Origin of the sequence: Actinobacillus succinogenes 130Z, from assembly GCF_000017245.1 — a bacterium.
GTDB classification, from domain to species: Bacteria; Pseudomonadota; Gammaproteobacteria; order Enterobacterales; family Pasteurellaceae; genus Exercitatus; species Exercitatus succinogenes.
This window is the reverse complement of sequence record NC_009655.1, coordinates 1958577-2016247: the sequence shown is the minus strand read 5'-3', so window position 1 is coordinate 2016247 and position 57671 is coordinate 1958577. Positions and strand designations below refer to the sequence as shown.

Annotated in this window: 58 protein-coding genes, 3 tRNA genes and 1 pseudogene (2 of these 62 cut by a window edge); 37 read left to right on the top strand and 25 right to left on the bottom strand. The window is 44.3% G+C overall.

Features of this window, described 5'->3' with window-relative positions:
- Positions 1-739, top strand: partial view of a ribonuclease E gene (rne, locus tag ASUC_RS09515; protein ID WP_012073566.1) — the final stretch only. 2150 nt of this gene lie to the left of the window's left edge; only the last 739 of its 2889 coding nucleotides appear in the window; its start codon lies beyond the left edge, outside the window; its stop codon occupies positions 737-739.
- A 74-nt stretch (positions 740-813) separates the two neighbouring features.
- Here rne and ASUC_RS09510 read toward each other — a convergent pair whose 3' ends face one another.
- The 3 genes from ASUC_RS09510 to ASUC_RS09500 are packed head-to-tail and all read right to left on the bottom strand — an operon-like array spanning position 814 to position 2611.
- Positions 814-1392 carry a protein-methionine-sulfoxide reductase heme-binding subunit MsrQ gene (locus ASUC_RS09510; RefSeq protein WP_012073565.1) on the bottom strand — a complete coding sequence of 193 codons (579 nt, stop codon included), beginning with the start codon at positions 1390-1392 and terminating at the stop codon, positions 814-816.
- Positions 1392-2345, bottom strand: coding sequence for a protein-methionine-sulfoxide reductase catalytic subunit MsrP (gene msrP, locus ASUC_RS09505; protein ID WP_012073564.1), 954 nt, complete (start codon positions 2343-2345; stop codon positions 1392-1394). Before msrP ends, ASUC_RS09510 begins: the two co-directional genes overlap by 1 nt.
- 23 nt (positions 2346-2368) lie before the next feature.
- Positions 2369-2611, bottom strand: a complete 243-nt coding sequence (locus tag ASUC_RS09500; protein ID WP_012073563.1) for a hypothetical protein — start codon at positions 2609-2611, stop codon at positions 2369-2371.
- Between the two features lie 173 nt (positions 2612-2784).
- Here ASUC_RS09500 and ASUC_RS09495 point away from each other — a divergent pair, with 173 nt between their 5' ends.
- Both ASUC_RS09495 and ASUC_RS09490 read left to right on the top strand, forming a co-directional pair.
- Positions 2785-3372, top strand: coding sequence for a sigma-70 family RNA polymerase sigma factor (locus ASUC_RS09495; RefSeq protein WP_012073562.1), 588 nt, complete (start codon positions 2785-2787; stop codon positions 3370-3372).
- A 12-nt stretch (positions 3373-3384) separates the two neighbouring features.
- Positions 3385-3582 (top strand): anti-sigma factor family protein, encoded by a 198-nt coding sequence (locus tag ASUC_RS09490; RefSeq protein WP_012073561.1) that lies wholly within the window; start codon positions 3385-3387, stop codon positions 3580-3582.
- A gap of 70 nt (positions 3583-3652) precedes the next feature.
- Here the strand turns inward: ASUC_RS09490 and apbC are convergent, their stop codons facing one another.
- Positions 3653-4765, bottom strand: coding sequence for an iron-sulfur cluster carrier protein ApbC (gene apbC, locus ASUC_RS09485; protein WP_012073560.1), 1113 nt, complete (start codon positions 4763-4765; stop codon positions 3653-3655).
- 150 nt (positions 4766-4915) lie between these two features.
- Between apbC and metG the strand changes: the two genes are divergently transcribed.
- Positions 4916-6973 (top strand): methionine--tRNA ligase, encoded by a 2058-nt coding sequence (gene metG / locus ASUC_RS09480; RefSeq protein ID WP_012073559.1) that lies wholly within the window; start codon positions 4916-4918, stop codon positions 6971-6973.
- Positions 6974-7113: 140 nt separating this feature from the next.
- Here the strand turns inward: metG and ASUC_RS09475 are convergent, their stop codons facing one another.
- From ASUC_RS09475 to znuC, 6 genes are all read right to left on the bottom strand, one after another.
- Positions 7114-8412 carry an adenylosuccinate synthase gene (locus tag ASUC_RS09475; RefSeq protein WP_012073558.1) on the bottom strand — a complete coding sequence of 433 codons (1299 nt, stop codon included), beginning with the start codon at positions 8410-8412 and terminating at the stop codon, positions 7114-7116.
- An 80-nt stretch (positions 8413-8492) separates the two neighbouring features.
- Positions 8493-9941 carry a glycoside hydrolase family 32 protein gene (locus tag ASUC_RS09470; RefSeq protein WP_012073557.1) on the bottom strand — a complete coding sequence of 483 codons (1449 nt, stop codon included), beginning with the start codon at positions 9939-9941 and terminating at the stop codon, positions 8493-8495.
- A 73-nt stretch (positions 9942-10014) separates the two neighbouring features.
- Positions 10015-10944, bottom strand: coding sequence for an aminoimidazole riboside kinase (locus ASUC_RS09465; RefSeq protein WP_012073556.1), 930 nt, complete (start codon positions 10942-10944; stop codon positions 10015-10017).
- Positions 10945-11021: 77 nt separating this feature from the next.
- Positions 11022-12209: a tyrosine--tRNA ligase gene (gene tyrS, locus ASUC_RS09460; protein ID WP_012073555.1), complete on the bottom strand. Its 1188-nt coding sequence runs from the start codon at positions 12207-12209 to the stop codon at positions 11022-11024.
- A gap of 484 nt (positions 12210-12693) precedes the next feature.
- Positions 12694-13479, bottom strand: a complete 786-nt coding sequence (gene znuB / locus ASUC_RS09455; RefSeq protein ID WP_012073554.1) for a zinc ABC transporter permease subunit ZnuB — start codon at positions 13477-13479, stop codon at positions 12694-12696.
- A gap of 12 nt (positions 13480-13491) precedes the next feature.
- Positions 13492-14286 carry a zinc ABC transporter ATP-binding protein ZnuC gene (gene znuC, locus ASUC_RS09450; protein ID WP_012073553.1) on the bottom strand — a complete coding sequence of 265 codons (795 nt, stop codon included), beginning with the start codon at positions 14284-14286 and terminating at the stop codon, positions 13492-13494.
- Positions 14287-14478: 192 nt separating this feature from the next.
- On the opposite strand from znuC, the gene mepM reads away from it, so the two are divergent.
- From mepM to ASUC_RS09425, 5 genes are all read left to right on the top strand, one after another.
- The gene (gene mepM, locus ASUC_RS09445) at positions 14479-15918 is read left to right on the top strand and encodes a murein DD-endopeptidase MepM (protein WP_012073552.1); all 1440 of its coding nucleotides are present in this window, start codon (positions 14479-14481) and stop codon (positions 15916-15918) included.
- 127 nt (positions 15919-16045) lie between these two features.
- Entirely contained in the window at positions 16046-16999 is a 954-nt protein-coding gene (locus tag ASUC_RS09440; RefSeq protein ID WP_041834817.1) for an ABC transporter permease, read from the top strand.
- Between the two features lie 4 nt (positions 17000-17003).
- Positions 17004-17957 carry an iron chelate uptake ABC transporter family permease subunit gene (locus tag ASUC_RS09435; protein ID WP_143228900.1) on the top strand — a complete coding sequence of 318 codons (954 nt, stop codon included), beginning with the start codon at positions 17004-17006 and terminating at the stop codon, positions 17955-17957.
- On the top strand, positions 17954-18724 hold the full coding sequence (locus ASUC_RS09430) for an iron ABC transporter ATP-binding protein (protein WP_012073549.1): 771 nt from the start codon (positions 17954-17956) through the stop codon (positions 18722-18724). The genes ASUC_RS09435 and ASUC_RS09430 overlap by 4 nt, the downstream gene beginning before the upstream one ends.
- A gap of 12 nt (positions 18725-18736) precedes the next feature.
- Positions 18737-19642: a siderophore ABC transporter substrate-binding protein gene (locus tag ASUC_RS09425; protein ID WP_012073548.1), complete on the top strand. Its 906-nt coding sequence runs from the start codon at positions 18737-18739 to the stop codon at positions 19640-19642.
- Positions 19643-19702: 60 nt separating this feature from the next.
- Here ASUC_RS09425 and adk read toward each other — a convergent pair whose 3' ends face one another.
- The 14 genes from adk to cmoA all read right to left on the bottom strand — a co-directional run bounded on the left by adk (position 19703) and on the right by cmoA (position 31914).
- Positions 19703-20347, bottom strand: coding sequence for an adenylate kinase (gene adk / locus ASUC_RS09420; RefSeq protein WP_012073547.1), 645 nt, complete (start codon positions 20345-20347; stop codon positions 19703-19705).
- A gap of 135 nt (positions 20348-20482) precedes the next feature.
- Positions 20483-21769, bottom strand: a complete 1287-nt coding sequence (locus tag ASUC_RS09415; protein WP_012073546.1) for an AmpG family muropeptide MFS transporter — start codon at positions 21767-21769, stop codon at positions 20483-20485.
- Between the two features lie 169 nt (positions 21770-21938).
- A complete protein-coding gene (gene galE, locus ASUC_RS09410; protein WP_012073545.1) occupies positions 21939-22955 on the bottom strand; it encodes a UDP-glucose 4-epimerase GalE in 1017 nt (338 codons plus the stop codon).
- A gap of 224 nt (positions 22956-23179) precedes the next feature.
- Entirely contained in the window at positions 23180-23524 is a 345-nt protein-coding gene (gene frdD, locus ASUC_RS09405) for a fumarate reductase subunit FrdD (protein WP_012073544.1), read from the bottom strand.
- Positions 23525-23543: 19 nt separating this feature from the next.
- The gene (gene frdC / locus ASUC_RS09400) at positions 23544-23933 is read right to left on the bottom strand and encodes a fumarate reductase subunit FrdC (RefSeq protein ID WP_012073543.1); all 390 of its coding nucleotides are present in this window, start codon (positions 23931-23933) and stop codon (positions 23544-23546) included.
- Positions 23934-23943: 10 nt separating this feature from the next.
- Entirely contained in the window at positions 23944-24711 is a 768-nt protein-coding gene (locus ASUC_RS09395) for a succinate dehydrogenase/fumarate reductase iron-sulfur subunit (RefSeq protein WP_012073542.1), read from the bottom strand.
- A gap of 12 nt (positions 24712-24723) precedes the next feature.
- Entirely contained in the window at positions 24724-26514 is a 1791-nt protein-coding gene (gene frdA, locus ASUC_RS09390; RefSeq protein ID WP_012073541.1) for a fumarate reductase (quinol) flavoprotein subunit, read from the bottom strand.
- A 294-nt stretch (positions 26515-26808) separates the two neighbouring features.
- Positions 26809-27078: a 30S ribosomal protein S15 gene (gene rpsO, locus ASUC_RS09385; protein ID WP_012073540.1), complete on the bottom strand. Its 270-nt coding sequence runs from the start codon at positions 27076-27078 to the stop codon at positions 26809-26811.
- Positions 27079-27182: 104 nt separating this feature from the next.
- Positions 27183-27764, bottom strand: coding sequence for a primosomal replication protein (locus tag ASUC_RS09380; RefSeq protein ID WP_012073539.1), 582 nt, complete (start codon positions 27762-27764; stop codon positions 27183-27185).
- Between the two features lie 49 nt (positions 27765-27813).
- Positions 27814-29169 carry a Na+/H+ antiporter family protein gene (locus ASUC_RS09375; protein ID WP_012073538.1) on the bottom strand — a complete coding sequence of 452 codons (1356 nt, stop codon included), beginning with the start codon at positions 29167-29169 and terminating at the stop codon, positions 27814-27816.
- 36 nt (positions 29170-29205) lie between these two features.
- Entirely contained in the window at positions 29206-29886 is a 681-nt protein-coding gene (gene rnt / locus ASUC_RS09370) for a ribonuclease T (protein WP_012073537.1), read from the bottom strand.
- A gap of 2 nt (positions 29887-29888) precedes the next feature.
- Complete coding sequence (gloA, locus tag ASUC_RS09365; RefSeq protein WP_012073536.1) at positions 29889-30296, bottom strand: lactoylglutathione lyase; 408 nt, start codon at positions 30294-30296, stop codon at positions 29889-29891.
- Positions 30297-30414: 118 nt separating this feature from the next.
- Positions 30415-31134 (bottom strand): arginine ABC transporter substrate-binding protein, encoded by a 720-nt coding sequence (locus ASUC_RS09360; RefSeq protein WP_012073535.1) that lies wholly within the window; start codon positions 31132-31134, stop codon positions 30415-30417.
- Between the two features lie 54 nt (positions 31135-31188).
- Positions 31189-31914, bottom strand: a complete 726-nt coding sequence (gene cmoA, locus ASUC_RS09355) for a carboxy-S-adenosyl-L-methionine synthase CmoA (RefSeq protein ID WP_012073534.1) — start codon at positions 31912-31914, stop codon at positions 31189-31191.
- Between the two features lie 110 nt (positions 31915-32024).
- On the opposite strand from cmoA, the gene aspS reads away from it, so the two are divergent.
- The 7 genes from aspS to ruvB all read left to right on the top strand — a co-directional run bounded on the left by aspS (position 32025) and on the right by ruvB (position 38322).
- Positions 32025-33794, top strand: coding sequence for an aspartate--tRNA ligase (gene aspS, locus ASUC_RS09350; RefSeq protein ID WP_012073533.1), 1770 nt, complete (start codon positions 32025-32027; stop codon positions 33792-33794).
- A 60-nt stretch (positions 33795-33854) separates the two neighbouring features.
- Complete coding sequence (gene nudB, locus ASUC_RS09345) at positions 33855-34301, top strand: dihydroneopterin triphosphate diphosphatase (RefSeq protein ID WP_012073532.1); 447 nt, start codon at positions 33855-33857, stop codon at positions 34299-34301.
- Between the two features lie 326 nt (positions 34302-34627).
- Complete coding sequence (locus ASUC_RS09340; RefSeq protein ID WP_012073531.1) at positions 34628-35371, top strand: YebC/PmpR family DNA-binding transcriptional regulator; 744 nt, start codon at positions 34628-34630, stop codon at positions 35369-35371.
- 96 nt (positions 35372-35467) lie between these two features.
- Positions 35468-35998, top strand: coding sequence for a hypothetical protein (locus ASUC_RS09335; RefSeq protein WP_012073530.1), 531 nt, complete (start codon positions 35468-35470; stop codon positions 35996-35998).
- Between the two features lie 59 nt (positions 35999-36057).
- Positions 36058-36630: a crossover junction endodeoxyribonuclease RuvC gene (gene ruvC, locus ASUC_RS09330; protein ID WP_041834815.1), complete on the top strand. Its 573-nt coding sequence runs from the start codon at positions 36058-36060 to the stop codon at positions 36628-36630.
- Between the two features lie 58 nt (positions 36631-36688).
- A complete protein-coding gene (gene ruvA / locus ASUC_RS09325) occupies positions 36689-37303 on the top strand; it encodes a Holliday junction branch migration protein RuvA (RefSeq protein ID WP_012073528.1) in 615 nt (204 codons plus the stop codon).
- A gap of 8 nt (positions 37304-37311) precedes the next feature.
- Positions 37312-38322: a Holliday junction branch migration DNA helicase RuvB gene (ruvB, locus tag ASUC_RS09320; protein WP_012073527.1), complete on the top strand. Its 1011-nt coding sequence runs from the start codon at positions 37312-37314 to the stop codon at positions 38320-38322.
- 57 nt (positions 38323-38379) lie between these two features.
- Here the strand turns inward: ruvB and ASUC_RS09315 are convergent, their stop codons facing one another.
- A complete protein-coding gene (locus tag ASUC_RS09315; RefSeq protein ID WP_012073526.1) occupies positions 38380-38697 on the bottom strand; it encodes a DUF5339 domain-containing protein in 318 nt (105 codons plus the stop codon).
- 423 nt (positions 38698-39120) lie between these two features.
- Here ASUC_RS09315 and ASUC_RS09310 point away from each other — a divergent pair, with 423 nt between their 5' ends.
- The 21 genes and pseudogenes from ASUC_RS09310 to ASUC_RS09210 form a co-directional block, all read left to right on the top strand.
- Positions 39121-40683, top strand: a complete 1563-nt coding sequence (locus ASUC_RS09310) for a cytochrome ubiquinol oxidase subunit I (RefSeq protein WP_012073525.1) — start codon at positions 39121-39123, stop codon at positions 40681-40683.
- Positions 40684-40696: 13 nt separating this feature from the next.
- Positions 40697-41833, top strand: coding sequence for a cytochrome d ubiquinol oxidase subunit II (cydB, locus tag ASUC_RS09305; RefSeq protein WP_012073524.1), 1137 nt, complete (start codon positions 40697-40699; stop codon positions 41831-41833).
- A gap of 14 nt (positions 41834-41847) precedes the next feature.
- Complete coding sequence (locus ASUC_RS11405; RefSeq protein ID WP_404799655.1) at positions 41848-41943, top strand: cytochrome bd oxidase small subunit, CydX/CbdX family; 96 nt, start codon at positions 41848-41850, stop codon at positions 41941-41943.
- Between the two features lie 200 nt (positions 41944-42143).
- A complete protein-coding gene (gene ybgC, locus ASUC_RS09300; RefSeq protein ID WP_012073523.1) occupies positions 42144-42569 on the top strand; it encodes a tol-pal system-associated acyl-CoA thioesterase in 426 nt (141 codons plus the stop codon).
- A 22-nt stretch (positions 42570-42591) separates the two neighbouring features.
- Positions 42592-43278 (top strand): protein TolQ, encoded by a 687-nt coding sequence (gene tolQ, locus ASUC_RS09295; protein ID WP_012073522.1) that lies wholly within the window; start codon positions 42592-42594, stop codon positions 43276-43278.
- 68 nt (positions 43279-43346) lie between these two features.
- Entirely contained in the window at positions 43347-43772 is a 426-nt protein-coding gene (gene tolR, locus ASUC_RS09290) for a colicin uptake protein TolR (RefSeq protein ID WP_012073521.1), read from the top strand.
- A gap of 15 nt (positions 43773-43787) precedes the next feature.
- Positions 43788-44922 (top strand): annotated as a pseudogene (tolA, locus tag ASUC_RS09285) (cell envelope integrity protein TolA).
- 33 nt (positions 44923-44955) lie between these two features.
- Positions 44956-46239, top strand: coding sequence for a Tol-Pal system beta propeller repeat protein TolB (gene tolB / locus ASUC_RS09280; protein ID WP_012073520.1), 1284 nt, complete (start codon positions 44956-44958; stop codon positions 46237-46239).
- Between the two features lie 18 nt (positions 46240-46257).
- The gene (pal, locus tag ASUC_RS09275; protein ID WP_012073519.1) at positions 46258-46716 is read left to right on the top strand and encodes a peptidoglycan-associated lipoprotein Pal; all 459 of its coding nucleotides are present in this window, start codon (positions 46258-46260) and stop codon (positions 46714-46716) included.
- Between the two features lie 254 nt (positions 46717-46970).
- Positions 46971-47046 (top strand) — tRNA-Lys (locus tag ASUC_RS09270).
- Between the two features lie 29 nt (positions 47047-47075).
- Positions 47076-47151: transfer RNA gene (locus ASUC_RS09265), tRNA-Lys, on the top strand.
- A gap of 28 nt (positions 47152-47179) precedes the next feature.
- Positions 47180-47255 (top strand) — tRNA-Lys (locus ASUC_RS09260).
- 480 nt (positions 47256-47735) lie between these two features.
- Positions 47736-48269 carry a type II secretion system protein gene (locus ASUC_RS09250; protein WP_012073518.1) on the top strand — a complete coding sequence of 178 codons (534 nt, stop codon included), beginning with the start codon at positions 47736-47738 and terminating at the stop codon, positions 48267-48269.
- Entirely contained in the window at positions 48269-48994 is a 726-nt protein-coding gene (locus ASUC_RS09245) for a type II secretion system protein J (protein WP_012073517.1), read from the top strand. Before ASUC_RS09250 ends, ASUC_RS09245 begins: the two co-directional genes overlap by 1 nt.
- Positions 48985-49671 carry a DUF2572 family protein gene (locus tag ASUC_RS09240; RefSeq protein ID WP_083757695.1) on the top strand — a complete coding sequence of 229 codons (687 nt, stop codon included), beginning with the start codon at positions 48985-48987 and terminating at the stop codon, positions 49669-49671. Before ASUC_RS09245 ends, ASUC_RS09240 begins: the two co-directional genes overlap by 10 nt.
- Positions 49655-49951, top strand: a complete 297-nt coding sequence (locus ASUC_RS09235) for a DUF5374 domain-containing protein (protein ID WP_012073515.1) — start codon at positions 49655-49657, stop codon at positions 49949-49951. Before ASUC_RS09240 ends, ASUC_RS09235 begins: the two co-directional genes overlap by 17 nt.
- Before the next feature lie 69 nt (positions 49952-50020).
- Positions 50021-53362, top strand: a complete 3342-nt coding sequence (recC, locus tag ASUC_RS09230) for an exodeoxyribonuclease V subunit gamma (protein WP_012073514.1) — start codon at positions 50021-50023, stop codon at positions 53360-53362.
- Positions 53363-53434: 72 nt separating this feature from the next.
- The gene (mltA, locus tag ASUC_RS09225) at positions 53435-54553 is read left to right on the top strand and encodes a murein transglycosylase A (protein ID WP_012073513.1); all 1119 of its coding nucleotides are present in this window, start codon (positions 53435-53437) and stop codon (positions 54551-54553) included.
- 8 nt (positions 54554-54561) lie between these two features.
- Positions 54562-55335 (top strand): tRNA cyclic N6-threonylcarbamoyladenosine(37) synthase TcdA, encoded by a 774-nt coding sequence (gene tcdA / locus ASUC_RS09220; RefSeq protein WP_012073512.1) that lies wholly within the window; start codon positions 54562-54564, stop codon positions 55333-55335.
- Between the two features lie 79 nt (positions 55336-55414).
- Positions 55415-56398 carry a zinc ABC transporter substrate-binding protein ZnuA gene (gene znuA, locus ASUC_RS09215; protein ID WP_012073511.1) on the top strand — a complete coding sequence of 328 codons (984 nt, stop codon included), beginning with the start codon at positions 55415-55417 and terminating at the stop codon, positions 56396-56398.
- A 112-nt stretch (positions 56399-56510) separates the two neighbouring features.
- Positions 56511-57671, top strand: partial view of a YdbH family protein gene (locus ASUC_RS09210; protein WP_012073510.1) — the start only. 1545 nt of this gene lie beyond the right edge of the window; 1161 of the gene's 2706 nt are visible here — the first part of the coding sequence; it begins with the start codon at positions 56511-56513; its stop codon lies off the right edge, out of view.

The following is a 57671-nucleotide window of genomic DNA, read 5'->3' as shown; positions in this document are numbered from 1 at the left end:
GCCGTCTTCAGAATCGCCGCGTCGTGAACGCAGCGAACGTAATTCCCGTCGAATGCCGCGCCATTTACGTACCAATAATTCACGTCGTCGCCGTAACGAGGTCTCATCCATGCCGTTGTTCGCCGCCGTGGCTTCGCCGGAATTGGCAAGCGGTAAAGTCTGGATTGATTCGAATACGACATCGCAAAAAACGAAAGAATCGAATTTCCTATCGGTAGATGAATTGTTGGAACAACAAACGCAAAATGATGAAGTAGAAGTCAGTACGCCGGCTTCCTCTATCGTAGAAAAAGCGGAAAATAATGCGCAGCCTTTAGGCTTGGTCAGCCAACCTGCAAATGAAGCGGTGGAGAAAAAAGTACAGGAATCTCTTGAGCGTTTGAATGAGGAACAGCGTGTTCTCGAACAGCAAGCGAAAGCTTCCTCCGTTGCTGAAGCGGCGGTAGAGAAAGAAAACGTTATTCCCGAGAAAAAGGTGAATGAACCGGAAATCTCCGTGAAAAACGGACAGAAATTTGACCGCACTTACCGTTTTAACGGTCGGTTAGGTACGATTTCCGCCGTACGGCACACCAAAGCGGATATGACTTTGGCGAAGGCCGATAATGAAGTGAATGTTCCGTTTGACATTGTGGAATGGAAAGACAGCCGTTACTATTTCCACGGTAAAGGCTCGGCGGGTCATCACAGTGCCATCAGCCATGTGTTCAGCGAACCCACGAAGGCTGAGGCTAAGTAGGGTTTCACTAATGTAATAATAAAAAGATCTGACTTTCGGGTTAGATCTTTTTTATTGAATTTTTAAATGTCGGCTTAGCGGCGAAATTTCTGATAAAGAATGGTGATAAGCAGTACCGCTGTCAATATCGAATAAACAACCGGCATTAATTCAATACTTTTGGTCGCGAGAAAATAATGAATAACGGCAAAAATTAATGAAAAATAGACCAGTTTATGCATTGTCAGCCAGTTTTTTCCCAAGATGCGGTGGATGAAGGGAATAAGACTAATCGGTACGATACACAAAATCAGCAAACTGAGCAGCCCTAAAATCAAATAAGTCCGTCGGCTGATTTCGTGAAAGAAAAGCGGTAGGTCGCCTCCCAGTTCAAGCAGCAAATAAGATAACAGATGTAACAGCGCATAAAATATCGCCCATGATCCCAAAGGGCGGTGCAGTATAGCTAATGAAGGTTGTTGCCACAATATAATCAGGCTACGTAACAAAAAAACGGCAAGTAAAATACTGATTGCCGTAAATCCCAAGAAGTGTTGAATTTCTTTTATAGGATCGGCGCCCAAACTTGCGTCGTCTCGGTATAGCACAAAACTTAGCCATAAGGCGGGCGATAAACAAAGCAGATGAATAAGCGGTCGTAGAAAAAATAGCATTAAAAATTCACCTTTAAATCCAATCCCTTATATAAATGAGCCACTTCCTTTTCGTAACCGTTAAAAGGTAATGTCGGCTGACGCTTAACGGTAAATAAACCGCCGGAACCGATAATCCGCTCACTTGCTTGCGACCAACGAGGATGATCTACTTCAGGGTTAACATTGGCATAGAATCCGTATTCGTGCGGGGTAAGCTGATTCCACGTGGTAACCGGTTGTCGTTCGGTTAAGCGGATTTTGACAATGGATTTGATACTTTTAAAGCCATATTTCCACGGTACGACAAGACGAATCGGAGCGCCGTTTTGCGGTGTTAAGGTTTTACCGTATAAACCTACCGATAAAATGGTTAACGGATTCATTGCTTCGGCAAGGGTCAACCCTTCTTTATAAGGGTAATCCAAACCGCCGCCGAATAGCGTGTTTTTTTGTCCGGGCATATTGGCAGGATCGTACAGGGTTTCGAACGCCACATATTTGGCTTTGCCCGTCGGTTTGGCTTTTTCCAATAATCGGCTTAATTCAAAGCCAATCCACGGCACAATCATCGACCAGGCTTCCACGCAGCGCAAACGGTAGATACGTTCTTCTAAAGGAAATGCGAGTAATTGCGCGAGCGTAAATATCATGGGATTTTCCACTTCACCGCTGACTTCGATCGTCCAAGGTTCCGTTTTCAGCGTTGAAGCGAATTTTGCCGGCGATGCTTTATCCACTCCGAATTCATAATAGTTATTATAGCCGATAACTTTGTTTTCCGGTGTCAGAATTAAATCCGGTTTGTTATCCGCTTTAAAGGAAAGTGCGGTGCGTTTTTCTTCCGTTTTTTTCGCTGCCGCCAAATTCGGAAAAGCAGCAGCGGCACTTAGAACGCTCATACCCTGAATAATTTTCCGTCTTTGTATAAACAGTTTTTCCGGAGTGACATCCGTTTTGGTAAATTTGTTCATGTAGTACCTCTGCCGCTTTTAGTTTATTTCATGTTTTCTGATTTCATATCGGATTTCATATCAGACTTCATATCGGCTTTCATATCAGACTTCATATCAGACTTCATATCGGCTTTCATATCGGATTTCATCATTTTATCCTGTTGCATACAGTTCGCATCCGTTTTATCCTTACAGTCGGAAGCCATATTGTCTGCCTGAACCTGAAATGCACACAGCGCCAATGTGGATAATGTTAAGGTTTTTAATACGGTAAGTTTAACCATTTTTCTTCTCCTTTGAAGTTTTTGCTGGAATAACCGGAACAGTTGTTCATATGTATGTCAGTCTGTTTATGAATAAACCGTTCCGTTTGAATATGAAAATAAGCTATTTTCATGTCTATTAGTCGGATGACAAGTCCGTTTATTACAAAAAATTTTGCTTCAGGGAAAATAAAATGAGCAAAAACATGAAAAATCAGCGTATTTATAGCGAACAGATTGAAGAAATCCGCCGGCAAATGATGAAATTCGCTCGGTTACAGCTGCAAAATTCGGCGGTAGCGGAAGATTTAGTACAGGAAGCCTTTACCGACGCATTAAAAAATATCGATAGTTTTCAACGAAAGTCGGCGTTAAAAACCTGGATTTTTGCGATCTTAAAAAACAAAATTCTGGATTATTTTCGTTATAAGGAAAGATTTGTTTTAGCCGGTGATCTTGCATTTGATGATGATAATTCGCCGAATACTTTTTTTGACGAAAAAGGGCATTGGAAGGCGGAATATTATCCGAATATACCCGAAGTATTGGAGGAAACGGAAAATGCCGTATATTCCGAGGAATTTTGGCTGATTTTGGAAGTTTGTTTGGTTCATTTACCGGCAAAACAGGCGAGGGTGTTTATGATGCGGGAATTTCTCGAACTCAGTACGCAGGAAATTTGTAATAAAGTACGGATTACGGCGGAACATTTCCATGTATTGATGTATCGGGCACGTTTGCAGTTGCAGCGTTGCCTATCGGTAAAACTGCATGATGACTGAAAGGATGACAGAATGATGAAGTTAAATTGTTTATCCACCACTAAAGCCATTTCCGATGCCAGAGAGCGTAAACTGAGCTTGCCGGAAAGGGCGGGAATGCTTGCGCATTTGCTTTATTGTCCGTATTGTCGGACATTTAAAATGCAATGTGAAAATATGAGCCGTTTGATGCGGACATTTAAGACAATGGAAAAAACGAGTGAAAAATAGACCGCACTTTTGCGGGAATCGATGCGAAAAGCCCGTGATTTGCCACGGGCTTTAATGTTTTTAAGCGAAATTATTTCACTTCTTTAAACATAATTTCATCCGGAATGACAGAACCCTGCCAGTAAAGCTCGCTTGCCACTTTTTGTGCTAACTGCAAATAAGCCTGACGGATTTCTTCATTGGAACCGGAAACTACGGTTGGGACGCCTTTGTCCAAATCTTCACGCAGACAAATATGCAACGGTAATTGTCCCAATACTTTCGAACCGTATTTTTGTGCAATTTTTTCTGCGCCGCCGGTTCCGAAAATCGGTTCATGATGTCCGCAGTTAGAACAAATGTGTATCGACATGTTTTCCACAATACCTAAAACCGGCACGGATACTTTTTGGAACATAGCGATGCCTTTTACCGCATCCAGCAAGGCGATGTCCTGCGGCGTAGTGACTACCACGGCGCCGGTCACCGGAATTTGTTGGGAAAGCGTTAACTGAATATCGCCCGTGCCCGGCGGCATATCGATAACCAAATAATCCAGTTCGCTCCATAAGGTTTCGTTTAATAACTGGCTGAGTGCACTGCTTGCCATCGGTCCGCGCCAAATGGTCGCGTTATCCGCTTCCATTAAATAGCCGATAGAATTGGTTTGTAATCCCTGTACGACGATTGGATTGATATGCTGATTATCCGGTGAAGTCGGACGTTGATCCGTCGCACCCAGCATGTGCGGAATAGAAGGTCCGTAAATATCCGCATCTAAAATGCCTACTTTTGCACCTTGCGCCTGTAAAGCCAATGCCAGATTTACTGTGGTAGTGGATTTCCCTACGCCGCCTTTGCCGGAGGTGACGGCAATAATATTTTTAACGCCTTTCACCGCAGGGTGATTATTGGCACGTTTCAGGGTCGCGATTTGATAAGTTAGCAGCCATTTGATTTCTTTTGCGCCAGCGACGGCGAGTAACGCGTCCGATAATTCGGTTTTACATTGTTCGAAAGCGGAATTCCAGGCGAAAGGCATCTGTAATTCGATACGCAGCGTATCGCCGCCTTTTTCGATTTTTTTGACCGCACTTAGTACGATTAAATCCTGCTGTAAACTGGGATGTTTGAAATTTTTAATGATCTCGACAAGTTTTGTTTGTTGTTCAGCCGAAAAAGTCGGCGAAAATTGAATGGTCATAATATTTCCTAAAAGTCAGAGTAGATTTCCCGACTATTTAACCACGACAGGCCGATTCTGTTAAGTGAAAATACGGTTCAAGTAGAAAAAATACCGTGCTTAAGGTAAAATCACCACAATTTTCACAGCAGATTTAAGGTGATAAAAAGAATGTCAAAAGCAAACCGTCAAATTCTTGTTACGTGTGCGTTGCCGTATGCAAACGGTCCGATTCATTTAGGTCATATGCTTGAACATATTCAGGCGGATATTTGGGTACGCTTTCAACGTATGCGCGGTCATGAAATCTATTTTGTGTGTGCCGATGATGCACACGGCACGCCGATTATGCTGAAAGCCGATCAAATGGGCATTGCGCCGGAACAATTGATTGCCGACGTCCAAAAAAGCCATTATGCGGATTTTTGCGGCTTTAACATCAGTTTCGATAACTACCATTCCACGCACAGCGAAGAAAACCGTGAATTTTCCGAAATGATTTATAATCGATTGAAAGAAAACGGTTTTATTAAAACCCGTGCCATCTCCCAGCTGTTTGACCCGGAAAAATCCATGTTTCTGCCTGATCGTTTCGTGAAAGGTACTTGTCCGAAATGTAAAGCGGAAGATCAGTACGGCGATAATTGCGAAGTCTGTTCCGCAACATACAGCCCGACGGAATTGATTGCCCCTCGTTCCGTGGTATCCGGGGCGACGCCGATTATCAAAGAAAGCGAACATTTTTTCTTTGATTTACCGAGTTTTGAGGCGATGCTAAAACAATGGAATCGTTCCGGCGCATTGCAATCGGAAGTGGCGAACAAAATGCAAGAGTGGTTTGATGCCGGCTTGCAACAATGGGATATTTCCCGCGACGCACCGTATTTCGGTTTTAAAATTCCGGGTACGGAAAACAAATATTTCTACGTCTGGTTGGACGCGCCGATCGGTTATATGGCGTCCTTCAAAAACTTATGTAACCGCCAAAATATCGACTTTGATCGATTCTGGAACAAAGACAGTCAGGCGGAACTTTATCACTTCATCGGCAAAGATATCATGTATTTCCACAGTCTGTTTTGGCCGGCAATGTTGGAAGGGGCGGATTTACGCAAGCCGAGCAATATTTTCGTACACGGTTATGTGACGGTAAACGGTGAAAAAATGTCCAAATCCCGCGGTACCTTTATTCAGGCGGCAACCTATCTGAAACATTTGGATCCGGAGTGCCTGCGTTACTATTATGCGGCAAAACTCAGCAACCGTATTGATGATTTGGATTTGAATCTGGAAGATTTCGTACAACGGGTTAATACCGATTTAGTCAATAAACTGGTGAATTTAGCGTCGCGTAACGCCGGGTTTATTCAAAAGCGCTTTGCCGGTAAATTAGCGGATAAATTGGATGATGAAGCCTTATTCAACGAATTTATCGCACAATCGGCACAAATCGCCGCATATTATGAAAATCGAGAGTTCGGCAAAGCTGTGCGGGAAATTATGGCATTAACCGATAAAGCCAACAAATATGTAGACGAAAAAGCACCTTGGGTGATAGCCAAAGAACAAGGTCGCGAGACCGAATTGCAGCGGGTTTGTTCCATGGGCATTCAACTGTTCCGCGTATTAATGGGCTATTTGAAACCGGTCTTGCCTAAATTGGCGGAACGTTCGGAAGCCTTCTTACAGGCGGAATTAACTTGGGATAATTTAACGCAACCGTTATTAGATCACGAAATTGCGCCGTTTAAAGCATTGTTCAGCCGGGTCGATAGTAAACAAATCGAAGCGATGATTGAAGCGTCTAAAGCGGAAAACGCAGCGGTGAATTCATCTCCGAAGGCTGAAAAAACAGCGAAAAAAACGACCGCACTTGAAAGTGAATTCGAACCGCTGGAAGCGGAAATCAGCATTGACGATTTTGCCAAAATGGATTTACGGGTGGCAAAAGTGATCAGTTGCGAAGCGGTGCCGGAAAGTAAAAAATTGCTGAAATTCCAGTTGGATCTCGGTTTTGAAACCCGCCAGGTTTTATCAGGCATTAAAGCCGCTTACGGAAACCCTGAAGAGTTGATGGGACGTTTTGTAATCATGGTGGCAAATCTTGCACCCCGTAAAATGAAATTCGGTATGTCGGAAGGCATGATTTTGTCTGCCGGCAGCGGCGGCGAGGATTTATTCCTGTTGGATGTAGACGCTGGCGTCAAAGCGGGCAGCCGGGTAAAATAAGCTAAAACGTTGAAATTTATAACCGCACTTAAGTTTTATAACAAAAGTGCGGTTATTTTTTTGTTTGTTTTTAAGGAAGGTTCCGATAATCAGAATAATAAAAAGCCCATCGGTTGATGAGCTTCAGAAAAATTATCGGATTATTGTTTAAACGGATCTTGCAGAATCATGGTTTCCACCCGGTCCGGACCGGTGGAAAGAATCGCTACCGGCACACCGGTGACTTGTTCGATACGTTTCACATAATTGTGAACCGCCGCCGGCAATTTATTGTAATCGGTGACGCCAAAAGTGTTTTCTTTCCAGCCCGGCATGCTTTCATACACGGGTTCTACGCCTTCCCAGTCTTTAGCGGAAAGCGGAGCGTAATCCACCACTTCGCCGCTCGGTAATTTATAGCCGACACAGATTTTCACTTCGTCAAAGCCGTCCAATACGTCTAATTTGGTCATGCAGAAACCGGAAATCGAATTGACTTGGATTGCACGACGGATGGCGACCGCGTCAAACCAACCGCAACGACGGGGACGACCTGTTACCGCACCGAATTCATTACCTTTACGGGCGATTTCAGCCCCTGTTTCATCAAATAATTCCGTTGTGAACGGACCTCCGCCCACACGGGTACAGTAAGCTTTAATAATACCCAGCACATAATCGATATTGCGCGGACCGAATCCCGCCCCGGTCGCCACACCGCCGGCGGTGGTGTTGGAACTGGTGACGAACGGATAGGTTCCGTGGTCGATATCCAGCATGGCACCTTGTGCACCTTCGAATAGGATGTTGTCGCCGTTTTTACGGGCGGTATCTAAAATCGTGCTGATATCGGCGACCATACCTAAAATAATATCGGCGATCGCCATCACATCATCTAAGGTTTTTTGATAGTCCACAGGTTCGGCTTTGTAGTACTGAACTAATTGAAAATTGTAATAATCCAGTACGTTTTTTAATTTCGCCGCAAATTTTTCTTTGTTGAATAAATCGCTGACGCGCAAACCGCGGCGGGCGACTTTATCTTCGTAAGCCGGACCGATACCGCGACCGGTGGTACCGATTTTGTTGTTACCCAGCGCGGCTTCACGAGCGTGATCCATGGCAACGTGATAAGGCATAATTAGCGGGCAGGCTTCGGAGATCAGCAGACGTTCGCGTACGTTAATACCACGGCTTTCCAATTCACCCATTTCCTGCATTAAAGCGGACGGGGATAGCACCACGCCGTTACCGATCAAACAAGTGACGTTGTTGTGCAGAATACCGCTCGGAATCAAACGTAATACGGTTTTTTCACCGTTAATAATTAAGGTGTGCCCCGCATTGTGACCCCCTTGGTAACGCACGACATATTTGACCCGATCGGTTAATAAATCAACGATTTTTCCTTTGCCTTCGTCGCCCCATTGAGCGCCGAGGACTACCACACTTTTACCCATAATTTTGTCCTGTTGTGTTTGAAAAATAACGCAGGTTACTTTACCTTTTTTTGCTTGAAATCTCAACGTTAAAGCCGGAATTATTTCACGTCAATTATGCGTGGGTAACCGATTGCGATGTGCAAAGTGCGGTCGATTTCGACGACGTTTTGCCGATTTTCCATAAAGAAGCGCGAAGTCATCGTCTTTTCGCCCCGATTCAGAAATATTTCGCATACGGAACGGTCGAAAAAAATCTCGACTTGCTGAAGATTTTCGATTTCGCAATAACGTTGTGCGCCGAATTTTTTCATTTCATCCGTCTGCTCCGTTTGCGAACGGTCAAGACAAAGCAGGTTGCCGTCGTAAGACAGAGTGAGGTTTTGCTGTTTAGCGTTAGTGAAGAAATTCAGACGAAACGGCTGATTTTCCGCATTAAATTTCAGATATGCGCGATCCAGATTGTGAATTTCCGCTTTGCCCGTCAGGCTGACAGATTCAAGTGCGGTCAGATTTTGATAAATTTCCCGTACCGGTTGTTGATATAAGCGGTTATTTTCTACCCGAAGTTCCCGCGGCAAAGTAATCATGGAATGCCATTTGTATTTATCCGTCGGATAAGTTAAATCCGGCAAGCCGATCCACGCCAGTAAGATTGTACGAGCCGCCGTATTGGCAAAGGTTTGCGGCGCATAAAAGTCAAAACCTTGATCCAATTCCGCAATCCGTTCGGCTTGGAAAGTTAAACCGTCCAGTCGCCCCAAAGCATAGGCAGCATGGTAATTATTCTGAAACCGATAGGATTCGCGGATTTTGCCTTGCGGCGACCAAATAAACAGATCGCGATTGTCGATTTTCAATAAATCGGGACATTCCCACATAAATACATTTTGATTATTGAAGGCGGGCAGTTGCAGTTCACCCAATAATTGCGGCTTGTCCTCAAGATTCTCCATTTCAAACAGCAGGGCGGTGCCGCTCATATTTTCCCGTTGTGCGCCGCAAATAAAGCGAATTTTTCCATCAGATGCAAAAAACGGTTTCGGATCGCGAAAATGTTCGGTGTAACCTGCGGGCGAATTTTTCAGTAAAGGACGTTTCCCGAGTAAATTTCCCGCTTTGTCGAAAAGGGCTAAATTCTGAAACGGCACACGTTGATTATCGCTTGGGCGACGCGTGTTGCCGGTATAAAAACAGGCGATTTTATCACCGGCCAACAGTGCGCCGCCGGAATAACAACCGTGGCTTTCGAACAATTCGTCGGGAATAAGATCCTGTGCTTGGCGGTAATGAATAAAATCCGTCGTGGTGTAATGCTTCCAATGCTTCATGCCGTGTAAGGCACCGAAAGGAAACCATTGGTAAAATACATGATATTTTTCGCCGTCCCAGATTAAACCGTTGGGATCGTTTAATAAGCCGGTCGGGGCGGCAAGGTGATAAACAGGGCGAAAATTCCGGTCGTTTTCCACCGTATTTTTTATGCTTTCCAGTTCACCGGCTTGCGCCGCATGTAAGGATTTGTATTTGCCGTTATTGAAAATTATCATAAATAACCCTTCGGGCTGTCGGCCCGCTAAATATCGCACGTAAAAAGACAGGCTCGACAAGCCCGTCCGGGAATTAATCCGTCAAAAATTCGGCCAGTTGCCGCTGATTCGGCAAGGCGGACATGGCGCCTTTCGCCGTACAGGCTAATGCGCCGCAGGCGTTGGCCTGGCGGATGATGGTTTTAAGTTTTTCCGTATTTGTTTGCCAGTCCGGACGTAATGCCAGTCCTGCCAGCAGGCCGCCCACAAAGGCGTCGCCGGCACCGGTGGTATCCATCGGTTTTAGGGCTTTTCCGCTCACAATTTCACGCTGACCGTTTAAATGGAACAAGGCACCGTCTTTACCCATTGTCACGATGATCAGTTTTTCCGGATAAAGTGCGGTCAGTTTTTCGAAAGATTTTTCAAGGCTGTCGGTGCGGGTGAGCAGCGTTAATTCTTCTTCGGAGAATTTCAGCACATCGGCGAGCGCGACGGCTTGCATGACCACATCGATCATTTCCGCCTGCGATTGCCACAAGCTTTCGCGCAGATTCGGATCGAAGGAAACTTTTCCGCCCGCCGCTTTGATATTTTTCATCGCGGCAAAAGTTGCCGTGCGGGTCGGTTCGTTAATCAACGCGATAGAACAGCAATGCAGCCATTCACCGGCTTGAAACGGCGGCAAATCGGAATCCGTTAAAAACTGATCCGCACTCGGATTCACCATAAAGGTAAAACTGCGTTCGCCGTTATCCAAGCCGACCACGACCGTTGAGGTGCGATGGTCGGGATCGAGGTACATAAAATCCGTATTTACGTTTTCTGCCTTCAGCGTTTGTTGCATGAATTCACCAAGGGGATCTTTCCCCACTCGGCCGATAAATGCACTCGGCACGCCTAAGCGAGCCACACCTACGGCGACATTGGCGGGCGCACCGCCCGCGCATTTTAAATAATGTCGCTCACCGTCAGGGATTAAATCCACCACCGCGTCGCCAAGAACCCAGATTTTGTTAGCCATAAATATTCCCCTAAAAACAGATAAAAAAATGACCGCACTTTTCATATTTTAGGGAGAAAGTGCGGTCGAATTTTGTTTTATTTTACAGTAATGCGGGCAAATTTTCGTTTACCGACCTGATAAACGAAGGTGCCTTGCTGTGCATTCTGACGAACGTCTTCCACTTTTTCACCGTCGATTTTCACGCCGCCTTGTTGCGCGGAACGAATGGCTTCGGAGGTGGAGGTGACAAGACCGGCTTCTTTTAATAGGGTGGCTAAACCGATTTCGCCTTCAAAGGTGAATTCCGGCATTTCGTCCGGCATTGCGCCTTTTTGGAAACGGTTGATAAATTCCTGTTCCGCCGCCTCTGCCGCCGCTTGATCATGGAATCGGGCGATTAATTCTTTCGCCAGTAAGATTTTTACATCGCGCGGATTTTTGCCGGCTTGTACATCCGCTTTTAACTGGTTGATTTCACTTAACGGGCGGAAGGACAGCAGATTATACCAATCCCACATTAAATCGTCGGAAATAGACATGACTTTACCGAACATCTCGTTTGGCGCGTCTGTGACACCGATGTAGTTGCCTAAGGATTTAGACATTTTTTTCTCGCCGTCTAAGCCGACCAGCAACGGTAATGTGATGGCGACCTGCGGTTTTTTACCGGCGGATTTTTGCAGTTCGCGTCCGACAAGTAAGTTAAATTTTTGGTCGGTACCGCCCAGTTCGACGTCCGCCTCCAAAGCTACGGAATCGTAACCTTGCAGTAACGGATAAATAAATTCGTGGATAGCGATAGGTTGCTGATTAGTAAAGCGTTTTTTGAAATCGTCACGTTCCAGCATACGGGCAACGGTATAGTTGGATGTCAAGCGAATCATCCCTTCCGTGCCTAATTGACCCAACCATTCGGAGTTGAAGACAATTCGGGTTTTTTGCGGGTCTAAGATTTTGAAAATCTGTTGTTTATAGGTTTCGGCATTGCGCAATACGTCTTCGCGACTGAGCGGCGGGCGGGTGGTGTTTTTACCGGACGGGTCGCCTACCATACCGGTGAAGTCGCCGATAAGGAAAATCACTTCGTGACCGAAGTTCTGGAACTGACGTAATTTGTTTAATACGACGGTGTGACCAAGATGAATATCCGGTGCGGTAGGGTCGGCCCCGAGTTTCACTTTTAACGGACGGTTTTCTTTTAATTTTTCAATTAAATCCGCTTCGGACAAAATCTCATCAACGCCGCGCTTTAGTTCCGCGAGAACGGTATTCAAATCGGTCATGTGTTTTCCTAATGAAGTTAAAAATAATTAGGAGGTTATTATAGTGAATATTGAGGAAATGAAAAGACTTAAAGCGGATCCGTTAAATTTTAAATAAGAAAAAGGCGTTTCCTTGTGGGGAGAGAAACGCCGAAAGTTGGAGTGATTATCTATTATTGTTTGAATGGAGTGCATGATAATCGTTCTCAAATAGAATGTCAATACTAAATGCAAATAATTCTCAATTATTTTATCAAGGGCGTCTTAAATGGCATTGAATGTAAAAGAATATAGATGGATATCTTAATTGACAGGATAAAAGTGCGGTCGGATTTTGTCGGGTTTGTTAGGAATGACGCGCTTAAGCGTAACCTCAAAGCGCGCGATTTACAGCGGAATGCGGTATGGAAATACCGGTTATTTTTTGTTTTGTGTAAGGACGGGTAAACTTTGTTCGGCCAAATATCGCCGTTTTTTGACCGCACTTTTGTCGCCGTCAGGCGATTTAAAAGGATTCTTTTTTGATTAGCGATAATAAGAACAGCGCGGCTGAACAAATGACCACCGACGGACCGGCGGCAGTGTTGTAAAAAGCGGACAAAATTAAGCCCATGGAAACCGTCAGCATACTGATGATGACGGCGAACCCCGCCATCATTTCCGGTGTGCGGGCAAAGCGTCTGGCGGTCGCGGCGGGAATGATTAACAGTGAAGTAATAATTAATGCGCCGACGAATTTCATGCTGAGAGCGATGGTTAAGGCGGTGAGAATCATTAAAATAAAGCGCATACGGCGGATATTAATGCCTTCGACTTGCGCCAGTTCCGGACTTACCGTGGTGGAAATTAACGGTTTCCACAAATAAATCAGCACGCTGAGTACTGTTATGACACCGACGGATATAAACCCTAGATCTTCAAAAGTCACGGCAAGCAAATCACCGAATAAATATCCCATTAAGTCTACGCGTACGTTTTGCAACAATCCGACGGTGACGACACCGAGCGACAGGCAGCTGTGGGCAATAATGCCGAGAATAGTATCGACGGAATATTGGGTGTTGCTTTCCAGCCATACCATGACGACGGCGAGCATGACGGTCAGTATTAAAATAGCGAGATAAGGATTGATGTCCAGAAAAATACCTAACGCTACGCCAAGCAGGGCGGAGTGGGCGAGAGTATCGCCGAAATATGCCATTTTTCGCCATACGACGAAGGCTCCGAGCGGTGCCGTAATGAAAGAGAGTAAAATCCCGGTTAACCAAGCGGGAAGTAGAATTTCTAACATGCTGATTCTCGATTATTTTTTCACTGTCATATGCTGCGAACAGGATTGATTTCCCAAACAACAGACATCACCGTGCATATTATGACGGTGATTATGATGGTGGGTGTAAAATGCTACGTTTTTGGAATATTGATCGCCGAAATGCTGGATAAATGTCGGATCATTCGATACGGTTTCGGGCGTTCCCGCACAGCAAATATGCCGGTTGATACAAACAACTTCGTTAGTGTCCGCCATTACGATATGCAGATCGTGAGAGACCATTAATATGGCGCAATTTAAGTTTTCTCTGGCTTGATGGATAAGTTGATAGAGTTCCGCTTGTCCGTTAATATCCACGCCTTGGGTGGGTTCGTCCAATACCAGTAAATTCGGCTTATTTAACATGGCGCGAGCCAGTAGTACCCGTTGCATTTCGCCGCCCGAAAGTTTCTGCATGGCGCTTTGCGCCAAATGCGATATGGACAAATGCTCCAGTGCATTTTTAATGTCTGCAGGGCGGACGTCTTTTTTTAGGGATAAAAATTTTTGCACGGTGAGCGGCAGGCTGTGATTAAGATGAATTTTTTGCGGTACGTAACCGATACGCAGATTTTTATTGTATTTGACCGAGCCGGTTGTAGGCGGCTGCAGTTTAAGCAGAACCTTCAGTAGGGTAGATTTTCCTGCTCCGTTAGGACCGACAATGGTAATTACCGTATTGGGGAAAATCTGTAAGTTGATGTTCTGTAAGGCGATCTTTTGTCCAAAAATAACACTGATATTATCCAGTTCAACCAAAGGAACACGAATAGCGCTGATTTTCATAATACGACCCAATTACAAACAAGAAACGTGTAAGAATAACTCATTTATTGACAGATGAAAAGTTTTGTTGTCCTATAACGAACGCTGATTATTTGTTCATTTAAATAACGGGGGATTCATGTATAATGAATCTTTCCGTTTTTCCAGTGTCTCAAGACGCACAAATTCAGTTAGTTTTTTTAGGATCACCCCGTGACTCAGCATGTCAAATTAGCCCGAGATAGACGCAGAAGAAAATCGCGTATTAAAGCGTTGATTTTCTTCTGCGCCGTCGTGTGTATTGTTGCGGGCGGGATTTTGAGCCTGAAAGATACGGTGGAACATAAATCGGAACAAACGGCGGAAGAAATAGCCTATCACACCTTACAAAATGAAACGGCGGATAAAGAAAGCCGTGCAATGCCGAATAAAGAAGAGAGCGAAGCTACATCTTACGATGACGAATTGTCCGATAAAGATGATGAAGTGGATGAAATTAAAATTAATCCCAATGATTTTGATTTAAGCGAACCTTTACCGGAAGAGGCTCAAAATGTCGTGGATAATTTATTGGATGCGATTGATCAGGCAAAACGGATTACCGATCAATTTAATCACAGTGTGGCGCGCGGCGACACGTTAAAAGACGTATTGGAATTATCCGGTCTGGAAGACGACACCAGTAAAAAATTAATTGCCAGTTATCCCGAATTAAAACATTTGAAGGCGGGACAACAGGTCTATTGGATCCTGGATAACAATAATGATTTGGAATATTTAAACTGGTTGGTTTCCGAAAAAGAAGAACGTGTATATGAACGTCGAGACGACGGAAAATTTGCTCGTCAGATTATTGAGAAAAAAAGCGTTTGGAAGAAAGAGGTGTTACGGGGACATATATCTACTTCTTTCCGTGCCGGTTTGAGAAGTCTGGGATTGGACGGACGCCAAATAAACCAGTTAACCACGGCGCTTCAATGGCAATTTAGTATGAAAAAGCTGCAAAAAGGCGATAATTTTGCCATCTTGATTTCGCGCGAATATTTAGGAGACAAACTGACCGGGCAAGGTAATGTAGAAGCTATTCATATTAAGAGTCAGAATAGGAGCTATTATGCCATTCAGGCGGAAAACGGGCGTTATTATAATCGTCAGGGGGAAACGCTGGGTAAAGGTTTTTCCCGTTATCCGCTTCAACGTCAAGCGCGGGTTTCTTCACCGTTTAATCCGCAACGACGTCACCCGGTGACAAAGCGTATTCGTCCGCATAAAGGTGTGGATTTCGCTTTACCGGTGGGAACGCCGGTGATTGCGCCTGCCGACGCTATTGTGGAAAAAGTGGCTTATCAAGCGGGTGGTGCCGGTCGTTATATCGTATTGCGCCACGGACGTGAATATCAAACCGTTTACATGCACTTGAGTAAACCGCTTGTGCGGGCGGGGCAGTCCGTAAAACGAGGTGAACGTATTGCGTTGTCCGGTAACACCGGAATTTCGACCGGCGCTCATTTGCATTATGAATTCCATATTAACGGCCGTCCGGTGAATCCGCTGACGGTGAAACTACCGGGAATCAATAACGCTATGCGGGATTCGGAACGTAAGGTTTTCCTGGCGCGAGCCAAATCGGTGGAACGCCAGCTTAAATTCTGAGTTTTCGCATGACGGACTAAAAAAGTGCGGTGAAAAATCACGAAGATTTCCACCGCACTTTTCATACTTCACATCATAATCTCAACGTGCTAACATGAATATAGGAATTATTCGTATTTTTAAATTCATGTTGAAGCGTCGTTATCTTTTTTGCCTCCTCATTTTACTTTCTCTGATATCTTTATTTATTGGCGTAAGCACGGTAAATATTGAAGGATTATTACATTTTGACGCTGATCAATGGTCAATTTTTCTGGTCAGTCGCTTACCGCGCTTAGTCAGTATTTTAATTGCCGGTTCGGCATTAAGTATCTGCGGGCTCGTTATGCAGCAGCTGAGTCGCAACCGGTTTGTTTCGCCTACCACAGCAGGCACGATGGATTCGGCTCGTTTGGGCATTCTGATTGCGATATTGCTGTTTCCTTCGGCCTCAATGTTACTGAAAACGGCGATCGCCGTAGCGGTATCTTTTTCAGGCACATTGCTGTTTATGACGATTCTGTCTCATTTGAAATTTAAAGATGCTATTTTTGTACCTTTGGTAGGAATTATGTTTGGGAATATTATCAGCTCGATTGCGGCATTTATCGCCTATAAAGAGGATTTGCTGCAAAATTTATCGGGGTGGTTGCAGGGCGATTTTTCATTGGTAATGGCGGGGCGTTATGAACTGTTGTATTTCAGTATTCCCGCTTTGCTGGTGGCGTATTTATTTGCCAATCGGTTTTCTATTGTGGGAATGGGGCAGGATTTTGCTACCAATCTGGGGTTGAATTACAAGCAGGTGATGTATTTAGGCTTGGCGATCGTAGCGACGGTATCGTCGGTTATTATTATTTCGGTGGGCGTGATTCCGTTTCTGGGGTTGATTATTCCCAATATGGTAACGCTTTATCTGGGAGACAACCTGAAGAAAATTCTTTCTCATACCGCTTTGCTCGGAGCGGTATTCGTTCTGATATGCGATATTTTCGGACGTCTGATTATTTATCCTTATGAAATCGCCATAAATACTGTAGTAGGCGTGTTGGGCAGCGGCATTTTTTTGGTTCTTTTATTCAAGCGGTACCAGCATGGTTAATATGATGAAATCGAAGTGCGGTCAAAAATTAATGATTTTAGGCGTATTAACGCTGATTACCGTCGCCCTGTATTTATTTTACCGTTTACCGAACCGTTGGGAATACGCGTTGTATCACCGCAGTTTGAGCTTAGTGGCGATAGTTATTACCGGGAGTGCTATTGCATTGGCAACCATGATTTTTCAGACTATTGTGAATAATCGGATTCTGACACCGAGTATTTTGGGGTTGGACAGTCTGTTTTTATTGATTCAGACCTTAATTATCTTTTTATTCGGTTCTGCCACGTTAATGTCCGTGAATCCGACGGTGTTGTTTTTAGTATCTACCGGCAGTATGGTGCTGTTTGCCGTGATGCTATATCACTTCCTGTTTAGCAAAGAACGGCAAAATATTTTCTTTCTGTTATTGGTGGGTATTGTTTTCGGTACGCTGTTTCAAAGTCTGACTACCTTTATGGAAGTGTTGATTGATCCGAACGAATTCTTAATTGCCCAGGATATCGGTTTTGCCAGTTTTAATCGTATTAATACGGCTATTTTATGGCTGGCGGCAGCGGTATTGCTGGCGGGAATTCTGATTACGCTACGGTATTTATGTTATCTCGATGTGTTGTCTTTAGGACGGGATGTTGCTATTAATCTCGGTGTGCCTTATCAACGTTTAACCAAGCAATTGCTGGTTTTAGTTGCCGTATTGGTGTCGGTTTCCACCGCATTAGTAGGTCCGTTAACGTTTTTAGGGCTATTAGTCATGAACGTTACCTTTGAATTTATGCCGACGCATAAACACAAAATACTGATTCCTGCGGCGATGCTGATTTCCATTATTACGCTGCTTACGGGGCAAGTACTGGTCTCGCAGGTATTCACCTTTAATACGACATTGAGCATTATTATTAATTTCGTCGGTGGCGTATATTTTATTTATTTACTGTTGAGAACGAGCAAAAAATGACAATAGAAATTCGAGATATTTGCAAGCAGTACGGTGATAGAACTGTGGTGGATAATGTGTCCGTCAGCATTCCGCAGGGCAAAATTACCTCGTTTATCGGCCCGAACGGAGCGGGGAAAAGTACCATACTGTCTATTATGAGTCGCTTGATTTCTCCTGAATCCGGCGAAGTGTTATTGAACGGCGAATCCTTAATGTCGCAAAAGAGCAGTGATATTGCCAAGCGGTTATCGATTTTAAAGCAATCGAACCACTTTAGTTTGCGCTTAACGGTGGAAGATTTGGTGGCGTTCGGGCGATTCCCCTATTCCAAAGGAAATCTTACCAAAACCGACCGCACTTTTATTGATAATGCTATCGGTTATATGAATTTAGAGGCGTTTCGCGGTCAGTATATTGATAAGTTAAGCGGCGGACAGCGTCAGCGCGCTTATATCGCCATGACATTGGCACAGGATACGGATTATATCCTGTTGGACGAGCCCTTGAATAATCTGGATATGAAACATTCCGTGCAGATTATGCAGGTACTCCGCAAACTGGTGTCCGAGTTAGGTAAAACCGTGGTGATTGTGATTCATGACATCAATTTTGCTTCCTGCTATTCGGATTTCATTATCGCCATGAAAAACGGAAAGTTGGTCGAACAGGGCGCGGTAGACGAAATTATGCGAAGCAGCGTATTACAGAAAATTTATGATATGTTCATTCCTATTCAGGAAATCGATGGACATAAAATCGCCACCTATTTTAGACATGCCAATTAAAAGGAGAGAAAAATGAAAAAAACATTGTCAGTTTTGGCCGCCGGTTTGGTCGCACTTTGGTCGGTAAACGTTCAGGCAGGCAATATCACGGTAGAAAATTACGCCGGTAAACAAATCGTGCCGGAAAATCCCCGGAGAGTGGTGGTGCTGGATTTGGGAGCGTTGGATACGTTACGCGAATTGGATGTGAAAGATCGGGTTGTGGGGGTGTCGCAAGGCAATATGCCGGGCTATCTGAGTGAATTCTCTGATGATAAATATGCCAATATGGGATCCTTGGTTGAACCTGCTTTTGAAAATATTAATGAAGCGGAGCCGGATTTAATTATCGCCTCGCCTCGCCAACGTAAAGTGATCGATCGATTGAAAGAAATCGCACCGGTATTTTATATGGATAATAATTACAGCGATTATTACCCGTCTTTTCAACAAAATATTCTGGCGTTAGGCAAAATTTTCGATCGGGAAGCAGCGGCGAAAGAAAAATTAGCATTGTTGGATAAGCGTTTTACGGCATTGGAGAGTTTGACTAAAAATAAAACGGCATTAGTGGCGATGGTTAACGAAAGCAGAATCAGTGCATTCGGTGATAAATCCCGTTATGCTTTGGTGTATCAGAAATTCGGTTTTACACCGATTGACACCAATTTAAGCGGTTCGACGCATGGAAACAGTGTGGGATTTGAATATGTGGCGGAGAAAAATCCCGATTATCTGTTAGTCGTGGATCGCACGGCGGCGATTACGGATAAAGCCAATAACGCGCAAACGGTGTTAAATAATGAGATTATTAACAAAACTAAAGCGGCAAAAAATCACCATATTGTATATTTAAACGCCGCTAATTGGTACCTTGCCTTCGGCGGTCTGCAATCTATGAATACTATGATCGATGAAATCACCGATTCGGTTAAGTAATCGGCATAAAAAGAAAAGTGCGGTCAAAATTGACCGCACTTTTGCTATTTATATTTTAAATTATGCTAAAATTTTATCGAGTTCCCGGCTCACAGCTTCAACCGGTTGAGTGCCGTCTAAGCGGAAATATCGGGTGTTGCCTGCTTTGGCTTCGGCTTGATAATAGTCCACTAACGGTCGGGTGGTAGTGTGGTAGACTTTTAAACGATCCAATACGGTTTCCGGTTTGTCGTCCGCCCGGATAATCAGATCCTCACCGGTTACATCGTCTTTACCTTCCACTTTTGGCGGATTGTAAACCACATGGTATGAACGACCGGATGCCGGATGTACGCGGCGACCGCTCATACGTTCGACGATTACCTCATCCGCCACATCAAATTCCAAAACGTAGTCAATGCCGATTCCGGCGGCTTTTAAGGCGTCAGCCTGCGGAATTGTACGAGGAAAACCATCTAATAAGAAACCTTTTTCACAGTCCGGCTGTGCGACGCGGTCCTGCACCAGTGCAATGATTAAATCATCAGGTACTAATTGTCCCGCATCCATCAGGGTTTTCGCCTGTTTGCCTAATTCCGTACCGGCTTTGATTGCCGCACGCAACATATCGCCCGTTGAAATTTGCGGAATACCGAATTTATTCATGATGAATTGCGCTTGCGTACCTTTACCTGCGCCCGGCGCGCCTAAAAGAATGATTTTCATATTAACCTCATTGTCTTAATTAACCTGTTTACCTTACCTTTGTTACGACCTAAACTCAAGGGCTGCTGGGAAATATTTGAATTTAATCGACGGTTTTTTATATGAAATTTAAAAAAACGTGCGTATTGTTTACTGTCAGGCACTGTTTTTTCCGTTCCATGGCGCTACCCAGTAAAGACAGATCATGCCCGGAATAGCCAGCAAGAAACAAAGCCAGAAGTAATCGTAATATCCCAGTGCATTGATCCATGCGCCAGCTTGTGTGTTTAAGGTGGCGCGGGGCAGTGCGGACAAACTGGTGAATAATGCCAGCTGGGTGGCCGTATAAAGAGGATTGGTTTCCCGTGCCATAAACGCTACAAAGGCAGAAGTGCCTAATCCGACGCCGATATATTCTGCAGCAATGACTAAACTTAGCGCAAAAATCTGGTAGGTACCGATTTGTTCGAAGGGGCCTTGCTTCGCCAGCCAGGCAAAACCTAAAATCGTGATAATCTGTATCGCACCGAACACCCACAGTGCGCGGTTTATACCGATTTTCAGCATAATAATGCCGCCTGCGATACTGGCGACTACCATCGGCCATAAGGAAGCATTTTTCGCCACCAGTCCGATTTGGGTTTTGCTATAGCCCATGTCTAGATAAAAAGGGGAAATCAGTGCGGTTGCCATGCCGTCACCTAATTTGTACAGAAAAATAAAGGCTAGAACGGCAAGTGCCGAACAGATTCCTTTGCGTCCAAAGAATTCTTTGAAAGGTTCGACCACATTGTCTTTTAAAGTGCGGTGACAACCGAGCGGGATTTTAGGTTCTTTACTCAGAAATAACGTCATAAAAATACCCGGCAACATAAACAGTGCCGTAATAACAAACACGGTTTGCCATGGTAAATGATCGGATAAAATCAGCGATAAAGAAGCCGGTACCAAACCTGATATGCGATAGGCGTTTACATGGATGGAGTTGCCTAAGCCGAGTTCGTTATCCGACAGAATTTCCCGCCGATAAGCGTCAAGTACCACATCCTGGTTGGCTGAAAAGAACGAACACAGCGTCGCTAACGCAGCAATTAGCATTAACCCCTGATTATCATGGGGAGAGATAAAACCGAAAAGCGCTAAGGATGTAATCAGTAAAAGCTGAGAAATCAGTATCCAGCCGCGGCGGCGTCCCAGAAAAGGCGGAATGTAGCGATCCAGTAGCGGTGACCACAGAAATTTCCAGCTGAAAGGCAGCGTGACGGCGGTAAAATAACCGAGCATTTCCAAGTCTACTTGTTCGGAACGCAGCCAGACGGGTAACAGCGAGCTAATGATATAAAAGGGTAAACCCGAACTAAATCCCGTAAAAATACAGATGAGCATATTACGGCTGAAAATTTGCGAAGCTAAAGACGGCTTCGGTAACGCTTGTTGTGACATGTTAATGATTTATGATGAATAACGTCGATATGCGAAAGCATAACAAATAATGAACGAGAAGTCTTTAAGGGAAAAGTGCGGTCAGTTTTTCAAAAGTTTTTTGAAACATTAAATACAGGGCGTTAATCATACGCCCTGTGATATTTTTGCATACACAATGCGGAGGGGATTAGCCTTCGTAACCTTGCGGATTATTTTTTTGCCAATTCCATGTGTCGCGCATCATGTCTTCCAGGCTGTGTGTGGCAGTCCAGCCTAAAATTTCAGCCGCTTTTTTCGGACTGGAGTAATAGGAATCAATGTCCCCCGCCCGGCGGGCAACCACTTTATAAGGCACTTTGATATCATTCACTTTCTCAAAGGCTTTCACCATATCCAGTACGGAATAACCTACACCGGTTCCTAAATTATAGGTATGTAAACCCGGTTGTCCCAGATGTTGGTCAAGTGCTTTCAAGTGACCGACGGCTAAATCCACAACATGGATATAATCGCGCACCCCCGTACCGTCCGGTGTATCGTAATCATCACCAAATACGGAGAGTTCCGGTAATTTACCGATGGCTACTTGGCTGATAAACGGCATTAAATTGTTCGGAATTCCATTCGGATCTTCGCCGATTAAGCCGCTTGCATGAGCGCCGACCGGATTAAAGTAACGTAATACTATAGCACTGAATTGCGGGTTGACTTTAACCGCGTCCGCAAGAATGCGCTCCACCATGTACTTAGATGTGGCATACGGGCTGGTAGTCGCGCCGACGGTACTTTCTTCCGTGACGGGCACCGTTTCGGGTACGCCGTAAACCGTTGCGGTGGAGCTGAATACGATGGTATTTACGCCGGCTTTTAACATTTCATCGGTCAAAATGATAGAGCCGCCCACATTATTTTCATAATAATAAAGCGGTTTTTGTACGCTTTCGCCGACGGCTTTTAAACCGGCAAAGTGAATCACCGATTCGATTTCGTTTTCGGCGAAGATTTTTTGCAGCATAGCGCGATCTAGCACGTCTCCTTCATAAAATTTTACCTGTTTACCCGTAATCTGCGTCACACGATCCAGAGATTTAGGCGAAGAATTACAAAGGTTGTCTAATACGACGACTTTTTTATCCGCATTAAGCAGCTCGACTACGGTATGTGAGCCGATATAACCTGCACCGCCTGTCACTAAAATTGCCATATATTTTTCCTTTTCTATCCAGTAAAACCGGTAATAAGTATAAAACTTTTGAGTTTGGGGGAAAAGTATTATCCGAAAGCGTAGTCAAAAAATATAGAATTTTTGACCGCACTTTAGCGAAGTTTAGTACATCGTCAACTTGTATCCGAAGTTTGATTGTATTTCGGAATCATAATAAAAAGAACCTCATACTAATAAGTATGAGGTTCCGGATATATTTACAATTAGATTGACGCAACGCCCCAAATTGCAACGACAGTATAAAGTACCGCTAATCCGTAGAAGATTAAACCGCCGGACGGCACGTGTACTTTAATATCGTGCATACCGTGGTGGATGCGGTGTAAACCCGCCCAGGCCGGAAAAATAGTTAGCACTAAAATCACTAATTTACCAAACCAGTGATGGGCGAAAGCAATAATGCCATCCGGTGAAATAATACCTAAAGGCAGTAAAATCCCTAAGATTAGGATTAATACCGGAAAAGCCAGTGCGCTGATCATGCCGCCTGCACTGAACAATAACCATACAGGTGGCTCGTTAGAACGTTTCGGATTTGTATTGATCATTCTTTTGCTCCTTATATGGTTAAATGAAGGCAAGAATTAAGCCGATGACGGAAACAACGGCGAAAGCAATTTGCAATGCCTTTTTGATAACTTCCGCTTTTAAACCGGTGCTGTTGGACATTACTTCACCAGTCATGGTAAACAGCGTAAAAGCATGTAATAACATTGCTGCCAATGAGATGATATTTAATATCATCACAATCGGATTCTGCATAAAACCGACAAAGTCAGTAGCAAAGGTATTATCGGCGAGTGAGAATACGCCGTAAAGCAATACTAAACAGAACCAAACAGTCGGAACGGCTGTCGCTTCACGTACCATGTAGAAACGATAGAAATCCCAGCTTTTCCACCAAGTCGGGGTGATTTCACGGACGTATTTATTACGTTTTGTGGTTAATTCGCTCATTGCTTTCCCCCTATGCTTTTGGTTTTAACATTGAGATTAAAAAGTCTTTCGCACTTTCCAGCTTGCCTTGGTTAATTGCTGCAGCCGGGTTTACATGTTTCGGACAGACTTCAGAACATGCACCTACGAAAGTACAGGTCCATACACCATTGTCACCGTTGATAATCGGCATACGTTCGGCTTTGCCGTTATCGCGGTTATCCAAGTTATAGCGGTGAGCCATAGTTAACGCGGCAGGTCCGACGAATTCAGGGTTTAAACCGAATTGCGGACAGGCCGCATAACACAAACCGCAGTTGATACACATTGAGAATTGACGGTATTTTTCCAACTGTTTCGGTGTTTGTTTTGTTCGGCTTTTTTGTAATTCCGCCGATTCGTGCGGTTGACCGTCCAGTTCAGGCATTTTATTACCGATGATGTACGGTTTAATTGCTTCCAAACTTTCGATGAAATGGCTTAAATCTACCACTAAATCGCGTTCGATAGGGAAATTCGCCAATGCTTCGATACGCATATGACCGCTGTAATCGCGCAAGAAAGTTTTACATGCCAATTTAGGAATGTTATTTACCATCATACCGCAAGAACCGCAGATTGCCATGCGGCAAGACCAACGGTAGGAAAGCTCCGGTTCCAAACGGTCTTTGATATAACCTAATGCATCCAACAGAGAAGTCTGGTTGTCATAAGGGACTTGATAAGTTTTTAAATACGGTTCTTTGTCTGTTTCAGGGTTGTAACGCAAGATTTCTACGTTCATTACTTGATTCGTCATGTTGCGTTCTCCTTATGCGTTAGGGGCTTTAGCCGCTTTCTCTTGAGCTTCGGCTTCCGCACCGTATACGCGTTTAGCTGGTTGGAATGTGGTAATTTTCACATCGCTGTAATCGATACGAGGTGCATCGTTGCCGTTGTAGAAAGCAAGCGTATGTTTTAAATAATTCACATCATCACGTTCTGTGTAATCTAAACGTTGGTGCGCACCACGGGATTCTTTACGTTGTAATGCGGAATTAGCGATAGATTGAGCAACATCTAAGATGTAACCTAATTCCACAGTGTAAAGGACATTGGTGTTGAACACGCTTGAACGGTCTTGAATGCGGATGCGTTTATAACGTTCTTTTAATTCGGCAATTTTATTGACTGCAGTTTGCATACTGGCTTCGTCACGATAAATACCGCAACCTTCTTCCATCGCGGTACCCATTTCTTCGCGGATATCCGCCCAGTTTTCAGTACCTTCCTGATTGTAAAGATCTTCCAGACGTTTCACTACGTCACGTGCTTGAGCGTCCACCGCCGCTTGGTTAACGGATTGAGCTTCCGTTGCACGTTGTGCGGCATGTTCGCCGGCAACGCGGCCTAATACCACTAATTCCGCTAAAGAGTTGGAACCTAAACGGTTTGCGCCGTGTAAACCCGAAGACGCACATTCGCCTACTGCAAATAAACCTTTGATGCGGGTTTCGCTATTGAAGTCGATTTCAATACCGCCCATGGTATAGTGCACCACAGGGCGAACCGGAATAGGTTCTTTAACCGGATCCACACCTTCATAAGCGTTAGCTAATTCACAAATGAACGGAAGACGTTCGTGTAAGTAATCGGCACCCAAGTGACGTAAATCTAGATGCACCACATCCACGCCTTTTGCGGTTTTCAGTGTATTGCCTTTTTTCCATTCCTGCCAGAATGCTTGGGAAACTTTATCGCGAGGCCCCAATTCCATGTATTTGTTTTGCGGTTTGCCGATTGGCGTTTCAGGTCCTAAACCGTAATCCTGTAAATAACGATAACCGTCTTTATTGACTAAGATACCGCCTTCACCACGACAACCTTCGGTCATTAAGATACCGGTATTCGGCAAGCCGGTCGGGTGGTATTGAACGAATTCCATGTCGCGAAGCGGTACGCCGTGACGATACGCCATAGATAAACCGTCACCGGTTACGATACCGCCGTTGGTGTTGAATTTAAATGAACGACAACCGCCGCCGGTTGCGATAACAACGGCGTTAGCGTTAATTTGCACCAATGTGCCTTCCATCATATTCATGGCAACCATCCCGCGGGCATGGCCGTCGTCCACTAAAATATCTAACACAAAGTGTTCGTCGAAACGTTGAATTTGCGGATATTGAATAGAGGTTTGGAATAACGTATGAAGCATATGGAAGCCGGTTTTATCGGCAGCGAACCAAGTACGTTCGATTTTCATTCCGCCGAAACGGCGTACGTTTACATCACCGTCTGCTTTACGCGACCAAGGACAACCCCAGCGTTCGAGTTGCGTCATTTCCACCGGTGAATGTTTAACGAAATATTCTACAACGTCTTGTTCGCACAACCAGTCACCGCCCGCAACGGTGTCTTGGAAGTGTTTGTCATAACTATCTTCTTCTTTGATAACCGCCGCTGCACCGCCTTCGGCCGCCACGGTATGGCTACGCATCGGATAAACTTTTGAAACTAATGCAATTTTTAGGTTAGGGTTCGCTTCTGCTGCTGCAATCGCCGCACGTAAACCGCCGCCGCCGGCACCCACAATCGCAATATCGACATTGACTGTTTGCACGATATTTTTCTCCAATAAAAAGTAAGTAAAACTCAAATTTCAATTGTGTTAATGATAATCTCATCGTTCACTATTGAGCATTTTGCCATGATTTCATTCAAATTCTACCTCTTTTTAACTATTTCGAAAATTAATCCGATATTTTGTGATCTACCTCAAAAAATAAAAATCTTGAGATGAGAAGTGTTTTTATTTGGTCGATTTGGAATTAAGTAAACGATTGCGTAATATTCGGCGATTAGGTATAAAAAAGCACCCGTATCGGGTGCTTTAACATTGCGCTTAATTCGAAAATTAGCGACGTAAACCTAAACGCGCAATAATTTCAGAATATTTTGCCAGATCGGTACGTTTTAAGTAATCTAATAATTTACGACGACGGGAAACCATACGTAATAAGCCGCGACGACCGTGGTGATCTTTTTTGTGCTCGGCAAAGTGACTTTGAAGATGGTTGATTTGAGCGGTTAATAATGCGATTTGAACTTCTGATGAACCAGTGTCTTTTGCATCACGACCGAATTCTGCAACGATTGCAGCTTTTTGTTCTACGCTTAGAGACATTTTTTACTCCTAGAAAAGCAAGTTAACGATACATCGTTCGCCGATCTCTAATTCAGCGACGATAAGAAAGTGTGTATTGTAGCGGGTTAGCGGAATTTTGCAACTTATTCTTTTTCCTGATTTTCCTTAAACGCCAGATATTCCTCTAGTACTTCAATGGCGTCCAGACAACGTTGGCGACGTTGACGGGTTATGTCGATTTGTTGCTGAATCCGCATTTTTTCTTTTTCTGACAGGCATTGCTTTTGTAAGTCCTTCTGCCCGTTCAGTTTTTCGTTCAGTGCCTGCAAGGCTTCGTAATATTTGATTAATCGTGCGCGCGGTGGTAACTGTTCTAACTGCTGACGGCGTTTTTCCCGCAGGCTTAAAACCGGTTTAAAATTGACCGCACTTTTTGCCTTAGGTTTTTCTATAAACTGTAGCGCGTCCGTCAACGCAGTATATTGCGCCGATAATTTTTCGCTGAAAAATGCTGTTTGCGCCACTTCTTCGGGGGATAATTGCGATATTTGCTCGATACAATGGCGGATTTCATTCAAATAAAATTCCAACGGTTGAAAATTTTCGGAAAATATCGCGGGGTCAAATTTTGTATGTAAAATTTGACGTTTCACGGGTTCGTATTGCTTCTGTAGCTGTGTAATCAGCCGTTGCAAACGGTTTAAAAGTGCGGTCTGATTTTGCATCGTTTTTCTGTTTTATATACATAAATCCCCCGACGGACGGGGGATGGCGTTATAAGGTCATGGCAGCGATCCAGCCAAATATAATTAACGGAATATTGTAGTGCAGGAAGGTGGGCACTACGCTGTCCCATATGTGATCGTGTTTGCCGTCAATATTCAAACCGGAGGTCGGACCCAATGTGGAATCCGAAGCCGGTGAACCCGCATCACCCAAAGCAGCCGACACACCGACGATAGAAACCGTAGCAAGCGGTGAAAAGCCGAGAGCAAGGCATAAGGGTACGTAAATGGAAGTGATAATCGGCACGGTAGAGAAAGAGGAACCGATACCCATGGTAATAAATAAACCTACCAATAACATCAGGAATGCGGCAACGCCTTTGTTGCCGGTACCTAAGCCTTGGCTAAAGGTATTGACTAATTGCGTGACGCCGCCGGTTTCGTTAATTACATTGGCGAAACCGGAAGCGGCGATCATCACGAAGCCGATCATCGCCATTAAGCGTAATCCCTGTTGGAAGATATCGTTACTTTCTTTCAAACGGAAAACACCGCATACGCCGAAAATCACCAAACCCGCCAACCCGCCGATAATGGTCGAACTGGTGAATAACTGCAAACTGAAGGTGACGAAGATTGCCGTTAAACTCACTCCCACATGGAAAGGTTTGATTTTTGCGATATGTTGTTCGATTTCCGCCGTAGTCGGTTCTTCGATATGTACTTGGTATGTGCGCGGTTTTCGGTAAGTAATAAAAATTGCCGTTAATAAACCTAAAAACATACCGATCACAGGAATGGACATTGCCATGGACACTTCACTCACGTTAGTGTGCAGACCTAATGTGGCGCCGGCTTCATTGATGTTTTTTACCAGGATGCTTTCAATAAAAATTTTACCGAAACCCACCGGCAAATACATATAAGTGGCGGTTAATCCGAACGTCAGCACACAGGCGACGGCTCGGCGGTCGATTTTTAACCGATTGAAAATACTTAATAACGGCGGTACAACGATAGGGATAAAGGCGATGTGCACCGGTAACAGGTTTTGCGAGGAAATGGCGAACGCCAGCAATACCGCTAAAGTGAAATATTTAAAACCGGCGACAGAATTCCCGGTAGGTGTTTTACCTAAGCGTTTAATTACTTTGAACGCCAGTAAATCCGTAATACCGGATCTGGAAATTGCGATAGCAAACGCACCGAGGATCGCATAGTTCATAGCTACTTCGGCACCGCCGCCCAATCCGCCGGTGAAGGTTTCAATGGTTTTGGTTATGCCTAAGCCGCCGGTTAATCCTGCGGTTAACGCCGAGATAATAAGTGCGATAACGACATTGATTCGCATCAAGCTTAATATAAGCAGTACGATAATTGAGATAACAACAGCATTGGTTAACATTGTGTATCCTTAGGTTGAAAAAGTGCGGTCAATATTTCAAACATTTTGCACAAGATGGGGAAAACCGCCTAATGCTTTTAAATGATTGACCATATAACAAAATAATTCTGCCGTGCGTTCGGTATCATACAATGCCGAATGCGCTTGGTTGCTATCAAAAGGAATGCTGGCCGACTGACAGGCTTTTATCAGTACCGTCTGTCCGAACATTAATCCGCTCAGCGTAGCGGTATCGAAACTACCGAATGGGTGGAACGGATTACGTTTGATTTTAGTCCGTTCCGCCGCAGCCATTACAAAACCGTGATCAAACGCGGCGTTATGCGCCACAATAATGGAACGTTGGCATCCGGCGTTTTTTTGCCCGCGGCGAACCATTTGAAATAAACCGGTAATGGCCTCCGATTCCGATACGGCAATGGCATTGCGAATCGGACTTTCTAAATCGATACCGTTAATTTTCATGGATTCCGGATTAATACCCGCACCTTCAAAGGGACGAATATGGCAGTGGTAGGTTTGATCGGGCAGCAAATCACCTCTGTCATTCATTTTCAGCGTGACGGCGGCAAGTTCGAGCAAACCGTCGGTTTGGCAGTTTAAACCGGCGGTTTCCACATCGATCACAACAGGATAATAACCGCGAAAGCGATTTTTCAGCAAATGGTAATCGGACGGGGTTTCCGTTTGCGATTCCGTCAAAAGTTGTTGTGTCAAAATTAGTTTCCTAATGCCGATTTAGCGTCTTTATTTTCGATAAATTCGATTTTGTAGCCGTCCGGATCTTCCACAAACGCAATCACTGTGGTGCCGCCTTTCACCGGACCGGGTTCGCGGGTAACTTTGCCGCCGTGCGCTTTTACCGCTTCACACGTAGCATAAATATCGTCTACACCGATGGCAATGTGACCGAAAGCCGTCCCCGGCTCGTATTCGGTAACGCCCCAGTTGTAAGTCAATTCGATGACAGCGCTTTTATCTTCGTCGTCATAACCTAAAAAGGCTAATGAATATTTATATTCCGGGTTTTCGCTGGTACGCAGTAAACGCATACCTAAAACGTCTTGATAAAATTTAACCGAACGGTCTAAATCGCCCACGCGGAGCATTGTATGTAAAATTCGCATTGATTTTCTCCGTTAAATAAAAAATGATACGGGATTATGCCACAAAAGGAGGTTGATGAAAAATACGGAAAAAACGTCCGCACTTTGAAAGTAAAGTGCGGCCGGGTTTTCGGGAGTTTTATTTTGCCGTCATCCATTTATCATAGATTTTTTGATATTCGCCATTAGTCTTAATCGTGCTTAATCCTTTATTTAATTCGTCAACTAACGCTTGATTTTTCAGGTTGGTGGCAATGCCTAAGCCATTACCGAAATAAGTCGGATTATTGATTTTTTCACCTACGAATTCCAGTCCCGGCGTTTTATCAATCATATCGACTAATACGGGGATGTCGCCGAAGATGGCGTCGATACGCCCGTTTTGAATGTCCAAAATCGCTTCTTGGTAAGACGCGTAAGATTTTACTTGGTAGCCGGGTTTTTCTTTGCTGATATAATTTTGGTAAGTGGTGCCGTTTTGCACGCCGATGTTTTTCAGGTTGGCAAAATCCGTACCTTTTTTCGCGATGAAGGCGGCGGAACTTGAGAAATACGGTTCGCTGAATAACACTTGTTTTTTACGCGCTTCGGTAATGCCCATGCCGGAAATGGCGGCGTCAAAGCGTTTTTGTTTTAAGCCTTGAATTAAGCTGTCGAAGGGTTGGCTTTGGAACGAGCAATTCGCTTGAATTTCTTTACAAATAGCGTTTGCGATGTCCACATCGAAACCGATAATTTCACCTTTTTCGTTGGTCATTTCAAAGGGCGGATAACTGGGTTCCATGGCAAAACGAATGTCTTGTGCTTGTACGCCGAAGGCTGCGCTGAGAAATAACGCGGCGACTAGTGTTTTTTTCATTGATACCCTCCTAATGAGCAGATGGAATAATCAAAATAAATTGAATCGGTGAGGCTATTTAATGGCGATCACCGAACCGAAGTTAAAGCACTGAAACCATAATTCTACATGAGAAAATCCCACGTTTTTTAACCGCACTTTGTGCGTGTTGCTGCTGTCGATACGCATGACGTTTTCCAATGCCGCGCGTTTCTGGCTGACTTCCAGTTCGCTGTAACCGTTGGCACGTTTGAAGGCATGATGTAACTCAATGAGCAGGTTGTTTGTGGTGTCGTCTTTGAAACGGAATTTTTCCGACAAAACCAATAAGCCGCCGGGATTGAGTCCGCGATAAATTTTTTCCAGCAACGATTGACGATCTTCCGGCGGCAGGAATTGCAGGGTGAAGTTTAAAATCACCATAGACGCATTTTCAATGCTGATATTGCGTATGTCGTCACATAAAATTTCTACCGGAATGTCGCTGTGATAAGCATTGAGGTGCTGGCGGGCGCGTTCCACCATGGGTTGCGAATTATCCACACCGATGATTGTGACATTCGGCTGGCGAATGTTACGGCGTGCGGAAAGCGTGGCGGCCCCGCGCGAACAGCCCAGATCGTAAACTTGGCTGTCCGGCGTGACGAAACGTTCCGCCAGCATACCGATGGCGGTGATGATGTTGGAATATCCCGGTACGGAACGTTGAATCATATCGGGGAAGACTTCCGCGACATTTTCATCAAAAGTAAAATCGCCCAATTTTTCAATCGGGGCGGAAAAAATCGTATCTTTGCTCATAAATCTTATCGCTTGGGTTAAAACTGCGGTTATTTTAGAAGAAGTTTTGATTTTTTTCAGCTATAATTCGTCGGTTATTTTTTCAGAATAAATTTTAAAGGAAAACAGATATGATGCGTTCTCATTATTGCGGTGCGTTAAACCGCGGCAACATCGGACAAGAAGTGACATTGAGCGGCTGGGTTCATCGCCGTCGTGATTTAGGCGGGTTGATTTTTATTGATATGCGAGACCGTGAAGGCATCGTACAAGTATGTTTTGACCCGAAATATCAAGAAGCTTTAACCGCCGCAGCCGATTTGCGCAATGAGTTCTGCATCCAAATTAAAGGTGAAGTTACCGCCCGTCCCGGCAATCAAATCAATAAAAATATGGCGACAGGCGAAGTGGAAGTGTTGGCAAAAGCCCTGTCCGTTTATAACGCTTCCGACGTGCTGCCGTTAGACTTCAACCAAAATAATACGGAAGAACAACGGTTAAAATACCGTTATTTGGACTTGCGTCGTCCGGAAATGGCGCAACGTTTGAAAACCCGCGCAAAAATTACTAGCTTCGTACGTCGTTTTATGGATGACCACGGATTTTTGGATATTGAAACGCCGATGTTGACCAAAGCCACGCCTGAAGGTGCGCGTGACTATTTAGTACCTAGCCGTGTGCACAAAGGCAAATTCTATGCCCTGCCTCAATCTCCGCAATTATTCAAACAGTTGCTGATGATGTCCGGCTTTGATCGCTATTATCAAATCGTAAAATGTTTCCGCGACGAAGATTTACGTGCGGATCGTCAACCGGAATTCACCCAAATCGATGTGGAAACCAGTTTTTTAACTGCGCCTGAAGTGCGTGCAATTATGGAAAACATGATTCGCGGTTTATGGTTGAATATTCTCGGCGCAGATCTCGGTAAATTCCCGATTATGACTTGGAACGAAGCCATGACGCGTTTCGGTTCCGATAAACCGGATTTACGTAATCCGTTAGAAATAGCGGATGTGGCAGACATTGTTAAAGACGTGGATTTTAAGGTTTTTGCCGATCCGGCTAACGACGCAAACGGTCGTGTGTCGGTAATCCGCGTGCCGAACGGCGCAAGCATTACCCGCAAACAAATCGACGAATATACCCAATTTGTCGGTATTTACGGCGCGAAAGGATTGGCATGGTTAAAAGTGAACGATGTGAACGCCGGTCTGGAAGGCGTGCAAAGCCCGATTGCCAAATTCTTAAGCGAAGAAAAAATCAAAGCGATTTTCGACCGCACTTCGGCACAAACCGGCGATATTTTATTCTTCGGTGCGGATAAATGGCAAATCGCCACGGATGCCATGGGCGCATTGCGTTTAAAACTCGGTCGAGATTTAGGTTTAACCCGTTTAGACGAATGGCAACCGCTTTGGGTGATCGATTTCCCAATGTTTGAATGCGATGAAGAGGGCAATCTTGCCGCCATGCACCATCCGTTCACCTCACCAAAAGATTTCAGCCCGGAACAATTAGAAGCCGATCCAACGGCGGCGGTGGCAAACGCTTACGATATGGTGATTAACGGCTACGAAGTGGGCGGTGGCTCAGTGCGTATCTTCGATCCGAAAATGCAACAAACCGTGTTCCGCATTTTAGGCATTGACGAACAACAACAACGGGAAAAATTCGGCTTCTTATTAGATGCCTTAAAATTCGGCACGCCACCGCATGCGGGTTTGGCTTTCGGCTTAGACCGCTTAACCATGTTATTAACAGGTACGGACAACATCCGTGATGTTATCGCCTTCCCGAAAACCACCGCAGCAGCGTGCTTAATGACTGAAGCTCCGAGCTTTGCTAATCAGCAGGCGTTGGAAGAGTTGGCGATTACGGTGGTGACGAAGGAAGAGTGATGTTTCGCCAATCTTTATCTAGACCGAAAGCGAATAAATATTTCAATACTGTAGAAAATAATGATCTACAAAAATCCTAACAGCGTTTTAGTTGTTATTTATACTAAAAACACCAATCGCGTGTTAATGCTGCAACGCCAAGACGATCCTGAATTTTGGCAATCGGTGACGGGATCTTTGGCGGACAGAGAAACACCGTTTTTGACCGCACTTCGTGAAGTGAAAGAAGAAATTGGCGTAGACATTGTGGCGGAAAATCTTAACTTGATTGATTGTAATGAATCCGTAGAGTTTGAAATTTTCCCGCATTTTCGGTATAAATACGCACCGAATGTAACGCATTGCAAGGAACATTGGTTTTTATTGGGATTGCCTGATGAACGCGAGCCCCAGTTAACCGAGCATTTAGCCTACCAATGGCGGGATCCTGTAAAAGCGGCAGAACTGACTAAATCGCCCAATAATGCACAGGCGATTAGGAAATATTTAATTGCGAAAAGTGCGTAACAGCCCAGCACGGCTAAGCCGTGACTTAGTTACGCATAGTTCAGCCCCGCTGGGGCTGGAAATAGGTTTTAGCAAGTGCGGTCAGAAATTTATGTTTTTTTACCGCACTTTAATATGTAGTAATGGGTTCCCTTCTTTGCCACCTAAAAATGGTTTAATTTGTAGAAAAATTTGTACTGTTTGACCGAAGCGAGTTTACAAATTTTTCGTTAAGCAAATTAAAGTATTTTTAGGAAACAAGGTAAAGCAGGGTTGCCTTTCTTTTGGTTACTTTTCTTTGGCAACGCAAAGAAAAGTAACATAATAATTAAAAAGGAAAATATCAAATGGCAGGTCATAGTAAGTGGGCTAATATCAAACACCGTAAAGCGGCGCAAGATGCGCAACGCGGCAAAATCTTTACCAAATTAATTCGCGAATTAGTTACGGCTGCAAAAATCGGCGGCGGGGATGCGGGTTCAAATCCGCGTTTGCGTGCGGCGGTGGATAAAGCGCTTGCCAGTAATATGACGCGCGATACTATTAATCGCGCTATTGATCGTGGTGTGGGCGGCGGTGACGATACCAATATGGAAACCCGCGTATACGAAGGTTACGGTCCGGGCGGTACGGCGGTGATGGTGGAATGTTTAAGCGATAACGCCAACCGCACAATTTCTCAGGTTCGTCCGAGCTTTACCAAATGCGGCGGTAACTTGGGTACGGAAGGTTCCGTCGGTTATTTGTTTAACAAAAAAGGTTTAATTATTATTGATGCGGGTGCGGATGAAGACGCTTTAACGGAAGCGGCGATCGAAGCGGGTGCCGATGATATTCAACCGCAAGACGACGGTTCTTTTGAAATCTATACCGCATGGGAAGAATTGGGTGATGTCCGCGACGGCATTGAAAAAGCGGGCTTTAAAATCGCGGAAGCGGAAGTCAGCATGATTCCGACCACGACAGTGGATTTAGATGCGGAAACTGCTCCGAAATTGTTGCGTTTAATTGATATGCTGGAAGACTGTGACGATGTACAAAACGTCTATCATAACGGTGAAATCAGTGACGAAGTGGCGGCATTGCTGTAATCCGCTTGGAAAAACAGGTTGCTTTTTAAACATAATGAAGTAGACTGAAAGCGTTACATATTTGATGTGACGCTTATTTTTTATTAAGGAGAGTACATGAAACTTATCAAATTAGTACCCGCTCTTTTATCTGTTTCAGTGTTGGCAGCATGCTCTTTAGCGGAGTCGAATTCTGCAACCGCACCTAATACCGCAAGCGCCGAACAGGCAACCCAAAATGCTCAGCAAGAAGCCCAGAATATTGCGCAGAATATTAAAGGGAAGGCGGATGTGCGGGTTGAAAAACTGACCAATGCCAGTAAATCCGTTGTTTATTCCTGTTCAAACTGGACTACCTTGAATGCAACTTATTCATTTCAAGGCGATGAAGCCAAAGCCGTTAATTTGATCTTAGGCAGTGGTAAAAATGCACAACAAATTCCTACCTTGGTGCGGGATGAGTCCAACAGCGATTTTGTTTCATTTAAATCGGACGAGTACATTTGGAATGTGGAAAACGGCTTTAATTTAAGCAATGCGACCACTAAAACCGGCGGTAATTTAACCAAACGAGGGGCGGGAACCGATGAGATCCTGGCTAAACTCTGCAAAGTAAATAACGCTGCAACTCGTATACTGAATAAATAATTTTATTTTTATGGATGAGCGGGCCGATAGGGAAATATCTGCTCGCTTTTTATTTGATTATGACCATTATTTTAGGTATTGATCCCGGTTCCCGTGTTACGGGTTATGGGGTCATTCGTCAAACCGGACGGACGTTGGAATATCTTGGCAGCGGGGTGATTCGGACACAGGCAGATGACTTACCGACGCGTCTGAAGCGGATTTATGCCGGAGTGACGGAAATTATTACCCAATTTCAGCCGGACATGTTTGCCATTGAGGAAGTGTTTTTAGCGAAAAATCCGAACTCGGCGCTGAAACTCGGACAAGCTCGGGGAACGGCTATTGTGGCTGCGGTTAACCGGGATTTGCCGGTATTTGAATATGCGGCGCGACTGGTGAAGCAGACGGTGGTAGGAATTGGTTCGGCAGATAAATCCCAAGTGCAGGATATGGTGGCGCGGATTCTGAAATTATCGGATAAACCGCAGGCGGATGCGGCGGATGCGTTGGCAATTGCCATTACGCATGCTCATACAATCCGGCATAGCTTGCATGTGGCGGCGAGTGCCAAAACCACAGAAACGCAGGAAAAATTGACCGCACTTATGCGCACGCGTTATAGCCGGGGACGTTTTCGTTTAAAAGTTTAGCTGTTGTTTTATTCAGTTTTCTCGGTATAATAGCAAAAATTTTTGAGAAGGAACGATAATGATTGGTCGCTTGCAGGGAAAATTAATCGAAAAACAACCGCCTGAAATTTTGCTGGACGTACAAGGAATAGGCTATGAATTATTGCTACCGATGACCAGCTTCTACAATTTGCCCGATACCGGACAGGAATGTACGGTGTTTACTCATTTAGTCGTGCGTGAAGACGCCCATTTACTGTTCGGATTCTCTACTAAAACCGACCGTACTTTATTTCGTGAATTAATCAAAACCAACGGCGTCGGTCCGAAACTGGCGTTAGCCATTTTATCCGCCATGTCGGTACATGAATTTGCCTATGCCATTGAGCGGGAAGAATTATCCAAGTTGGTGAAAATTCCGGGAGTAGGTAAAAAAACCGCCGAACGCTTATTGGTAGAATTGAAAGGTAAGTTTAAAGGTCTCCGACAACCGGATTTCTTTGTTGAAAGTAAACATATTACCGTGCCGGATATAGTGTCTGCTGAAAAAGAAACGCCGAATGACGAAGCGGTTGCCGCGTTAGTGGCATTAGGTTATAAACCGCCGGAAGCCGCTAAAATGGTGAAAAAAGTGGCCAATGGCGATTTAACCAGCGAACAATTAATCCGTGAAGCCCTGAAAGCCGCGTTATAGGAAAAAGAATGATTGAAGCAGATCGTATAATCAGTGCTATTGCTAAATCGGATGATGAGGCGGTTGATCGCGCTATTCGTCCAAAATTGTTGCAGGATTATGTCGGGCAACCACAAGTGCGGTCGCAAATGGAGATTTTTATTCAGGCGGCAAAATTACGTCAGGATGCGTTGGATCATTTATTGATTTTCGGTCCGCCGGGGTTGGGAAAAACCACGCTAGCCAATATTGTTGCTAATGAAATGGGAGTGAATATTCGCACGACTTCCGGTCCGGTATTGGAAAAGGCGGGGGACTTGGCGGCAATGCTGACCAATCTTGAACCTCATGACGTGCTGTTTATTGACGAAATCCACCGTTTATCGCCGGCGATTGAAGAAGTGTTATATCCGGCAATGGAAGATTACCAGTTGGATATCATGATTGGCGAAGGTCCGGCGGCGCGTTCCATTAAATTGGATTTGCCGCCGTTTACGTTGATAGGTGCGACAACCAGAGCGGGCTCTTTGACTTCGCCTTTACGGGATCGTTTCGGTATTGTGCAACGGTTGGAGTTTTATTCTATAGAAGATTTAACTTCAATCGTAATGCGAAGTGCGGCCTGTTTAAATTTAGAAATTTCCGATGATGCTTCTCACGAAGTGGCCCGTCGTTCGCGTGGCACACCGCGAATTGCCAACCGTTTGTTACGCCGAGTGCGTGATTATGCGGATGTGAAGAATAACGGCATGATTACGCAGGGTATTGCAAAAGCTGCGCTTGCTATGCTGGATATTGATCAAGCCGGTTTTGATTACCTTGACCGAAAACTACTGAGTTCGATTATTGAACGTTTTGACGGCGGTCCGGTCGGGCTGGATAATTTGGCGGCGGCTATCGGCGAGGAACGTGATACTATTGAAGATGTGTTGGAGCCTTATTTGATTCAGCAAGGTTTTTTACAGAGAACTCCTCGCGGTCGTATAGCGACCTCACAAACATACCGTCATTTCGGTTTGGCAAAATTAGCCGATAAATAGTCGGAGCGAATAAAGAAGGCTTATTCAAAAATGAATAAGCCTTCTTTTTCGTGTTAATTAGTTATTTGCTTCAGTATCTTCTATTTTACTCAGATTACTTATTTTCGCCAATCCGTGATCGCAACTTTTAATTTGCGTCGCCACTTCCATTTCGAGGATTTGTTTTTTACTCTGATTCAGTTTATTTTGAATTTTATTTAATTGCGTATGCGTACCGGGTTGATTTTGAGCATCCGCCAATAATTTATCCGTTGCTTGGAACAGTTTTTGACATTGTTGAGGAATGGCCTGTTGTTCGACGGCTTGTACTGAACTGACAGTAAAAACTAGACCGACAAAAAGTGCGGTCAAAATATGACTGATTCTTTGTTTCATGAAAAAATCTTCCTCTCTTTGGCGAAATAAATATAAAAAATACATAAAGCTGACTGAAAATAGCAGATTGTTTAAAAAATGTCTAGTTATTCGTCATTTTTTTAAGAATTAGTTGAAATAAATGGTTGCAAATATCTTTACAAAACCTATAATTTGCGCCAGATCAATTTTTGTTGTTTTTTTGTTTAACGTTTTTTTGATTTTAATTCAAAAGTGTGATCTGTGTATCATTTCTGCTATTTTGTATCCTTACAAATAGTAGTAGAATGCCATACTGATTTGGAACTGTTTTCAGCACATTTTAAATGTACGCCGAATGTTGCGGAAACCGGTTTTTTAAAGATTGCTTGATTTTTGGTTGGGCGGTTGGGTGATTACGATGTAATCGTTATATTAACTTGTAGCATTACAAGGAGTTACGAGATGTTAGACGTTGTTGAACTTTCTCGTTTGCAGTTTGCATTAACTGCGCTATATCACTTTTTGTTCGTGCCGTTGACGTTAGGTCTTTCTTTCCTGCTTGTTATTATGGAAACCACTTATGTCATCACGGGTAAAGAGATTTACAAAGATATGACCAAGTTTTGGGGTAAGTTGTTCGGTATTAACTTTGCACTTGGGGTGACTACCGGTATTACCATGGAATTCCAGTTCGGAACTAACTGGTCATATTATTCTCACTATGTCGGCGATATTTTCGGCGCTCCTTTGGCGATCGAAGCATTGTTGGCATTTTTCTTGGAATCGACATTTGTCGGTTTGTTCTTCTTCGGTTGGGATCGTCTTTCAAAAGCCAAGCATTTGCTTGCAACATACTGCGTCGCATTCGGTTCCAATTTATCCGCAATGTGGATTTTAGTCGCGAATGGTTGGATGCAAAATCCGGTCGCTTCGGAATTTAACTTTGAAACCATGCGGATGGAAATGACGAGTTTTATGGATTTATGGATGAATCCGGCAGCGCAAAGTAAATTCTTGCATACGTTATCCGGCGGTTACGTGGCAGGTGCAATGTTTGTGTTGGCTATCAGTTCTTACTATATTCTGAAAGGTCGCGATTTGGCATTTGCCAAACGTTCTTTTTCGATTGCGGCGATTTTCGGTTTTATTGCTTCGATTTCCGTCATTATTATGGGGGATGAATCCGGTTATGATGTAGCGAAAACCCAACCGGTAAAATTAGCGGCAATGGAAGCGGAATGGCATACGCAACCGGCACCGGCCTCCTGGAATGCACTAGCAATTCCGAATCAAGCCGAACGTAAAAACGATTTCGCCATCGAAATTCCTTATCTTGGCGGGATTATTGCGACTCGCTCGCTAGACGGGCAATATCCGGGATTAACCGATCTGGAAGCCCGGAATGAACAGCGTATTCGTAACGGTATAACGGCTTATGCTTTATTGGAAGAATTACGCGCACAAAAGAAAGCGGGTCAAATTAACGAAGAAACTAAATCTCAATTCTTAAACGTGCGTGAAGATCTGGGATATGGATTATTATTGAAACGTTATACCGATAAAGTGATTGATGCTACCGAAGCGCAGATTAAATCAGCAGCGGCGGACAGTATTCCGAATGTTGCGCCTGTATTCTGGTCGTTCCGTGTGATGGCGGGTATCGGCGGTGTTTTAATTCTGTTAATGTTCGGTGCATTAGTACAAACATTGCGGGGTAAACAAGAGAAAAGCGGTTTATTGCTTAAAGCATTATTATGGGGCTTGCCGTTACCTTGGGTTGCGATCGAATGCGGTTGGTTTCTGGCGGAATACGGACGTCAACCATGGGCGATTACCGATGTACTGCCGGTGGGCGTCGCCAATTCCTCATTAGGCGTAGGTGATCTTTGGTTTTCAATCGGTTTGATTTGTGGTTTATATACTATTTTCTTAGTGGTAGAAATGTATTTAATGTTTAAATACGGACGTCTTGGTCCGAGCGCATTAAAAACAGGTCGTTACTACTTCGAGCAATCATCTAAATAAGTAGGAGTGCAGTATGCTTGATTATGAATTTTTACGCTTTATTTGGTGGGTGCTTGTTTGTGTTTTGCTCATCGGTTTTGTCATTACCGACGGCTTCGATATGGGCGTAGCGAATTTACTGCCATTTATCGGCAAAAAAGAAGTTGAGAAACGTATTATGATTAATACCATTGCACCTCACTGGGACGGCAACCAAGTTTGGTTACTGACTGCAGGCGGTGCGATGTTTGCGGCGTGGCCGGTTGTGTATGCCACTTCGTTTTCAGGTTTTTATATCGCGATGATTTTAGTGTTGGCGGCATTATTCTTCCGCCCGTTAGCTTTTGATTATCGCAATAAAAAAGACGATAAAACATGGCGCAAAACCTGGGATATCGGTTTGTTTGTCAGCGGTTTCGTTCCGTCATTGGTTTTCGGTGTGGCATTCGGTAACTTATTACAGGGCGTCCCCTTTGAATTCAACGATTTGATGCAAGTGAAATATACGGGATCGTTTTTTGAATTACTCAATCCGTTTGCGTTAGTATGCGGTATCATCAGCTTTGCAATGTTGACCACACACGGTGCGGCTTGGTTACAAATGAAGACCACGGCAGAATTGCGCAATCGAGCAAGAACTGTCAGCCAGGTAGGTGCATTTGTTACCTTGATTACTTTTGTGTTAGCGGGAATTTGGTTGCTGTTCAAAGACGGTTTTGTAGTAACGAGCACAGTGGATCACTTTGCTCCGTCTTCACCGTTAGGTAAAACCGTAGCGATTGAGACCGGTGCATGGTTCAATAACTACAAAGAAATGCCGCTGCTGTTTATTTTACCCGCCCTGGTTGTAATTGGTGCCGTATCGACTATCGCTGCTTCAAAAGCGAACCGTTCGGGTTTTGCTTTCTTCTTCTCATCGTTAACGATGATTGGGGTGATCTTGAGTTGCGCAACGTCAATGTTCCCGTTCATTATGCCGTCAATTACACATCCGGAAATGAGTTTATTGATGTGGGATTCGACATCAAGCGAATTAACATTGAAAATCATGTTAGGGCTGGCGCTGGTATTTGTAGTGATATCATTGAGTTACACGATTTGGTCGTATATTAAAATGTTCGGTCGCCTTGACGCTGATTTTATTGAAGCGAATAAAAACTCATTATACTGATTGAGGAGAGAATTATGTTTTATGCGATTTGGGTAGTGGGGATCATCGCCGCCATTTTAATCAGTGTGAAAGTCACTGCAAAATTAGATGATAACGGTAAATTAGATTAATAAAAAAACGGTACAAATTTTGACCGCACTTTAAAGGGCTTGTTATAAGCCCTTTTGTTATATTTTATGGTATAAAAACGATTTAAAAATTATCTGTTTTTTTGAGCGGTTAACGCGTGATAATGCTTGCGTAAGGTACTTTCTCGTTCTAGAATACGCGAGTTTTTAACCGGATAAATCAAATGATTAAGGATTGGAAAATGTCAGATAATGAGAATATGGCAACAGGCGCAGCTTTTCCGTTTCCCGTCCGCGTTTACTATGAAGATACGGACGCCGGCGGTGTCGTTTATCATGCCCGTTATTTACATTTTTATGAACGGGCGCGCACAGAATTTTTACGTACTTTGAATTTTTCTCAGCAAACGTTACTTGAAGAACGGAAGATCGCATTTGTTGTGAAATCGATGAAAATCGATTATTGTATTCCTGCGAAACTTGATGATTTTCTTTCGGTCGAAACAGAAGTGGCGGAAGTGAAAGGCGCGACAATTATTTTCACCCAATCCTTAAAACGGGATGAAAATATTTTGAGCACGGCAACAGTAAAAGTGGCCTGCGTAGATTTAGGTAAAATGAAGCCGACTGCACTTCCGAAAGAGGTCAAGGCGGCATTTTTTAATTAAGTATTTTCTCGGAGTTTTTTCAATGACAGCGGAATTGAACTTTTTAGATTTATTTCTAAAAGCGAGTATTGTCGTTCAAATTGTTATTTTAATTTTGATTTCATTCTCAATTATTTCTTGGGCTATTATTATTCAACGCAGCCGGATTTTGACTCAGGCGTTGAAAGATTCGATGGCGTTTGAGGATCGTTTCTGGTCCGGTGAAGATTTAACCAAACTCTATGACGGTTTATCAAATCGTCGCGACGGAATGATGTCCGGTAGTGAGCAGATTTTCTATGTAGGGTTTAAAGAATTCTCCCGTTTGAAACAGGTTAATGCTGAGGCGCCGGAAGCCATTATTAAAGGAAGTACGCGGGCAATGAACTTAGCGATGAATCGTGAAGTCGAAACATTAGAGAGTCGTATTCCGTTTTTGGCAACAGTGGCCTCGGTAAGTCCGTATATCGGTTTGTTCGGTACCGTATGGGGAATCATGCACGCATTTATGGCATTGAGCGGTGCCAAACAGGCGACCCTGCAAATGGTCGCACCGGGTATTGCAGAAGCCCTGATTGCAACGGCAATCGGTTTGTTTGCGGCGATTCCGGCGGTGATGGCATATAACCGTTTAAGTTTACGTGTCAATAAATTAGAGCAAAACTACGGTAACTTTATCGACGAATTTACAACGATTTTACAACGTCAAGTGTTTGCTAAAAATCAATAATGATGATTTTTCGACCGCACTTTTTTGCATAAAGTGCGGTTAAATTTAGACAAGTTTTAGAGGTTTATATGGCGTATCGCCGTAATAAAGATAGAAATATCAAATCCGAGATTAACATCGTGCCGTTTTTGGACGTATTGTTGGTGCTCGTATTGATTTTTATGGCTACCGCACCGATTATCAGTCAAAGCGTACAGGTTGATCTGCCGGATGCGGTACAAAGCCAAGAAGTGTCAAATGAAGATAAAACGCCTGTGATTATTGAGGTTGCCGGTATCGGTCAGTATGCCGTGTCTATTGCGGGAGAACGTTCGGAAGGATTGTCTGAAGAAATGGTGACGTCCATGACGAAAGCCGAATTCGAAAAAGATCCGAATACGTTATTCTTAATCGGTGGAGCCAGTGATGTGCCTTACGAAGAAATCATTAAGGCATTGAATTTACTCCATTTGGCAGGAATTAAATCTGTTGGTTTAATGACCGATCCAATTTAATCAATAGGACAGATTGTGGAAAATAATCAGCGAAAAAAAGAAGCCAATGCCTATCTGATTTCGATCATTTTGCATGTTATCTTGTTTGGATTGTTGATTCTCGGTTCATTGTTTACCCATACGATAGATGTAATGGGGGGCGGTGAAGGTGATGGCGATGTCATGGGCGCCGTAATGGTAGATACCGGATCGGCGGCTCAGGAGTGGGGACGTCTTCAACAGAAGAAAAAAGGTCAGACGGCTCCGGAAAAGCAACCTGAAACCCCGGAGGTCGCTACAGAAGAACAACCGGTACTTTCTCAGCCTGAACCACAGGAACGAATTCAAGAGCAACTTGAACAACAGCGTCAGCAAGAACTTGAGCGCCAAAAACAGCAAGCGGCCGAAAAAGCCCGTCAGGAAGCACAAGAAAGAGCAAAACAAGAGGCTGAAGCGAAAGCTAAACAGGCGGCGGAAGCGGCTAAATTGAAAAAAGAGGCGGAAGCCAAACGCTTAGCTGCGGCGGCAAAACAAGCGGAAGAAGACGCAAAAAGCGAAGGCTAAAGCTGAACAGGAAGCGAAAGCAAAAGCTGAAGCCGAGGCTAAAGCCAAAGCCGAAAAAGAAGCGAAGGAAAAGGCGGAAAAAGCAGCTAAAGAAAAAGCCGAAAAAGAAGCCAAGGAAAAAGCCGCCAAAGAAGCAAAAGCTAAAGCGGATGCGGAGGCTAAAGCCAAAGCGGCGGCAGATGCAAAAGCTAAAGCGGATGCGAAGGCCAAGCAAGCGGCGCTAGACGATTTTTTAAATGGCGGTTCTATCGGTGGCGGCAGTGCTTCTAAGGGTGGTAATGCCAATCGTGGCGGTAGCCAAGGGAGTGGCGCAGGTTTAGGTGTCGGTGACGGCGGAAAAACCGGAGATAAGTACGGTGCGCTAATTAAGAGAGAAATTAAGCGCCGGTTTTTAAAAGATTCGAGTTTCGCCGGAAAAGTTTGTGATATCCGTATAAATTTAGGGCGTGACGGGACTATTATGGGATATCAACGAGTCTCAGGCCCGGATGATATTTGTGCGGCGGCATTGAGTGCGATCGCGAGAACTAAAAAGGTTCCGCCGGCACCAACCGATGATATTTATAATAAGTATAAATCGTCTATTATTAGTTTCGATTTGAAATAAACATTCACTCATAAACCAACATAGGTGGTAAAAATGAAATTGATCGCTCGTTTAATGAGTATGTGTGCTGTATTGTTTTTTGCAATCAATTCAGCCTATGCCGATGACGAAGTTCGTATCGTTATTGATGAAGGGGTTGAAGGGGCTCGTCCTATCGCAGTTGTGCCGTTTAAATCCAATGGTTCTGTACCCGCAGATATTGCAGAGATTATTACTGCGGATTTACGTAACAGCGGAAAATTCAATCCGATTCCTGTCAATCAAATGCCACAGCAACCGGGTTCGGCTTCAGAAGTCACGCCGGATGCATGGGCATCGTTAGGAATTGATGCGGTTGTTGTCGGTCAGGTAACGGCGAGCGGTAACGGTTATCAAATCGCTTACCAGTTAGTGGATACCGTCGGAGCCTCCGGTAACGCCGGTGCGGTGTTAGCTCAAAACTCACTTACGGTACAACCGAAATGGATTCGCTGGGGTGCCCATCAAGTCAGTGATGAAGTGTTTGAAAAAATGACCGGGATTAAAGGAGCATTCCGTACCCGTATTGCTTATGTTGTGCAACGTAACGCCGGTTCTCATGAGCTTCGTATTGCAGATTACGACGGTTTTAACCAATTTGTGGTAACGCGAAGTTCTCAACCTATTATGTCACCGGCATGGTCTCCGGACGGTCAACGATTAGCTTATGTGTCTTTCGAGAATAGAAAGTCTCAATTGGTCGTCCATAATTTAGGTTCCGGTCAACGTAAAGTGGTTGCCGCATTCCGAGGCCACAACGGAGCGCCGGCATTTTCTCCGGATGGCTCACGTTTGGCGTTTGCTAACAATCAAGACGGACTATTAAATATTTATGTAATGAATTCGAATGGCGGACACCCTACGAAATTGACTGGCGGAGCCGGTAACAATACCGAGCCGAGCTGGACTCAGGATGGTCGTATCTTGTTCACATCCGATAGAAGCGGTTCACCGCAAGTGTATTCAATGAGCTCGTCGGGCGGCGGTGCAACATTGATTGGTGGTGGTCGTAGTTATAGCGGCCAGATGAGTTCTGATGGTAAAACATTAGTAATGATTTCGGGTGACAATGTTGTTAAATATGATACGACAACGGGTACATCAGAGGTGCTAAGTTCTACTTTCTTAGATGAAAGTCCGAGTATTTCACCTAACGGGATCATGATTATCTATAGCTCTACCCAAGGACTAGGAAAGGTGCTACAATTGGTGTCCGCAGACGGACGCTTTAAAGCTCGGTTGCCAGGAAGTGATGGACAAGTCAAATTCCCTGCTTGGTCACCATACTTAACAAAATAAACTCTGAGGAGAAATTTAATGAAATTAGCAAAATTATTGTTAGTTGCACCAGTATTAGCATTAGCAGCATGTAGTTCATCAGACAACGATGCAAGCGCTACAGACGGTGCGAACGCTGCACAACAATTCGGTGGTTATTCCGTTGAAGATTTGCAACAACGTTACAACACCGTTTACTTCGCATTCGATAGATATGATATCGAAGGTGAATACCAACAATTATTAGATGCTCACGCGGCATACTTAACAGCGACTCCGGCCGCTAAAGTATTAGTTGAAGGTAATGCTGACGAACGTGGTACTCCAGAGTACAACATCGCATTAGGTCAACGTCGTGCTGATGCAGTTAAAAACTATTTGAGCGCTAAAGGTGCTAATAATATTTCAACTGTTTCTTACGGTGAAGAAAAACCGGCAGTGTTAGGTCATGACGAAGCGGCATACGCGAAAAACCGTCGTGCAGTATTAGCATACTAATTTATTTTTTATTAATGATAAAAACAGGCTCCTCGGAGCCTGTTTTTATCTACATAAATTCGCATAAAAGTGCGGTCGTAAATTTTATTGTTTTCGCTTATTTTTATGGCGGGAATATATTATTTCATTATCTTTGATAAATTGTTGAGTATTCGTTCAATCAAACAAAAAAATGTAAATTTTTGTTGATTATTAAATTTAAATCCGTATTATATGCACCCGTTGCACAACGTAATTGCAACGAATGATAAAGTGGGTCGTTAGCTCAGTCGGTAGAGCAGCGGACTTTTAATCCGTTGGTCGAAGGTTCGAATCCTTCACGACCCACCACTTAAAACTTGGTTTATCCATATCAGTATGGGTCGTTAGCTCAGTCGGTAGAGCAGCGGACTTTTAATCCGTTGGTCGAAGGTTCGAATCCTTCACGACCCACCACTTAAATCTGGTTTACCCATATCAGTATGGGTCGTTAGCTCAGTCGGTAGAGCAGCGGACTTTTAATCCGTTGGTCGAAGGTTCGAATCCTTCACGACCCACCATCTTTTCCAAGGCAATCGAAAGTTTATGATTAATTTCTTTTTATTTGCACTGATTGGATTATCACTTTTCATTTTTGCGTATTTAATTTTTGTTTATTTTAACAAAAAGCAATATTTTCGTTTTCTGCTTACCGTGACATTTATTATTGTTTATACGGCGACATTACTTATTTTCCCAAATTTATTTTTACGCTTTTTTCTTTCTGTCGTCAGTTTATTACTGGCGATTAGCCAAATCTATTTAACATATCGCGATCGTTAATTGCCTTTCATTCCTTTTTCTTGATTTTTATTTGTGATTTACATTCCAAAACTAATCCGGAATCCTTGGTTTTTCCATTTTATTTTTCTAAAGTTCGTTATACAGACTTCGGCGAATAAACATCATATAGAAAAGTGCGGTCATAAAAGACGATATTTTTGTACTTTTTCGGTTTCATGACAAAAGAAAATAAACGGTTACGGATTTAGGTGAATATAATGCGGGCGGCTTTAAAAGGTTTTACCCTTGTTGAAGTATTATTAGTAATTTCAATTATGGGGTTGTTGGCACAGCTGGCATTTCCTGCGTGGCAAAAAAGCAATGCACAAATGATTTTGAGCAAAGAACAGCATAAACTTTATCTGTTTTTACGCCGGATTCAGGCAAGAGTCGAGAATTCATCGGATATCTGGCTGATTATTGCAAATCAAAATGCTTCAGGTAAAAAATGGTGTTTTACCGCGCAAATTAAAAACGATTACGTATGCGATTGCTTTTCTCCGTCATTATGCCCTAAACATATTGCGGCACAATTTTATACTCCGTATTTTCCGGAAAAAACGACGTTAATCAGCAGACAATATTATCCTTCAGAAATTACTAAGTTTAACGGAATTCGAAATACGTCTCCTTCCGGATGTTTTGTTTTGCAGGCGGATTCCAGTCGGACATTGTTTTCATTTTCCAATCTGGGGACGTTGAAACTGAAAGATTACCAATCTTTGAGCGCTTGCACGACGGGAAACGAATAATGAGAGACATGAAATATCGAGGACAAACCTTATTGGCACTGATGTTGAGTCTGTCATTGTCATCCCTTCTGTTGCTGGTAGTGCTTGCCTTTTACGGTCATGTACAACGCCAAAATCACGATATTTTACGTAAATTACAATTACAAACGGAACTGCAGCGCGTGCTGCAAACCATGGGCCGGGATATTCGACGGGCCGGATTTCGCGCGTTATCGGAAGGGTTAACGCAAAATAATTTGGGTCTGTTTGAATTGGATGAAACGGGTACGGCTTTTACGATCGGTCAATCGCCACATGCGCCGTTAAATAGCTGCATCTTATTTTTCTATGATGTAAACGCTAACGGTTGTATAGGTTCGAAGAATAAAGGTAAAAGCTGCATAACCGACGGCAAAAATTCCGCTTCTGAAATTAGTACGGAATTGTTTGGTTATCGATTAAACGACGATATGCTAGAAAGCCGTCAAACCTATAAAAATTCCATTAATCAAAATTGCAAACCACAAGAATGCCAAAGTTATATTCAACCTGTATCTTGCGATTCAAGCGGTTGGACGGATTTATTAGACGATAAAATATATCGTATAACGGCATTAGAATTTAACCTCATCGGTCAAGGGCCGGGCATTCAGATTTATCTTGCGGGACAGTTCGTGAATTATCCGCAAATTCAATATGAAACCGGTATAGTTATTCCTTTAATGAATCAGGGGGAATGGCGATGATTGTCTATCGTTATCGCGGCATAATGACGCTTACCTTGTTGATGCTATTAAGTGTTATGTTGCTAATTTTCATGCTGTTTGACGATGATGCGATACGCTTGCATTCTTCTTTGGCTTCTCTACGGCAGATTTATGTTTCTCATAATATTGAATTACAACAGATTAGCCAGCAGCAAAAACGGACGGCTTGTAGCGAAGTACCGTTAAATTCTACGGCAACGGTAACTCGGGTGGCATTTGAACAAGCGGGGTTTTCCGATAGTAACCGCCATTATATTTGGTGCCGACGGTCGGCTTTGTTTAAACAATCGCCGAAGAAAGGCATTAATGAAGGACGTTTTAGCGAGATGATCAATGAGGAATCCGTGTCGTTATTTCAAGGTAAATTCGGATTGCCGAACGATTTAGTTCAAGAGCAATCGGATTATCTTTACTGGCTGGATAAAAATCAAACGGAATGGACGATTGCAGGCGATATTTACGGCATCATTGTCGCCGAAGGAAATTTGCATATAGCCGGCAAAGGGCGAATTCGGGGAGCCGTGATTTCCGGCGGTGCGATCAGTACGGATGAAAAGGTTTCCATCGCTTACCGTAAAGCAACGGTAACGAATCTGGTTCAGTTATACAGTCAATGGCAAAGGGCGGAGAAAACCTGGCATGACTTTACTCCTTAGTCGTTATGGCGGCATGAGTCTATTGACACTGATTATCAGTTTAACTTTATTCAGCGGAATTTTCATGTCTATTAGCCAATGGTCGAGTTATCAGCGTAAAATTGCAATAAACACATATCAACGCTATCAGGCGATTCAAATTGCGGAAAATCAAAAGCAGCGTCAGTTTTTACATTTGCCTTGCGAAAATATCGTCGAGCAGAACCAATTGAAATTTTCCGTTCAATGCACGGATAAGCATGTCATTGTACGTTACCCGGCAGGAGAATTGTATTTATAGCTTGCAACGAATAAAAATCTTTCAGAAAATAACCGCACTTTTTCTTTTTTCGGATTGGGTTGAGGCTGAATGATGTCCGATTTTTTTATTTATCATTCTAATGATCTTGATGTACAGGCGGGAATTTTGATCAGCCTGCTGCAACAGCGAAGTACGGATCCTTTCCAATCGGAAACCATTCTGGTACAAAGTCCCGGCATGGCACAATGGCTGCAACTGAAAATCGCAGAAGCGGACGGTATTGCCGCCAATCTGCGTTTCCCCATGCCTGCCAGTTTTATTTGGCAACAATATGCGGATAATCTGCCTGATGTGTCCGAACAAAGCCCTTTCGGTAAAGAAGCGATGACATGGCATTTAATGGCGTTATTGGCGATCCTTCCTTTACCTCGGCTTAACGAGTATTGGCGGGATCATGCATTGGGCAATCAGGAAAAACGTTATCAGCTTGCCCGCCAGATAGCTGATTTGTTTGACCAATATCTGGTATATCGTCCGGATTGGATTGATGCCTGGGAAAAGGGGGACGACCGTTATATTGAGAATCAGTTACGGTATGCATTGGCAGACAATCCGGTTTTATTGGCACAAATTAAGCAGGATATCAGATGGCAAGGACAATTGTGGCGCGAATTGGTCGCCGCAGTATGCCGACATACTAAAGACAGTCCGGCCCGGCATCGGGTAAATTTACATTTAACTTATTTGAACACGTTAGCAACAGGCAGGCCGAAAAATTTACCGCCGCGTATTTTTGTTTTTGGTATTTCCGCATTGCCGAAAGCTTATTTGGAAACATTGCAAGCGATCAGCCGACACAGTCAGGTCCATTTATTTTTTAACAATCCGAGCAAGCATTATTGGGGAGATTTGGCGGATCCCCGTTTCATACGGGAATTATCGCTGAAAACATATCGTGAACATGGCAGCGATAGAGAGGCGAACTGGTTATCCGAAACGGAAAAAGTGCGGTTAAAAAATGGAGAGTTTGAACGTTCCGCAGACGACGAATTACTTCAGATAGGTCATCCTCTGCTGGCGACCTGGGGAAAATTGGGGCGGGATTTTTTCTATCTGTTGAGCGATCTTAACGCTCGGGAATTCACTGCGTATACACCGCTTGAAGGCGCTGATTTACTGACCCAGGTGAAAAACCGTATTTTAAATCTGGTGCCCGATAAGCAACAACCGTTGCAGCCGCCGAAAGCCGATCGTTCCGTTGTTTTACACGCCTGCCACAGCCCCATGCGTGAAGTGGAAGTGTTGCATGATTATCTGCTGCGTCAATTTCAAGCGGATGAAACTTTAACGCCGAAAGATATTGTGGTGATGGTGGCGGATATTGACCGTTACACGCCTTATATTCAGGCCGTGTTCGGGCAGTATCAACGCTACACGGAAGACCGTATCGGTAAAAAACGACCGGACGAACGTTACATTCCTTTCTCTATTTCTGACGGAAAACTGTCGGAAAATGACGTATTGCTGGCTACCTATTTGTCTTTATTGGACCTGAAGAATAGCCAATTTTCCGCGGAAGAGGTGCTGGCGTTTCTGGATGTTCCCGCCATTCGAGAGAAATTTGAAATTGCATTGTCGGATCTGCCGCAAATCCGTCATTGGGTGGCTCGGGTTGAAATCCGTTTCGGTTTAGATAAAAACTGTGATTCCGCGGTGAAAAATTACAATGCCTGGCAAGCGGGATTGGAACGTCTGTTACTGGGTTATGCCATGCGGGAAAGCCAGGGTATTTGGCAAGACAGCCTGGGATTTGATGATTCCGACGGATTGAAAGGTCAGGTCGTCGGTAATTTGGCGGCATTCTTAGATCGACTGGCTCAATGGCATACATTTTTACAGCAATCCCATTCTATTGAAAAATGGCAGCAAAATCTGACCGCACTTTTAACGGATTTTTTCGTCGCCGACGAACAAACGGTAGATATACAGCAATATATTCGGGACGCTGTGCGGTCTGTAACGGAATTACTGCGTAGTATGGATTTTCAGGAAGACATCAGCGCAGAAGTCATGGCGGAGGTGATGACGGAAAAATTGAACGATAATCCGAACAGCCTTAAATTTTTGGTGGGAAAAGTCAGTTTTTGTACCTTATTGCCGATGCGTTCCATTCCGTTCCGTGTGGTTTGCCTGCTGGGTATGAATGAAAACGATTATCCGCGCCGACGCACGCCGAACAGTTTTGATTTAATGCGGTATCACCGTCGTAAGGGTGATCGTTCCCGCCGCGATGATGACCGTTATTTGTTTTTGGAGGCTTTGCTGGCTGCGCAGGAACAGCTGTATATCAGTTATGTGGGGCGTTCAATTACGGATAACCAACCCCGCCAGCCGTCCGTGGTTGTCAGTCAGTTGCAGGATTATATTAATGATAACTTGGCGGATAACGCATTGCGGTTAACGGAAAAAGTGCATCCTATGACGATTTTCAGCCCGCAAAACTTCTATGGGAACGACCGCACTTTCGCGAAAGAATGGTTGCCTTCATCACCAGCTATGCCTTCCGGGGAAAACAAGCAGGCTGTTTTACCGTTAACGGAAAAACTTACCCGCATAGAGCTGGATCAACTGGTGAAATTTGTCCGTCATCCGGTGAAATACTTTTTTGAAAATCAATTGGGTGTGTATTTCCAAAACGATGACGATTTAATTCCCGATACGGAAAATTTTACCTTAGACGGTTTGGATTTGTATCGTATTAAAGACGATTTTTTAACCTATTCCGATGAGGAACTGTGCCGTTATTTCGAACGACTCAGCGTGAAAGGCATTCTGCCGCGCGGCAATTTCGGCAAAGTTTATGAAGCGAAAGTGCGGTCGGAAATGGAAACGTTTCGTGAAAAAGTACGGGATTATTTGCTGCAAACGCCGCAAACACAAGCGATTGAATTGGATATTGACGGCGTAAAAATTACGGGAAATTTGACCGCACTTTACGGTGATTCTCCCGATAAACGGCGGATCGCTTGGCGGGTGGGGAATTTGAGTGACGGTTTCGGTCTTGAAAATTGGGTTTATCACTTGGCGAAATGTGCCACGGGCGAAGTGACCTCAAGCTTGATGATTACCCGCGATAAAAGCGTCACCTTGGCGGCGATCGCCGCAGAACGGGCAACGGCCCAGCTTGGCGTTTATGTGCGCGCTTATCTTTGCGCTATGAACCGAATTCAATGTATTCCGACAATGAAAATTACGGCGTTGTTGAAGTGCCGGTCTGCGGATGAATTACGCCGGCTGCTGGACAACGCCGCCCGACCGACGGATTATAACCGCGGCGATCCGTACTGGCGTCGGTTGCTGCTGAATTTGGATGACGGAGAGCTTACCGATGTTCTGCCGACATTGACGGATTGGTTTGCCATGCTGGTCGATGCTTATGAAAAAGCATAAAAAATACTAGGGATAGAAATGGTTTTTGGGGTATTATAACTGTTTTATTTTTCAGCCGTTTCGGGAAATTTTATGAAAAAAAAGATTGTATTTAGAACGTTAACCGTGATTGCCGCAATGATGTTAGTCGCCTGTTCTTCGAGTAAAACCGCCAAATCGCCTTCCGCCCGTGTTACGGCACAAGCATCCAATGCCGAGATGATGCAGTTTGGAGCGAAATATAAAGGACGGAGTTACAATACCATGCCGTTCGCTACAGTTTCCCGTATTGATGTGGACGGCAACGACGGCATTGTAAATCAGGGGGACTTTTTAACGCAAATTTCAAACGTACGTAATTATTCCGGTCGCATCTCATCCGCTTTTGCCGCTAATTACAACAAAATACAGCAATGGGTGGTATCCGGCGCCAATATAAACGAGCTGACGAACTTCGGTATTCATCCGCAGATTATGTCCGGAATGGACGGTTTTCAGAATGTTTTGATGACGGGGTATTATTCTCCGGTGATCAAAGTACGCGGTTCCCGGCAGGGCGAATTCCAGCAACCGATTTATGCTTTGCCGGCACAAAAACGGTTTACCCGCGCACAGATTTACAACGGTGCTTTGGACGGCAAAGGCCTGGAATTAGCTTATAGTAATTCAATGATCGATAATTTTTTGCTGGGCGTGCAGGGTAGCGGTTTTGTAGATTACGGCAACGGTCGTTTGCAGTATTTGGCCTATGCGGGACAGAACGGTTATCCTTACACGGCGATCGCCCGTCTGTTGGTGGAAGACGGCGAAATTCCGAAAGAAAAAATGTCGGTACAGGCTATCCGCGAGTGGGCGGCGCGTAACCCGTCCCGCCTACAGGAATTGCTGGAGCGAAACGAATCTTATGTGTATTTTAAGCATGACCCGTCCGGTCAAGTGAAGGGCGCGGCCGGCGTACCGTTAATACCGATGGCGGCAGTAGCTTCGGATAAACATCTGATCCCGATGGGATCGGTCTTGTTGGTGGAAGTGCCGGAAATCGACAACGCCGGAAATTGGACGGGCACACATCATTTAAACTTAATGGTAGCCTTGGATGTGGGCGGTGCCGTGAACAGCCATCACTTCGATTTATATCGCGGCGTGGGTGACGATGCGGGGCATATTTCCGGTTTATCCAAACACTACGGACGCGTTTGGGTGTTGCGTTAAGGCGAATTATGACTGAACGTATCGATAATTATGCACAACGGTTCGGCGGAATCGGTCGCTTGTACGGTCCGGAAGGGTTAGCCCGTCTGCGTCAGGCGCATATCGCGGTAATTGGTATCGGCGGCGTAGGTTCTTGGGCGGTGGAAGCCCTTGCCCGTTCCGGTATCGGACAAATCACTATGATTGATATGGATGATATTTGCGTTACCAACTTTAACCGTCAAATCCACGCCTTAACGGGGGATATCGGTAAACTGAAAACCGAGGCGATGAAAGAACGGATTAAGCGTATCAACCCCGAATGCCGGGTAAATATTATCGACGATTTTCTTACTCCGGAGAATTTGGCCGATTATTTGAATCGCGGTTACGATTATGTCATTGATGCTATTGACAGCGTACGTGTAAAAGCGGCGTTAATTGCTTATTGCCAACGGCAAAAAATCAACGTAATCACCGTCGGCGGAGCCGGCGGACAGACGGATCCGTCGCAGATTAGAATCGCGGATTTAAGTAAAACCGTTCAGGATCCGCTCGTTTCTAAAGTGCGGTCAATTTTGCGCAAGGATTATCATTTCAGCCGGAATCCGAAACGTAAATTCGGTGTCGATTGCGTGTTTTCCACCCAACCGTTGATTTTTCCTAAAACCGGTGAGGGATGTGAAGTTTCGGCGTCAATGAATTGTGCGAACGGATTCGGAGCGGCAACGATGATTACCGCCACTTTCGGTTTTTTTGCGGTGTCCCGGGTCATGACTAAAATTTTAGCCGAATCAGCATAAAATCTACTGGCTTTTTGTTTAAAAAGAGAGTAGTTTATCGCGGTTTTTGAGAATTGTTCTTACTTATAGGAGAAAAACAATGACCGCATTTTCTTTTCAAAAAACCTTGCTTGCGGGAACCTTATTGGCGCTTTGCGCCGGTGCGCAGGCAAATGTCGTAACTTCGGTGAAACCGTTGAGTTTTATCGCTTCATCTATCGCAGAGGGCGTGACGGAGGTAGAAACTATCGTACCGCCCGGTGCTTCGCCTCATGATTACAATCTTAAACCTTCCGACGTACAAAAAATAAAATCGGCGGATTTGTTGCTTTGGATTGGTAAAGATGTGGACGGTTTTTTAGAAAAAAGTATTCACCAAATTGATCACGGAAAAGTCATTGAAATTGCTGAAATAGACAGCGTTACGCCATTGTTAACCAAATCTGCCCACCATCACCATGACCATGAAGATCATCATGAACACGAACACAGTCATGCTCATAAACACGGGCCTCACGATATACATGACGATGACGAACACGAGCATGATGAAGATGAAAACGGATTAAGTGTAAACTGGCATGTTTGGTATTCGCCGCAAATCAGCCGGATAGTCGCTTCAGAAGTAGCGGAAAAACTGACGGCGCAATATCCGGATAAAAAAGCGCAAATCGAACAAAATCTGCAAAATTTCGACCGCACTTTACAGCTTCAAAGCGAAAAAATCCGTACGCAACTCGCAGCGGTGAAAGATCGCGGGTTTTATGTTTTCCACGATGCCTACGGCTATTTCAATCAGGCTTACGGCTTAAACCAAATCGGCGCTTTCACCATTAATCCGCTGGTGGCGCCCGGAGCGAAGACTTTGGCGACCATCAAGGCGGAAATTGCCGAGCATAAAGTGTCCTGTTTGTTTGCCGAGCCACAATTTACGCCGAAAGTGATTGAATCGCTCAGCAAAGGAACCGAGGTGAAAATCGGACGTTTGGACCCCATGGGCGAGAGTGTGAAGTTGAGTAAAAACGCCTACACGGACTTTTTGCAAGCTACCGCGGACAGTTATTTTCATTGCTTAAACAAGTAGTTTTATAATAACGAGGCATGTGTAAACATGCCTCTTCTTTTGCCCTTTTGCAGGGGAATTTTTCTTGTTATCATTTGTCTGATAATTTATAAAATTTTACGTTGATAGGGTTATGTGGAAGAAAGTCGGTTTGCTGTTCGTCCTTGTGTTGGCGGGATTGGTGTTGTCCGTGCCTTATTGGCTGACACCTGTCAATGCGGCGAAATGGGTAAACCGTTTTCTGGTTCCCGATTTTAAAATTACCCTTTCTCCTGCTTGGCTCTGGCAAACGACCGGTATGGAATTGCCTCATGCGTCGGTTTATTCCGAAGCGGGACAGTGTTATATTGCCGAAGCGGATAATCTGAAACTGCATTGGTGGAATCTGTACCGTCTTTCCGCGCAAACCCTGAGCTTGGATTACGCTTGTTTAACAAAATTACCCGCCGATGAAGAAAATAAAACGTCTGTAAATTTGACCGCACTTTGGGGTTGGTTGCCTGAGGGGGAATTGGATATTCAATCTTTCCAATTACGTAATGCCGACGCCTTATCCGTTCCCGCTACTCAACCGTTATTAACGAATCCGTTACGGCTTACGCTGAATTTGCAGCCGAACAAGGCGACGATCGCCGCACAGGTACAACAGCAAAGTGAGATCATTTTTCGGTTGGACTCTGCGCTTCAACCGTTGTCCGGCGGTGATTTTCTGTTGTCGGGTAATGCCGCCTATCAGCCGGAATCCGGACAATCTTATCTGCTGACATTCAATACTTCTCTTAATCAAAATTTACTGATTGCGCCGACGACGGGCGAATTTAGCGGGCATTGGCATGTGCCGGATTTTTCCGTGCCGACAGGAGAGTTTAAGGTAAAGTGGAAAGAGCAGGAAGGAACCATTAGTGCGACTAATTTAACGGCAAATAAGCCGTTATTGGATGTGCCCGTGCATTTTTCTGCAGAGCGGCTGGAAATTAAAAAAGGGTTGGCATATTGGGATTTTGACGGCGATCAACCGCTCAAAGCCTTTGTGGATTTAACCCTGAATATGCCGAAAGAGGGCTGGTTTCCTATGACGTCCGATGTGGATATTCTGTTGCAGTCTTTCGGTCAATTAGGCAAAGGCGAGATGGTTATTTCCGGTGAAAAAGGCGAAATTAGTCCTGAGCGTATTTATGTGCCGCTGAAAGGGCGCGGAGACCTGCGTTACGGCAATACGGTAGCGTATACCAATCTCACTTTTAACGCAGGCGGTAATTTTGAAGATCCTTTCGTGCATTTCCGTCCGGGTTCC

What these genes read in the sequence shown, in the direction of transcription:
- ASUC_RS09510 (WP_012073565.1), bottom strand. Translation starts at nt 1,392, where the DNA reads ATGCTATTTTTTCTACGACCGCTTATTCATCTGCTTTGTTTATCGCCC.
- msrP (WP_012073564.1), bottom strand. Translation starts at nt 2,345, where the DNA reads ATGAACAAATTTACCAAAACGGATGTCACTCCGGAAAAACTGTTTATA.
- ASUC_RS09500 (WP_012073563.1), bottom strand. Translation starts at nt 2,611, where the DNA reads ATGGTTAAACTTACCGTATTAAAAACCTTAACATTATCCACATTGGCG.
- ASUC_RS09495 (WP_012073562.1), top strand. Translation starts at nt 2,785, where the DNA reads ATGAGCAAAAACATGAAAAATCAGCGTATTTATAGCGAACAGATTGAA.
- ASUC_RS09490 (WP_012073561.1), top strand. Translation starts at nt 3,385, where the DNA reads ATGATGAAGTTAAATTGTTTATCCACCACTAAAGCCATTTCCGATGCC.
- apbC (WP_012073560.1), bottom strand. Translation starts at nt 4,765, where the DNA reads ATGACCATTCAATTTTCGCCGACTTTTTCGGCTGAACAACAAACAAAA.
- metG (WP_012073559.1), top strand. Translation starts at nt 4,916, where the DNA reads ATGTCAAAAGCAAACCGTCAAATTCTTGTTACGTGTGCGTTGCCGTAT.
- ASUC_RS09475 (WP_012073558.1), bottom strand. Translation starts at nt 8,412, where the DNA reads ATGGGTAAAAGTGTGGTAGTCCTCGGCGCTCAATGGGGCGACGAAGGC.
- ASUC_RS09470 (WP_012073557.1), bottom strand. Translation starts at nt 9,941, where the DNA reads ATGATAATTTTCAATAACGGCAAATACAAATCCTTACATGCGGCGCAA.
- ASUC_RS09465 (WP_012073556.1), bottom strand. Translation starts at nt 10,944, where the DNA reads ATGGCTAACAAAATCTGGGTTCTTGGCGACGCGGTGGTGGATTTAATC.
- tyrS (WP_012073555.1), bottom strand. Translation starts at nt 12,209, where the DNA reads ATGACCGATTTGAATACCGTTCTCGCGGAACTAAAGCGCGGCGTTGAT.
- znuB (WP_012073554.1), bottom strand. Translation starts at nt 13,479, where the DNA reads ATGTTAGAAATTCTACTTCCCGCTTGGTTAACCGGGATTTTACTCTCT.
- znuC (WP_012073553.1), bottom strand. Translation starts at nt 14,286, where the DNA reads ATGAAAATCAGCGCTATTCGTGTTCCTTTGGTTGAACTGGATAATATC.
- ASUC_RS09440 (WP_041834817.1), top strand. Translation starts at nt 16,046, where the DNA reads ATGTTGAAGCGTCGTTATCTTTTTTGCCTCCTCATTTTACTTTCTCTG.
- ASUC_RS09435 (WP_143228900.1), top strand. Translation starts at nt 17,004, where the DNA reads ATGAAATCGAAGTGCGGTCAAAAATTAATGATTTTAGGCGTATTAACG.
- ASUC_RS09430 (WP_012073549.1), top strand. Translation starts at nt 17,954, where the DNA reads ATGACAATAGAAATTCGAGATATTTGCAAGCAGTACGGTGATAGAACT.
- ASUC_RS09425 (WP_012073548.1), top strand. Translation starts at nt 18,737, where the DNA reads ATGAAAAAAACATTGTCAGTTTTGGCCGCCGGTTTGGTCGCACTTTGG.
- adk (WP_012073547.1), bottom strand. Translation starts at nt 20,347, where the DNA reads ATGAAAATCATTCTTTTAGGCGCGCCGGGCGCAGGTAAAGGTACGCAA.
- ASUC_RS09415 (WP_012073546.1), bottom strand. Translation starts at nt 21,769, where the DNA reads ATGTCACAACAAGCGTTACCGAAGCCGTCTTTAGCTTCGCAAATTTTC.
- galE (WP_012073545.1), bottom strand. Translation starts at nt 22,955, where the DNA reads ATGGCAATTTTAGTGACAGGCGGTGCAGGTTATATCGGCTCACATACC.
- frdD (WP_012073544.1), bottom strand. Translation starts at nt 23,524, where the DNA reads ATGATCAATACAAATCCGAAACGTTCTAACGAGCCACCTGTATGGTTA.
- frdC (WP_012073543.1), bottom strand. Translation starts at nt 23,933, where the DNA reads ATGAGCGAATTAACCACAAAACGTAATAAATACGTCCGTGAAATCACC.
- ASUC_RS09395 (WP_012073542.1), bottom strand. Translation starts at nt 24,711, where the DNA reads ATGACGAATCAAGTAATGAACGTAGAAATCTTGCGTTACAACCCTGAA.
- rpsO (WP_012073540.1), bottom strand. Translation starts at nt 27,078, where the DNA reads ATGTCTCTAAGCGTAGAACAAAAAGCTGCAATCGTTGCAGAATTCGGT.
- ASUC_RS09380 (WP_012073539.1), bottom strand. Translation starts at nt 27,764, where the DNA reads ATGCAAAATCAGACCGCACTTTTAAACCGTTTGCAACGGCTGATTACA.
- ASUC_RS09375 (WP_012073538.1), bottom strand. Translation starts at nt 29,169, where the DNA reads ATGTTAACCAATGCTGTTGTTATCTCAATTATCGTACTGCTTATATTA.
- gloA (WP_012073536.1), bottom strand. Translation starts at nt 30,296, where the DNA reads ATGCGAATTTTACATACAATGCTCCGCGTGGGCGATTTAGACCGTTCG.
- ASUC_RS09360 (WP_012073535.1), bottom strand. Translation starts at nt 31,134, where the DNA reads ATGAAAAAAACACTAGTCGCCGCGTTATTTCTCAGCGCAGCCTTCGGC.
- cmoA (WP_012073534.1), bottom strand. Translation starts at nt 31,914, where the DNA reads ATGAGCAAAGATACGATTTTTTCCGCCCCGATTGAAAAATTGGGCGAT.
- aspS (WP_012073533.1), top strand. Translation starts at nt 32,025, where the DNA reads ATGATGCGTTCTCATTATTGCGGTGCGTTAAACCGCGGCAACATCGGA.
- nudB (WP_012073532.1), top strand. Translation starts at nt 33,855, where the DNA reads ATGATCTACAAAAATCCTAACAGCGTTTTAGTTGTTATTTATACTAAA.
- ASUC_RS09340 (WP_012073531.1), top strand. Translation starts at nt 34,628, where the DNA reads ATGGCAGGTCATAGTAAGTGGGCTAATATCAAACACCGTAAAGCGGCG.
- ASUC_RS09335 (WP_012073530.1), top strand. Translation starts at nt 35,468, where the DNA reads ATGAAACTTATCAAATTAGTACCCGCTCTTTTATCTGTTTCAGTGTTG.
- ruvC (WP_041834815.1), top strand. Translation starts at nt 36,058, where the DNA reads ATGACCATTATTTTAGGTATTGATCCCGGTTCCCGTGTTACGGGTTAT.
- ruvA (WP_012073528.1), top strand. Translation starts at nt 36,689, where the DNA reads ATGATTGGTCGCTTGCAGGGAAAATTAATCGAAAAACAACCGCCTGAA.
- ruvB (WP_012073527.1), top strand. Translation starts at nt 37,312, where the DNA reads ATGATTGAAGCAGATCGTATAATCAGTGCTATTGCTAAATCGGATGAT.
- ASUC_RS09315 (WP_012073526.1), bottom strand. Translation starts at nt 38,697, where the DNA reads ATGAAACAAAGAATCAGTCATATTTTGACCGCACTTTTTGTCGGTCTA.
- ASUC_RS09310 (WP_012073525.1), top strand. Translation starts at nt 39,121, where the DNA reads ATGTTAGACGTTGTTGAACTTTCTCGTTTGCAGTTTGCATTAACTGCG.
- cydB (WP_012073524.1), top strand. Translation starts at nt 40,697, where the DNA reads ATGCTTGATTATGAATTTTTACGCTTTATTTGGTGGGTGCTTGTTTGT.
- ASUC_RS11405 (WP_404799655.1), top strand. Translation starts at nt 41,848, where the DNA reads ATGTTTTATGCGATTTGGGTAGTGGGGATCATCGCCGCCATTTTAATC.
- ybgC (WP_012073523.1), top strand. Translation starts at nt 42,144, where the DNA reads ATGTCAGATAATGAGAATATGGCAACAGGCGCAGCTTTTCCGTTTCCC.
- tolQ (WP_012073522.1), top strand. Translation starts at nt 42,592, where the DNA reads ATGACAGCGGAATTGAACTTTTTAGATTTATTTCTAAAAGCGAGTATT.
- tolR (WP_012073521.1), top strand. Translation starts at nt 43,347, where the DNA reads ATGGCGTATCGCCGTAATAAAGATAGAAATATCAAATCCGAGATTAAC.
- tolB (WP_012073520.1), top strand. Translation starts at nt 44,956, where the DNA reads ATGAAATTGATCGCTCGTTTAATGAGTATGTGTGCTGTATTGTTTTTT.
- pal (WP_012073519.1), top strand. Translation starts at nt 46,258, where the DNA reads ATGAAATTAGCAAAATTATTGTTAGTTGCACCAGTATTAGCATTAGCA.
- ASUC_RS09250 (WP_012073518.1), top strand. Translation starts at nt 47,736, where the DNA reads ATGCGGGCGGCTTTAAAAGGTTTTACCCTTGTTGAAGTATTATTAGTA.
- ASUC_RS09245 (WP_012073517.1), top strand. Translation starts at nt 48,269, where the DNA reads ATGAGAGACATGAAATATCGAGGACAAACCTTATTGGCACTGATGTTG.
- ASUC_RS09240 (WP_083757695.1), top strand. Translation starts at nt 48,985, where the DNA reads ATGGCGATGATTGTCTATCGTTATCGCGGCATAATGACGCTTACCTTG.
- ASUC_RS09235 (WP_012073515.1), top strand. Translation starts at nt 49,655, where the DNA reads ATGACTTTACTCCTTAGTCGTTATGGCGGCATGAGTCTATTGACACTG.
- recC (WP_012073514.1), top strand. Translation starts at nt 50,021, where the DNA reads ATGATGTCCGATTTTTTTATTTATCATTCTAATGATCTTGATGTACAG.
- mltA (WP_012073513.1), top strand. Translation starts at nt 53,435, where the DNA reads ATGAAAAAAAAGATTGTATTTAGAACGTTAACCGTGATTGCCGCAATG.
- tcdA (WP_012073512.1), top strand. Translation starts at nt 54,562, where the DNA reads ATGACTGAACGTATCGATAATTATGCACAACGGTTCGGCGGAATCGGT.
- znuA (WP_012073511.1), top strand. Translation starts at nt 55,415, where the DNA reads ATGACCGCATTTTCTTTTCAAAAAACCTTGCTTGCGGGAACCTTATTG.